Source organism: Plantactinospora sp. B5E13, assembly GCF_039871775.1.
Taxonomy (GTDB): Bacteria; Actinomycetota; Actinomycetes; order Mycobacteriales; family Micromonosporaceae; genus Plantactinospora.
This window is the reverse complement of sequence record NZ_JBDPLT010000039.1, coordinates 1-57,671: the sequence shown is the minus strand read 5'-3', so window position 1 is coordinate 57,671 and position 57,671 is coordinate 1. Positions and strand designations below refer to the sequence as shown.

52 protein-coding genes and 1 tRNA gene (1 of these 53 running past the window's edge) are annotated in these 57,671 nt (G+C 68.2%); 22 read left to right on the top strand and 31 right to left on the bottom strand.

Going from position 1 to position 57,671, the window contains the following annotated elements; translation table 11 throughout:
• A protein-coding gene (locus ABGB05_RS27440) for a hypothetical protein (RefSeq protein WP_347656799.1) crosses the window boundary here: on the top strand, window positions 1-139 show its 3' portion. It extends 83 nt beyond the left edge of the window; the window shows 139 of its 222 coding nt (coding positions 84-222); the start codon falls outside the window, past its left edge; its stop codon occupies window positions 137-139.
• Between the two features lie 324 nt (window positions 140-463).
• Window positions 464-2,239, top strand: coding sequence for a serine hydrolase (locus ABGB05_RS27435; protein WP_347656798.1), 1,776 nt, complete (start codon window positions 464-466; stop codon window positions 2,237-2,239).
• Between the two features lie 101 nt (window positions 2,240-2,340).
• On the opposite strand, the gene ABGB05_RS27430 is transcribed toward ABGB05_RS27435, so the two are convergent.
• On the bottom strand, window positions 2,341-2,535 hold the full coding sequence (locus tag ABGB05_RS27430) for a DUF397 domain-containing protein (RefSeq protein ID WP_347656797.1): 195 nt from the start codon (window positions 2,533-2,535) through the stop codon (window positions 2,341-2,343).
• Complete coding sequence (locus ABGB05_RS27425) at window positions 2,526-3,320, bottom strand: helix-turn-helix transcriptional regulator (protein ID WP_347656796.1); 795 nt, start codon at window positions 3,318-3,320, stop codon at window positions 2,526-2,528. The genes ABGB05_RS27430 and ABGB05_RS27425 overlap by 10 nt, the downstream gene beginning before the upstream one ends.
• A gap of 268 nt (window positions 3,321-3,588) precedes the next feature.
• On the opposite strand from ABGB05_RS27425, the gene ABGB05_RS27420 reads away from it, so the two are divergent.
• The 3 genes from ABGB05_RS27420 (at window position 3,589) to ABGB05_RS27410 (ending at window position 4,909) form a co-directional block, all read left to right on the top strand.
• The gene (locus ABGB05_RS27420; protein ID WP_347656794.1) at window positions 3,589-3,882 is read left to right on the top strand and encodes a hypothetical protein; all 294 of its coding nucleotides are present in this window, start codon (window positions 3,589-3,591) and stop codon (window positions 3,880-3,882) included.
• A 13-nt stretch (window positions 3,883-3,895) separates the two neighbouring features.
• The gene (locus tag ABGB05_RS27415; RefSeq protein WP_347656792.1) at window positions 3,896-4,261 is read left to right on the top strand and encodes a hypothetical protein; all 366 of its coding nucleotides are present in this window, start codon (window positions 3,896-3,898) and stop codon (window positions 4,259-4,261) included.
• Between the two features lie 162 nt (window positions 4,262-4,423).
• Window positions 4,424-4,909, top strand: coding sequence for a DinB family protein (locus ABGB05_RS27410; protein ID WP_347656790.1), 486 nt, complete (start codon window positions 4,424-4,426; stop codon window positions 4,907-4,909).
• Between the two features lie 166 nt (window positions 4,910-5,075).
• Here the strand turns inward: ABGB05_RS27410 and ABGB05_RS27405 are convergent, their stop codons facing one another.
• From ABGB05_RS27405 to ABGB05_RS27385, 5 genes are all read right to left on the bottom strand, one after another.
• Window positions 5,076-5,702, bottom strand: coding sequence for a hypothetical protein (locus tag ABGB05_RS27405; protein WP_347656788.1), 627 nt, complete (start codon window positions 5,700-5,702; stop codon window positions 5,076-5,078).
• A 43-nt stretch (window positions 5,703-5,745) separates the two neighbouring features.
• Window positions 5,746-6,240, bottom strand: coding sequence for a DinB family protein (locus tag ABGB05_RS27400; protein WP_347656786.1), 495 nt, complete (start codon window positions 6,238-6,240; stop codon window positions 5,746-5,748).
• A gap of 104 nt (window positions 6,241-6,344) precedes the next feature.
• Window positions 6,345-7,430 carry an SMP-30/gluconolactonase/LRE family protein gene (locus tag ABGB05_RS27395; RefSeq protein ID WP_347656784.1) on the bottom strand — a complete coding sequence of 362 codons (1,086 nt, stop codon included), beginning with the start codon at window positions 7,428-7,430 and terminating at the stop codon, window positions 6,345-6,347.
• A 197-nt stretch (window positions 7,431-7,627) separates the two neighbouring features.
• On the bottom strand, window positions 7,628-8,275 hold the full coding sequence (locus ABGB05_RS27390) for a response regulator transcription factor (RefSeq protein WP_347656782.1): 648 nt from the start codon (window positions 8,273-8,275) through the stop codon (window positions 7,628-7,630).
• Window positions 8,263-9,810 carry a sensor histidine kinase gene (locus ABGB05_RS27385; RefSeq protein ID WP_347656780.1) on the bottom strand — a complete coding sequence of 516 codons (1,548 nt, stop codon included), beginning with the start codon at window positions 9,808-9,810 and terminating at the stop codon, window positions 8,263-8,265. Before ABGB05_RS27385 ends, ABGB05_RS27390 begins: the two co-directional genes overlap by 13 nt.
• Before the next feature lie 334 nt (window positions 9,811-10,144).
• On the opposite strand from ABGB05_RS27385, the gene ABGB05_RS27380 reads away from it, so the two are divergent.
• On the top strand, window positions 10,145-10,759 hold the full coding sequence (locus ABGB05_RS27380) for a lytic polysaccharide monooxygenase (RefSeq protein ID WP_347656778.1): 615 nt from the start codon (window positions 10,145-10,147) through the stop codon (window positions 10,757-10,759).
• An 83-nt stretch (window positions 10,760-10,842) separates the two neighbouring features.
• On the opposite strand, the gene ABGB05_RS27375 is transcribed toward ABGB05_RS27380, so the two are convergent.
• Window positions 10,843-12,513 carry a DUF885 domain-containing protein gene (locus ABGB05_RS27375; protein WP_347656776.1) on the bottom strand — a complete coding sequence of 557 codons (1,671 nt, stop codon included), beginning with the start codon at window positions 12,511-12,513 and terminating at the stop codon, window positions 10,843-10,845.
• 138 nt (window positions 12,514-12,651) lie between these two features.
• Here ABGB05_RS27375 and ABGB05_RS27370 point away from each other — a divergent pair, with 138 nt between their 5' ends.
• Complete coding sequence (locus tag ABGB05_RS27370) at window positions 12,652-13,626, top strand: DMT family transporter (RefSeq protein ID WP_347656774.1); 975 nt, start codon at window positions 12,652-12,654, stop codon at window positions 13,624-13,626.
• 24 nt (window positions 13,627-13,650) lie between these two features.
• Here ABGB05_RS27370 and ABGB05_RS27365 read toward each other — a convergent pair whose 3' ends face one another.
• A complete protein-coding gene (locus tag ABGB05_RS27365; protein WP_347656772.1) occupies window positions 13,651-14,724 on the bottom strand; it encodes a PHP domain-containing protein in 1,074 nt (357 codons plus the stop codon).
• A gap of 187 nt (window positions 14,725-14,911) precedes the next feature.
• Between ABGB05_RS27365 and ABGB05_RS27360 the strand changes: the two genes are divergently transcribed.
• The gene (locus ABGB05_RS27360) at window positions 14,912-16,759 is read left to right on the top strand and encodes a M48 family metallopeptidase (protein ID WP_347656770.1); all 1,848 of its coding nucleotides are present in this window, start codon (window positions 14,912-14,914) and stop codon (window positions 16,757-16,759) included.
• Window positions 16,760-16,849: 90 nt separating this feature from the next.
• On the opposite strand, the gene ABGB05_RS27355 is transcribed toward ABGB05_RS27360, so the two are convergent.
• Window positions 16,850-17,860 carry a prephenate dehydrogenase/arogenate dehydrogenase family protein gene (locus ABGB05_RS27355; protein WP_347656768.1) on the bottom strand — a complete coding sequence of 337 codons (1,011 nt, stop codon included), beginning with the start codon at window positions 17,858-17,860 and terminating at the stop codon, window positions 16,850-16,852.
• A 28-nt stretch (window positions 17,861-17,888) separates the two neighbouring features.
• Window positions 17,889-18,713: a M23 family metallopeptidase gene (locus tag ABGB05_RS27350; protein ID WP_347656766.1), complete on the bottom strand. Its 825-nt coding sequence runs from the start codon at window positions 18,711-18,713 to the stop codon at window positions 17,889-17,891.
• 439 nt (window positions 18,714-19,152) lie between these two features.
• Between ABGB05_RS27350 and ABGB05_RS27345 the strand changes: the two genes are divergently transcribed.
• The 4 genes from ABGB05_RS27345 to tadA all read left to right on the top strand — a co-directional run bounded on the left by ABGB05_RS27345 (window position 19,153) and on the right by tadA (window position 20,918).
• The gene (locus ABGB05_RS27345) at window positions 19,153-19,458 is read left to right on the top strand and encodes a hypothetical protein (protein ID WP_347656811.1); all 306 of its coding nucleotides are present in this window, start codon (window positions 19,153-19,155) and stop codon (window positions 19,456-19,458) included.
• 118 nt (window positions 19,459-19,576) lie between these two features.
• The gene (locus ABGB05_RS27340; RefSeq protein ID WP_203857601.1) at window positions 19,577-19,744 is read left to right on the top strand and encodes a hypothetical protein; all 168 of its coding nucleotides are present in this window, start codon (window positions 19,577-19,579) and stop codon (window positions 19,742-19,744) included.
• A gap of 161 nt (window positions 19,745-19,905) precedes the next feature.
• A complete protein-coding gene (locus ABGB05_RS27335; RefSeq protein WP_347656764.1) occupies window positions 19,906-20,445 on the top strand; it encodes a tRNA adenosine deaminase-associated protein in 540 nt (179 codons plus the stop codon).
• Window positions 20,409-20,918, top strand: coding sequence for a tRNA adenosine(34) deaminase TadA (tadA, locus tag ABGB05_RS27330; RefSeq protein WP_347656810.1), 510 nt, complete (start codon window positions 20,409-20,411; stop codon window positions 20,916-20,918). Before ABGB05_RS27335 ends, tadA begins: the two co-directional genes overlap by 37 nt.
• Window positions 20,919-21,123: 205 nt before the next feature.
• On the opposite strand, the gene ABGB05_RS27325 is transcribed toward tadA, so the two are convergent.
• Window positions 21,124-22,308 carry a HAMP domain-containing sensor histidine kinase gene (locus ABGB05_RS27325; RefSeq protein WP_347656762.1) on the bottom strand — a complete coding sequence of 395 codons (1,185 nt, stop codon included), beginning with the start codon at window positions 22,306-22,308 and terminating at the stop codon, window positions 21,124-21,126.
• Complete coding sequence (locus ABGB05_RS27320) at window positions 22,305-22,961, bottom strand: response regulator transcription factor (protein WP_347656760.1); 657 nt, start codon at window positions 22,959-22,961, stop codon at window positions 22,305-22,307. Before ABGB05_RS27320 ends, ABGB05_RS27325 begins: the two co-directional genes overlap by 4 nt.
• 186 nt (window positions 22,962-23,147) lie before the next feature.
• Between ABGB05_RS27320 and ABGB05_RS27315 the strand changes: the two genes are divergently transcribed.
• From ABGB05_RS27315 to ABGB05_RS27300, 4 genes are read left to right on the top strand one after another with little or no spacing between them, the layout of a single operon-like run.
• Window positions 23,148-23,687, top strand: a complete 540-nt coding sequence (locus ABGB05_RS27315; protein WP_347656758.1) for a hypothetical protein — start codon at window positions 23,148-23,150, stop codon at window positions 23,685-23,687.
• 32 nt (window positions 23,688-23,719) lie between these two features.
• Window positions 23,720-24,859, top strand: a complete 1,140-nt coding sequence (locus ABGB05_RS27310; RefSeq protein ID WP_347656756.1) for a peptidoglycan-binding domain-containing protein — start codon at window positions 23,720-23,722, stop codon at window positions 24,857-24,859.
• Between the two features lie 14 nt (window positions 24,860-24,873).
• The gene (locus ABGB05_RS27305) at window positions 24,874-25,611 is read left to right on the top strand and encodes an ABC transporter ATP-binding protein (protein ID WP_347656809.1); all 738 of its coding nucleotides are present in this window, start codon (window positions 24,874-24,876) and stop codon (window positions 25,609-25,611) included.
• Window positions 25,611-26,828, top strand: coding sequence for an ABC transporter permease (locus ABGB05_RS27300; RefSeq protein ID WP_347656754.1), 1,218 nt, complete (start codon window positions 25,611-25,613; stop codon window positions 26,826-26,828). Before ABGB05_RS27305 ends, ABGB05_RS27300 begins: the two co-directional genes overlap by 1 nt.
• Before the next feature lie 139 nt (window positions 26,829-26,967).
• Here the strand turns inward: ABGB05_RS27300 and ABGB05_RS27295 are convergent, their stop codons facing one another.
• A complete protein-coding gene (locus tag ABGB05_RS27295; protein WP_347656753.1) occupies window positions 26,968-27,588 on the bottom strand; it encodes a TetR/AcrR family transcriptional regulator in 621 nt (206 codons plus the stop codon).
• 402 nt (window positions 27,589-27,990) lie between these two features.
• Here ABGB05_RS27295 and ABGB05_RS27290 point away from each other — a divergent pair, with 402 nt between their 5' ends.
• Both ABGB05_RS27290 and ABGB05_RS27285 read left to right on the top strand, forming a co-directional pair.
• Window positions 27,991-29,004 carry an alcohol dehydrogenase catalytic domain-containing protein gene (locus ABGB05_RS27290; RefSeq protein ID WP_347656751.1) on the top strand — a complete coding sequence of 338 codons (1,014 nt, stop codon included), beginning with the start codon at window positions 27,991-27,993 and terminating at the stop codon, window positions 29,002-29,004.
• Window positions 29,005-29,057: 53 nt separating this feature from the next.
• Window positions 29,058-30,464, top strand: a complete 1,407-nt coding sequence (locus tag ABGB05_RS27285; RefSeq protein WP_347656749.1) for an FAD-binding oxidoreductase — start codon at window positions 29,058-29,060, stop codon at window positions 30,462-30,464.
• Between the two features lie 127 nt (window positions 30,465-30,591).
• On the opposite strand, the gene deoD is transcribed toward ABGB05_RS27285, so the two are convergent.
• Window positions 30,592-31,299, bottom strand: coding sequence for a purine-nucleoside phosphorylase (gene deoD, locus ABGB05_RS27280; protein ID WP_347656747.1), 708 nt, complete (start codon window positions 31,297-31,299; stop codon window positions 30,592-30,594).
• A 76-nt stretch (window positions 31,300-31,375) separates the two neighbouring features.
• Here deoD and ABGB05_RS27275 point away from each other — a divergent pair.
• Together ABGB05_RS27275 and ABGB05_RS27270 are read left to right on the top strand one after the other, a co-directional pair.
• A tRNA-Ser gene (locus tag ABGB05_RS27275) sits at window positions 31,376-31,465 on the top strand.
• Between the two features lie 286 nt (window positions 31,466-31,751).
• The gene (locus ABGB05_RS27270) at window positions 31,752-32,678 is read left to right on the top strand and encodes a hypothetical protein (RefSeq protein WP_347656745.1); all 927 of its coding nucleotides are present in this window, start codon (window positions 31,752-31,754) and stop codon (window positions 32,676-32,678) included.
• 858 nt (window positions 32,679-33,536) lie between these two features.
• Here ABGB05_RS27270 and ABGB05_RS27265 read toward each other — a convergent pair.
• The 8 genes from ABGB05_RS27265 to ABGB05_RS27230 all read right to left on the bottom strand — a co-directional run bounded on the left by ABGB05_RS27265 (window position 33,537) and on the right by ABGB05_RS27230 (window position 41,344).
• Window positions 33,537-34,748 (bottom strand): site-specific integrase, encoded by a 1,212-nt coding sequence (locus ABGB05_RS27265; protein ID WP_347656743.1) that lies wholly within the window; start codon window positions 34,746-34,748, stop codon window positions 33,537-33,539.
• An 11-nt stretch (window positions 34,749-34,759) separates the two neighbouring features.
• Window positions 34,760-34,963 (bottom strand): helix-turn-helix domain-containing protein, encoded by a 204-nt coding sequence (locus ABGB05_RS27260; protein ID WP_347656741.1) that lies wholly within the window; start codon window positions 34,961-34,963, stop codon window positions 34,760-34,762.
• A gap of 347 nt (window positions 34,964-35,310) precedes the next feature.
• The gene (locus tag ABGB05_RS27255; RefSeq protein WP_347656739.1) at window positions 35,311-37,266 is read right to left on the bottom strand and encodes a DUF3987 domain-containing protein; all 1,956 of its coding nucleotides are present in this window, start codon (window positions 37,264-37,266) and stop codon (window positions 35,311-35,313) included.
• 33 nt (window positions 37,267-37,299) lie between these two features.
• Window positions 37,300-37,596 (bottom strand): hypothetical protein, encoded by a 297-nt coding sequence (locus ABGB05_RS27250; RefSeq protein ID WP_347656737.1) that lies wholly within the window; start codon window positions 37,594-37,596, stop codon window positions 37,300-37,302.
• The gene (locus tag ABGB05_RS27245) at window positions 37,593-37,829 is read right to left on the bottom strand and encodes a hypothetical protein (protein ID WP_347656735.1); all 237 of its coding nucleotides are present in this window, start codon (window positions 37,827-37,829) and stop codon (window positions 37,593-37,595) included. Before ABGB05_RS27245 ends, ABGB05_RS27250 begins: the two co-directional genes overlap by 4 nt.
• A 141-nt stretch (window positions 37,830-37,970) precedes the next feature.
• Complete coding sequence (locus ABGB05_RS27240; protein ID WP_347656733.1) at window positions 37,971-40,172, bottom strand: cell division protein FtsK; 2,202 nt, start codon at window positions 40,170-40,172, stop codon at window positions 37,971-37,973.
• A gap of 105 nt (window positions 40,173-40,277) precedes the next feature.
• A complete protein-coding gene (locus ABGB05_RS27235) occupies window positions 40,278-41,090 on the bottom strand; it encodes an ABC transporter permease (protein ID WP_347656731.1) in 813 nt (270 codons plus the stop codon).
• Window positions 41,090-41,344, bottom strand: a complete 255-nt coding sequence (locus tag ABGB05_RS27230; protein ID WP_347656729.1) for a DUF6284 family protein — start codon at window positions 41,342-41,344, stop codon at window positions 41,090-41,092. The genes ABGB05_RS27235 and ABGB05_RS27230 overlap by 1 nt, the downstream gene beginning before the upstream one ends.
• Window positions 41,345-41,504: 160 nt before the next feature.
• Between ABGB05_RS27230 and ABGB05_RS27225 the strand changes: the two genes are divergently transcribed.
• On the top strand, window positions 41,505-42,293 hold the full coding sequence (locus ABGB05_RS27225; RefSeq protein WP_347656727.1) for a GntR family transcriptional regulator: 789 nt from the start codon (window positions 41,505-41,507) through the stop codon (window positions 42,291-42,293).
• 11 nt (window positions 42,294-42,304) lie between these two features.
• On the top strand, window positions 42,305-42,895 hold the full coding sequence (locus ABGB05_RS27220; protein WP_347656725.1) for a GNAT family protein: 591 nt from the start codon (window positions 42,305-42,307) through the stop codon (window positions 42,893-42,895).
• Window positions 42,896-42,957: 62 nt separating this feature from the next.
• On the opposite strand, the gene ABGB05_RS27215 is transcribed toward ABGB05_RS27220, so the two are convergent.
• The 8 genes from ABGB05_RS27215 to ABGB05_RS27180 all read right to left on the bottom strand — a co-directional run bounded on the left by ABGB05_RS27215 (window position 42,958) and on the right by ABGB05_RS27180 (window position 57,289).
• On the bottom strand, window positions 42,958-43,164 hold the full coding sequence (locus tag ABGB05_RS27215; protein ID WP_347656813.1) for a hypothetical protein: 207 nt from the start codon (window positions 43,162-43,164) through the stop codon (window positions 42,958-42,960).
• A gap of 652 nt (window positions 43,165-43,816) precedes the next feature.
• Complete coding sequence (locus ABGB05_RS27210) at window positions 43,817-48,232, bottom strand: DNA translocase FtsK (RefSeq protein WP_347656723.1); 4,416 nt, start codon at window positions 48,230-48,232, stop codon at window positions 43,817-43,819.
• A gap of 118 nt (window positions 48,233-48,350) precedes the next feature.
• The gene (locus tag ABGB05_RS27205) at window positions 48,351-49,841 is read right to left on the bottom strand and encodes a hypothetical protein (protein ID WP_347656721.1); all 1,491 of its coding nucleotides are present in this window, start codon (window positions 49,839-49,841) and stop codon (window positions 48,351-48,353) included.
• Window positions 49,835-51,451: a hypothetical protein gene (locus ABGB05_RS27200; protein WP_347656719.1), complete on the bottom strand. Its 1,617-nt coding sequence runs from the start codon at window positions 51,449-51,451 to the stop codon at window positions 49,835-49,837. The genes ABGB05_RS27205 and ABGB05_RS27200 overlap by 7 nt, the downstream gene beginning before the upstream one ends.
• Window positions 51,452-51,488: 37 nt before the next feature.
• Complete coding sequence (locus tag ABGB05_RS27195; protein WP_347656717.1) at window positions 51,489-53,477, bottom strand: Druantia anti-phage system protein DruA; 1,989 nt, start codon at window positions 53,475-53,477, stop codon at window positions 51,489-51,491.
• Window positions 53,478-55,252: 1,775 nt separating this feature from the next.
• Window positions 55,253-55,486: a hypothetical protein gene (locus ABGB05_RS27190; RefSeq protein WP_347656715.1), complete on the bottom strand. Its 234-nt coding sequence runs from the start codon at window positions 55,484-55,486 to the stop codon at window positions 55,253-55,255.
• A 445-nt stretch (window positions 55,487-55,931) separates the two neighbouring features.
• Window positions 55,932-56,927: a hypothetical protein gene (locus ABGB05_RS27185; RefSeq protein WP_347656711.1), complete on the bottom strand. Its 996-nt coding sequence runs from the start codon at window positions 56,925-56,927 to the stop codon at window positions 55,932-55,934.
• Entirely contained in the window at window positions 56,924-57,289 is a 366-nt protein-coding gene (locus ABGB05_RS27180; protein WP_347656710.1) for a helix-turn-helix transcriptional regulator, read from the bottom strand. Before ABGB05_RS27180 ends, ABGB05_RS27185 begins: the two co-directional genes overlap by 4 nt.
• Window positions 57,290-57,671 lie beyond the last annotated feature (382 nt).

Below are 57,671 nucleotides of genomic sequence, written 5' to 3'. Positions count from 1 at the left end.
CCTCGACCGGAAGCCAGGCGACGAGGACGTCGTACTCGCCACGGCGGAGCCCGGCGAACGGGTCGACGAAGGACGCAAACCGGAGGCGCAGTTTCCACTGCGGGTGGCGGGTCCGGAAGGCTTCCCAATCCGGCCGTAGGTCGTAGCCGTTGGTGGGCAGCATGCCGACGCGTAGCACGTGGGTGATGCCCTGGGCGGCCAGCTGGGCGCGTTCGAGCAGGCCCACAGCGAGCGGGGCGGCGTCCTGCCGTTCGTTTCCGAGCGATGGCGCCCGGCGCGGTGGCGTTCTCCGCCACCGTCCTGACGTCCGGTGACGCCATGTCAGAAGCCGCGTCAGCGGCATGACCGTCCGCTGTCAGGGCGGCGGACGATCGTAGCCCTCGTACACAACTCGTCGACCGCAGCCAGGTTCACGCCCACCACATGCGTCCCCGCCAGGGGGACGGACCCTCAGGAGAGCACCATGCAGAAGTTCGACACCCCGACCCCGATCGCCGCCGTCCTGGACATCCCCGCAGGGCGGGTCCGGGTCGTCGCCACCGACCGGGCCGACACCACAGTCGAGGTCGCGCCCACGGACGCCTCGAAGAGCCGCGACGTGAAGGCGGCGGAGCAGACCACCGTTGAATACCGAGACGGCCTCCTGCGCATCGAGACCCCGACCCGGAACCAGATCATCGGCCCGTCCGGCTCCATCGAGCTGACGGTCTGTCTTCCCGCCGGGTCACGGGTCGAGGCCAAGGCGGCCGCCGCCGAGTTCCGCGTCGCCGGACGGCTCGGCGACGTCACCTTCGACGGTGCGCACGGCGCGGTCGAGCTCGACGAGGTCGCGAGCCTGCGCCTTGTCGCCCACGCCGGCGACATCTCGATCGGCCGCCTGGGCGGCCCGGCGGAGATCAGCACCCAGAAGGGCGACATCCGGGTCGCCGAGGCGGTGCGCGGCACGGTCGTGTTGCGCACCGAGTACGGCGGGATCTCGATCGGCGCTGCCCCCGGGGTCTCGGCCACCCTGGACGCCGGCACTTCCTCCGGCCGGATTCGCAACACGCTCAGAAACACCGAAGGCGCCACCGCCCAACTCGACATCCGTGCCACCACCAGCTACGGCGACATCACCGCCCACAGCCTCGCGGCCGACGACGCCGCCGGGCAGGATCGTCCGGAACTGCACCAGATCCTGACGGACTTCGTCGACGCCGGGTTCGGCAGCGTGGAAATGCGTATCCACGACGAGCAGGGCGACTGGACCGGCCGCGCGGGGGTGAACAAGCTGGGGGACACCGCCGAGCCGCCCGCCAACGGGCAGGTCTGGGCGGGCAGCGTCGCCAAGCCGTTCACCGCGACCCTGGTGCTCCAGTTGGTGGCCGAGGGCAGGCTCGGGCTGGACAACCCGGTGGCCGACCACCTACCCGAACTCGGCCTGGACGAGCGGATCACGGTACGGATGCTGCTGCGACACACCAGCGGCCTGTACAGCTACACCGGCGAACCCGACGCCGACGGGACCTTCGTGATGGGAATCCCCTCCCAGGGCAAGGAGTGGGTGGACAACCGGTTCCACACCTACCGGCCCGAGGAACTGGTCCGGTTCGCACTGGCCAAACCGGCGCGGTTCGAGCCGGGCACCGACCAGAGCTACTCCAACACCAACTACACCCTGGCCCTGCTGCTGATCGAGAAGGTCACCGGCCGGTCGTACGCTGAGGAAATGCAGCGGCGGATTCTCGGCCCGCTCGGGATGTCGGACACCGTGGTGTCGGCCACCTCGCCGGACCTGCCCGGGCCGCACGCCCACGGCTACTACCGCTACCAGGACGCCGGTGAGTGGAAGGTGACGGACGTCAGCCGTCAGAACCCCTCCCTGTTGGCCGGCGCCGGTGACCTGATCTCGACCGCCAAGGACCTCGGCACCTTCATCTCCGCGCTGCTGGGCGGCAAGCTGCTGCCGGCCCCGCTGCTGGCCGAGATGCTCTCGCCGCACGGCAAGTTCAATCTCGGCCTGGGGCTGTGGGTGCAGGACCTGGGCCCGGGCAATGGTGTCATCGTCCACCACAACGGCGGTGCGCCCGGCGGCTACGGGGCACTGATGATCAGCACGCCCGACGGCCGCAAGACGCTGACCGCCTCGCTGACCACCAGGGACCTCGACCCGGCAACCGTGTTCCCCCAGGCACTGGCCGGACTGATCCAAGCGGTGTTCTGCGCCGACCAGCCGGAGATCGTCCAGAAAGCTTGTTGATGCTCCAGCGGGGATCCAGGTGGCCGGTATGCGGACACCTGGATCCCGCGCGGTGGGTTGGAGCCGTCTACCTGGCCGCCGGCCAAACCCTCACCCTCGGGTCAGTGGTGCTGACGGGCCAGGTCGACGAAGTTGCGCCAGGCGGCGGGTGTGAAGGTGAGCGACGGGCCGGCCGGGTCCTTGCTGTCCCGGACCAGGATGTGGCCGGGCAGGTTGTCGGCGACCTCGACACAGTCACCGCCCTGGCCGTTGCTGCGGGAGGACTTCCGCCAGCGCGGCATGTTGCTCAGCTCCATGACTCCGCCGCTTCCATGAGCAGTTCGAGGGACGCTTGTCCGGGTAGAGCGTACCCACGGATCGCCTCCCAGGCCTCCTCCAGCGCGGTCACCCGCTCCTGATCCTCGATCACGTGGCCGTCCAGCGGATCGTCGAGGAAGGCGACGGTGCGACCCTGCACGGTGGCCAGCGCCAGCGGCCCGTTCAGCCCGGGATAGGCGCCCACCGAGGCCGGCACCACCACCACGCTGACGTTCGGTCGGGCGCACGCCTGCACGATCGCGTGCAACTGGTCGGCCATCACCTTCGACCCGCCGACCGGGCGCCGCAGCACCGCCTCGTCGAGCACGGCGAAGAGTCGGCACTGGTCCTGCTCGCGGCGCAGGATCTCGGCCCGGGCGAGCCGCTCGGCGACCTTCACCTCGACGTCCGGCACCCGGGTGCCGGCGTCCCGCAGCACCGCCCGGGCGTACTCCTCGGTCTGCAGCAGCCCGGGGACCACCGCCAACTGGAAGCTCCGGACCATCGTGGCGTGCTGCTCGTAGTCCAGCCACGGTTGAAACCAGGCGGTGTCCGGGGCGTAGGCGCGGGCCTCCGCCGCCGACTCCTGGAACGTGTCACCGGCGTCGAAGACCACGTCGAGCTTGCGCGCCGTGTCCGACTGCGGGACCAGCCGGTTCGTCTCGAACTTGGCGATCAGCGAGGTCGAGACGTTCAGCCGCTGGGCGAGCTGGTCCTGGGTCAGCCCTGCCTTGGTACGGGCGAACTTGAGGATTCTTCCCATTCCTCCGTAGTGAATCGACATTCCTGCTCCTTCCCCGTGATTCAGCCGAACTGTCAGCTTCGTTGCCGATCGCAAGTCTTCCGCCACTCTGGGTGCAAAGTCCAGGGTGGATATCGACGGAGTTGATGAGGTCCAACCCGCCGGGCGGTGGCGTTCCCCCCGCGTACCCCGCCCGTGGACCGGGTCGTGCTCCGTCGACGGGGACCGCCCACCGGCGGCGCCCGCCCGTACGGGCGCGGGCGGTCCCCGTACCCCACAGATCCGTGCGAACTGGCGGCGAGGTGACACCGTGCGACCACACCGACGAGACTGGCGACGACTCTGGCGGTACTGCTGGTGCGGGCTGCGCTGGACGTGCCCGGACGTGGCACCCGTCGTACCGATGCCGTTCAACCCCGACCCCGGCGGGGCGCGGAACCAACGGACGGTGCACGACCGGCCCGCCGCCAACGGGCCGGCCGGCTCTCGCGGGTGGAACCAGCGGAGCGCCTGGAACGGCCCGACCTGGTTCGGCCACCGGGTCGGCCGGGCCGGCGCGCTGACCCCGGCCCAGCATTCCCGCACCGGCGACAACCGCGGCTGACGGGCGGCCCGGCATGACAACCCCGGAACGCCCCGGCGTCGAGCACACTCCCCGACGCCCCACCTGGACCTGCCGGGTCTGCGAGACGGCGTGGCCGTGCGACACCGCCAAGGCGACCCTGCGGGTCGAGTACCGGCTCGACCCGCTCGCCCTCTTCGTCTACCTCGGCCTCTGCCTACAGGAGGCGGCCGGGGACCTGCACCGGCTCCACCCGAACCCGGGCCCGGATCCGGCCGAGCTGCACGCCCGGTTCATCGCCTGGGTCCCGGTGGCCCGGATGGTCCGGCGGGCACTGCTGCTCCGGGCGTACGCCGACTGCTTCCCGCCACCCCCGACCGACGGGTACGGAGGCCGGCGGACCACCAACAGCGGCGGATAGGCTGCCGCCCCGCCGGCCGTCGTCGACCGCCACGACAGCGGGTTTGTCTGTCCATCAAAGACTGTCGGTGCCGGCTGTTAGCGTGCGCCGCGCCGGGTCCGACTCGTCGTCGGTCCCGATGACCGGATCTCCGGAAGAGACGTCGAGAGGGTGTGGGATCAGGTGGACGACGCCGAAAAGCAGACGCTGCTGATGTTCCTGGAGGCGCAACGCAGCAGCGTACTGGCGATTATCGACGGCCTGGAGGTGGAAGCCCTGACCAAGTCCGTCGTGCCCTCGGGGTGGACCCCGCTGGGTCTGATCGAACACCTCAGTCACGCCGAACGGCACTGGTTCCAGAAGATCGTCACCGGCTCCCTGGATCCGATGCCCTGGCCCGACGACGATTGCGCGCCGCTGACCACTCCGCGACCGCCGGACGTCGTGCTCGGGTTCTATCAGGCGCAGTGTGCCCGATCCAACGAGATTGTCGCCGCCACACCGTTGGACGCTGCCCCGCGTGGACGGCACCCCGGCGACCTCGGCGCCGAAATCACCGACCTGCGCCGGGTCATCCTGCACATGATCGAGGAGACCGCCCGGCACGCCGGGCACCTCGACATCGCCCGCGAACTACTCGACGGCAAGACCGGGCTGGGGCCCCGATAACCCGGGTGGTCGCCGGTACTGCCCGGGTCCCGGAGACCACGATACGACCGTGAGCGTCATGCCTCAGAGTCATAAATATGCCGATCAGGCATGACACCCGGACGAGAAACAACTCCCAGGGCGGCGGTCGCCGACGTCGGACCCCAGCGGTCGCCGATGCCGGACTCTAGCGGCCGGAGACGCCGGCCAGGTGGTCGGCAAGGACGAAGCCGGCACCGCACTCGGGACAGCTGAACCGGCCGAACAGGCGGGTCAGGGCGGCGGCAACCGACTCCCGGCCCGCCTGAACAGCCTCGGCGTGCAACCGGCGGGCCAACTCCGAGGGCAGGCCGGGTTCGATCACCGCGTGCCCGCGCCGCAGGTCGACCAGCAGTTCCTCGTCGCAATCGGGGCACTGGACGTCGACCTCGCCGGCGTTGACGCGGTCGAGTTCCCTGCCCCAGATCTCGTCACCGTCGAAGCCGGCCACCGCCTGCTGAAGCTGGACGAACATGTCGTCGGTGGAGGCGACTGACAGGCACTCCACCGCAAGCGCCCGTAGGGCCGCGACCTGGTCGGCATAGACCGCACGGTCTGCGTCGGTGGCGTCGAGCGCGATGAAACCGGCGAGGACCACCGCCCGTTCCCGGTCCCTCGGGGCGAAGGCGGCGCAGGTCCGGGCCAGCCAGGGCAGCAGAGCCGCGCTGGCCGGGGCGAAGCTGCCCTGGTCACCCGACTCCCGCCAGATCCGGTCCCAGGCCGGTGACGTCGGGTCGGTTGCCGCCGAATCCAGGACCTCCGGAGCGATCGTCACGGCCGGAGCCTGGGACTGTCCGGCCGTCCGGATCCCGGACGTGTCACCGGCTCAGGATCTGCTCGCGCAGGATGTCCGCGTGCCCGCAGTGCTGGGCCAGCTCACGCAGTACGTGCAGGTACACCCAGCGCAGCGGCAGCGGGCCGCGCCGGTTGCCGGGCAGCACGTCGTCCAGCCCGAGCGACGAGGTCGCCCGGCGGGAGTCCGCACACGCCTCCCGGTACGCCGCCTGGATGCTCGCGATGGTGTCGTCGTCGGTCAGGACGAAGGACTCGTCCGGGGTCGCCGGGATGCCGATCTCGGCCCGCGACCGGCAGGTCACCGCCTCGTCGAACCAGACCTTCTCGACGACCGTGGCGTGCTTGACCAGGCCGAGCAGCGTGGTCCGGGAGGGGACCAGGGACTGCCGCGCCTGCTCCTCGGTCAGCCCGTCCAGGCAGTCGTGCAGTGCCCGACGGTGCTCGTCGACGAACGCTTCGAACTGAGTCTGAAGAGGCTGGTGGACGTCTTCGGCGAACGTGGTCGGCAGTGAGGACACCCGCAGAGCGTGCCAGGAACCGTGTCGCCGGAGCAACTCGTTGAGCTGCCGTCCGCCGTACCATGCCCGACCTTCCGGTCGCGGGACGGAAGTCGCGGGACGGACTAGACGGCCGGCGGCGACATGACCCGGATCCGGTTCCCGGTGAGCGAGCCGAGCAGCCAACGGCCCTGGTACGGCACCACGTTCGCCACGGCGGGCCGGGCGGCGACGATGTGCCGGACCACCTCGCCGGCCTCGGTGAGCACCAGGATCGAGCCAGGTTGCGGGTTGTCCTCGTCGACCAGCATCGACTGTGGCAGTCGTACGGCGAGGTGACGCGCCCAACCCGACGGCAGCACGTACCGGTCGAGTGCCGGCACCCGGTCGTACATCGCCAGCAGCAGGGTGCCGTCTGTGTCGCGGGTGAAGCCGTCCGCCACGCCGGGCAATCCGTCCATCAGGACGTCGGAGCTGCCGGCCCGGCCGCCGCCGAGCCAGTACCGCGTGATCCGGTACCGGGTGGACTCGGCCACCAGCACCGCCGCCCCGTCGTTGGTGACGACCACGCCGTTCGGGAAATACAGCCCGGTCAACAGCTCCGTGGTCCGTAGGGTGGCCGGCTCGTAGCGCAGCAACCGGCCATGTGGACGTCCTTCGAGGAAGTCGTACAGGGCGTACGAGGACACGTCGCCGAGCGCGGCCCGGTGGTGTTCGGCGCTCGCGTCCGAGAAGTAGACCGTGCCGTCGGCGGTGACCGCGACGTCGTTCGCGAACCGGATCGGCGTCCCGCCGGCCGTCCCCGCCAGCAGTGTCACCTCACCAGTGGGCGAGACGGACTGCAGGCCGACGCCGTGGTTCGCCACGATCAGGTGCCGGTCCGGGGCGAACACCAGGCCGAGCGGCCGGCCGCCGACGGTGGCGAACACCTCCATCCGCCCGTGGTCGGGATCCACCCGCAGGATTCGCCCCTGACGGTCGCCGGTGTACACCCGCCCCGCCGTGTCCACGGCCAGGTCCTCCGGACCGTCCACAACCTCGTCGACCAGGGGCGCGATGCCTGCCGCCGCCACACCGTCGATTTTCTCCGACGGTACGGCGAAGCCCGCGACCGGATCCCACGCCACGGGCTCGAACGGCTCCACCGGCGGGTCACGGAACACCACGAAACCGGTCACCAGCACGACGAGCAGTACGACGAACGCCGTCACGCCGATGACCAAAAGCTTCAACGGTCGCCTCAATCGCGTACGCACCCGGCCGAGATTGCCGCCGCGAGTCGCGTGGGAGATGTTCACGGGCCGATTCTTCGGCGCTGGTGTGCTGCCGAGAAGCCGGACAGCACCCATCAGCCACCGGGGAGGCACCCGGTGCGTGGTGCGGCTGCCCACACCCCGGCGCGCGTCGTTCAGGCGTTCAGGAAACGCAGCACCGCGAGGACCCGGCGGTGGTCGTCCGGCCGGGCCGGCAGGCCGAGCTTGGCGAAGATGCTCGTGCAGTGCTTCTCCACGGTCCGTTCGGCGATGCCGAGCCGCTGGGCGATGGCCTGGTTCGCCCGGCCCTCCGCCATGAGCGCGAGGACGGCCCGTTCCCGCTCGGTCAGCACCCGCAGCGGATCATCGGCGTCGGCGCGCCGCCCGACGAGTTGGTCGATGACGATCGGATCGAACGCCGACCCGCCGGCGCCCACCTGGCGTACCGCGGTGGCGAACTCCGCGAGATCGGACACCCGGTCCTTGAGCAGGTAGCCGACGCCCCGGGCCCCGCCGTCGAGCAGTTCCACGGTGTAGCTGACCCGGACGTACTGGGAGAGCACCAGTACGCCGGTCCCCGGGTGCCGCCGCCGGATCTCCCGTGCCGCGCGCAGGCCCTCGTCGGTCCGGGTGGGTGGCAGCCGGATGTCGACGAGGGCAACGTCCGGGCGGTGCCGGGCCACGTCGGCGAGCAGCGCGTCCGCATCGGCCACACGGGAGACCACCGCGAATCCGGCCTCGGTGAGCAGCCGGGCGACGCCCTCACGCAGCAGGGTGTTGTCCTCGGCGATCACGACTCGCACGGCAGTACCGCCTCCACCCTGGTGCCGCCACCGGGCGGGCTGGTCAGGGTCAGCTCGCCACCGTTGTTGCGGGCCCGCTCCGCGATCCCGCGCAGCCCGGTGCCGGCCGCGGTGTCCGCCCCGCCCCGGCCGTCGTCGACCACCTCGACGGTCAACCGCCCGGTGTCCGCGTCGATCCGTACCTCGGCCCGACCGGCATCGGCGTGCTTGGTGACGTTCGCCAGCGCCTCGGCGACCACGTAGTACGCCGTTGTCTCCACCGACGCGGGCGGCGGGGCGGCGAGCCGGACGCGCAGCGACACCGGCACGGGTGTCAGTGCCATCAGCTCCCGGACCGCGCCCTCCAGACCCCGCTCGGTCAGCACCGGCGGGTGGATGCCCTGCCCGATGGCCCGTAGCTCACCCAGCACCGCGAACGCGGTACCCCGGGCCTCGGTGATCAGCGCGCGGGTCCGCTCCGGGCGCTCATCGAGGGCCGCGTCGGCCAGGCCCAGCACGAGCGGGATCGAAAGAAGCCGCTGCTGGACGCCGTCGTGCAGGTCTCGTTCCAGCCGCCGCCGTTCGTCCTCGGCCGCCCGCAGAACGCGATTCCGGGATTCGGCCACCTCGCGCAGCCGGGTGCGGAGGTCGGCGGTCAGGCGTTCGTTCTCCAGCGCCAGCGCAACGGCCGCGCACGCCGCGTCGACCAACTCGGGGTTGTCCAGCAGCGTGCGGTCGTGCACCAGAAGGGCGAGTGGCTCGCCGTTGCGGTCTATCCGGGTAACCGCGGCCCCGGCGTCCGGCGGCAGGTCGTGGCCGTCCAGGTCCACGTACCGGTCCACGCCCGGCACCCGGTACGTGACGCGCAGTGTCGGATCGTGCAACGTCTCGGCCAGCGCCCGCTGAATGCTGGGCGTCCCGGCCCCGGCACCGAGCCGGACCACCAGATCCGCGACCCCCGCCCGGTCCATCCGGCCTCGGAGCAGCGTGCCCAGGCAGGCCACCGGGATCGCGGCGAACGCCAACGGTGTGACGGCGGTGAGGTACGGGATCGGTGCGCCGGCGATCATCGCCGGCTTCACCACCACGAACAGCGTCGTCGCCAGCAGTGCCGCACCCGTCACCGGGGCGAGCAGACGCCGCTGCGTCACCGTGCCCCGACGCCACCGGGCCGCCTGCACCGCGATCACCGCGCAGCCGCTGAGCACCGCACCGACGGTGCCGGCGCCGGCTGCGACGCCGGGCGACGCCGGCACCAGCGCCTGGAGCAGCCCGGTCATCGCGGCGCTCAGGTATGCCAACCCGGCCGCCGCCCGGGCCGCCGGGCCGATCAACCGGCCGGACGGGAACGCCAGCATGACGTGTGCGAGGACCGCGACCCAGAGCCCGCCGACCAACCGGTCAATGCCGTCGGGGACCGGCAGTCGTGCCAGCGTCCACAGCAGACCCACGGCGACGAGGAGCGGTCCGGACCGGTTGCGCGGACGGACGTACCAGATCACGGAGCCGGCGGCCACGAAACTCGACGCGACGACGACTACGAATGCGGCTGACACCCGACCAGGATGACACCCCGCAGCTCGGGCATCCGCGAGGTCGTCGCGGAGGAACCGGCCGAACTCGGCCGGCCCACTGACCGCAGACTGGCGGAGTTTCATTACCTCTGACGTAGGTATAGTCGGATATCGCTGCCTTGGTAGGCTCGGCCCAGCCTGGCCGGCTCCGATATTAATAGACGGTTATTGATGTTTCGGTCCGTAGGTGTAACACTTGTGGAAAGCGCTCCCATGCCGATCATGAGTACCTGAGAACGGAGGATGTACTGTGCTTCCACGTAAGCCCGATCAATCCGGCCGGCGATCCCGGTCGGCCGTACGGCAGCCCCTCCGCGTGCTTGCCCTGCTGCTCGCCATGGTGGTCGGCATGCTGCCCTGGTCCGGCGTCGCCCAGGCCCACGGCACCATCATCAACCCGCAGTCCCGCCAGTACCAGTGCTGGAAGGACTGGGGCAACAACCACATGAACCCGGCCATGCAGCAACAGGACCCCATGTGCTACCAGGCGTTCCAGGCCAACCCGGACACCATGTGGAACTGGATGAGCGCGCTGCGGGACGGCCTCGGTGGGCAGTTCCAGGCCCGCACCCCGGACGGGCAGCTCTGCAGCAACGGCCTCTCCCGCAACAACAGCCTGAACCGGGCCGGACAGTGGAAGGCGACGAACATCAGTAGCAACTTCACCGTCCAGCTGTACGACCAGGCCAGCCACGGTGCCGACTACTTCCGGGTCTACGTCAGCAAGCAGGGGTTCAACCCCACCACCCAGACCCTCGGGTGGGGCAACCTCGACTTCATCACGCAGACCGGGCGGTACGCGCCGGCGCAGAACATCTCGTTCAACGTCTCGACCAACGGCTACACCGGACGCCACATCGTGTTCGTCATCTGGCAGGCCTCGCACCTCGACCAGGCGTACATGTGGTGCAGTGACGTGAACTTCAGCTGATCGGCATCACCGACAGCGGTACCACTCCGGCCCAGGACATCCCGTCCTGGGCCGGAGGCGTTCTGTTCGTCGAACCCGACGGGTCAGAGCCGGGCGAGCGCGGCCTTGAGCGGGTCGAGGCCGATCGAGCCCAGGTCGAGTGCGGCCCGGTGGAACTCCTTCAGGTTGAAGTCGGCACCCTTGCGGGCCTGCGCGTCCGCCCGGGCCTGCAGCCAGATCCGCTCACCGATCTTGTACGACGGCGCCTGCCCCGGCCAGCCCAGGTAGCGGTTCAGCTCGAACCGCAGGTTCTCGTCCGGCAGCCGGCAGTGCCCCCGGAGGAACTCCCAACCCAGCTCCGGCGTCCACACCTCACCCGGGTGGAAACCGAACGGGTTGTCCTTGGGGATCTCCAACTCCAGGTGCAAACCGATGTCGACGATCACCCGGGCGGCCCGGAACGCCTGCCCGTCGAGCATGCCGAGCTTGTCACCCGGATCCTCCAGGTAACCCAGTTCGTCCATCAGTCGTTCCGCGTACAGTGCCCAGCCCTCGCCGTGCCCGGACGACCAGGAGAGCAGCCGCTGCCAGCGGTTGAGCAGGTCGGCCCGGACCTGGGTCTGGGCCACCTGCAGGTGGTGCCCGGGCACCCCCTCGTGGAAGACGGTGGTCACCTCGCGCCAGGTGGAGAACTCGGTGATGCCCTGCGGCACCGCCCACCACATCCGACCCGGACGGGAGAAGTCCTCACTCGGGCCGGTGTAGTAGATCGCCCCGTCGCTGGTCGGCGCGAGGCAGCACTCGATCCGGCGTACCTGCTCGGGAATGTCGAAGTGGGTACCGTGCAGGTCGGCGATCGCCTTGTCGGCCAGCGCCTGCATCCAGTCCCGGAACGCCTCCTTGCCCTGGATCTGCCGGGCCGGGTCGGCGTCCAGCGCGGCGACCGCCTGGTCGACGCTGGCGCCCGGGCCGGCGATCCGGGCGGCCACCGCCAGCATCTCGGCCTCCAACCGGGCCAGCTCCGCGAACCCCCAGGCGTACGTCTCGTGCAGGTCGACCTTGGCGCCGAGGAAGTACTGCGAGGCGAGCTGGTAGCGCTCCAGCCCGGCGGCCTGCTTCTCCCGGCCCCGGGGCGCGAGTTCGTCGCGGAGGAACCGACCGAACTCGGCGGTGGCGGCGGTCGCCGCCGCGGCCGAACGGCGCAGGTCGGCGGTGAGCGCGTCACCGGCGGTCAGGCTCTCGACCAGGTTGTGGAAGAAGTTGTCGCCGTCCGGGTCGGTCCAGACGTCGCACTGCTTGGCGACCTCGACGATCTGGGCGCGGGAGCTGACGTGCCCGGCGTCGGCGGCACTCGCCAGCGTCGTCTTGTACGCCTGCAGCGCGCCGGAGAACTGGCCCAGCCGGGCGGCGATGTTGCTGACCGCCTCCTCGCCCTCGGTCGGCATCAGGTCGAAGACCTGGCGCAGTTCGTGCAGCCCGCTCTCGATGACGTTCAGTTCGCTGGTCACCTCGCCGGCGTCGTACCGGGCCAGTTCCAGACCCAGCCGCTCCTGCATCGCCTCCTTGGCGGTCCGTTCCGCCTCGGTGTCCGGCTCGGTGGCGTCGAGTGTGGCGAGGGTCCGCCGGGTCAGGTCGGCCTGGGCGGCGTAACCCTCCGGGGAGAAGTCGCCGAGTTGGTCGTCGTATCCCTTGATGCCGGCGTACGTCGCACCGGTCGGGCTCAGTCGGGCCCAGTCGTCGACGTACCGGTCGGCCAGCTCGTTGATTCGTCCCACGGTCCCGACCCTACGTGATGACCACCCGCACCCTCATCCGTGTTACCGCCGTCCGGTGTCGGCGTGGTGGGTGTGGTCTCCGACACCGGGCCCGGAAGTCGCGCGACACCGTCGTACGGCTCGGGCAGAGTGTCAGGGGTGACTGCCGCTGCCACTCCTGACAGAGTTCCCTCCCGGGCCTGGTTGCCCGGCTTTCTTGTCCTGGCTGCGATCTGGGGCTCCAGCTTCCTGTTCATCAAGCTCGGGGTCCGGGAGATGCACCCGCTCTACGTCACCCTCGGCCGGGTCGCCACCGGCGCGCTGACCCTGCTGGTGGTGCTGGCACTGCTGCGGGACCGGCTGCCCCGCGACCCGAAACTCTGGCTGCACCTCACCGTCTTCGCGGCGATCGGCATCGCCGTGCCGTTCACCCTCTTCGGCTACGGCGAGCAGCGGGTCTCGTCGATGCTCGCCGGCATCTGGAACGCCACCACGCCGCTGATCGTGCTGCCGTTGGCGGTGCTGGTGTTCCGGACCGAGCGGATGACGTTGCGCCGCAGCGTCGGGCTCGGGCTGGGCTTCGTCGGCGTACTGGTGGTGCTCGGGGTGTGGCAGGGGCTCGGCGGTGCCCAGTTCACCGGGCAGCTGATGTGTTTCGGCGCGGCGGCCTGCTACGGCGTCTCGATTCCGTACCAGAAGCGGTTCATCGCCGGCGGGACCGAGTCCGGGCTGGCGCTCTCCGCCGCCCAGCTGCTGATGGCGACCGCGCAGCTCGCGATTGTCGCGCCGCTGGTGGCCGGGGCCCCGCCGGTGCCGACCCGGCTCTCCGCCGAGGCGATCGCCAGTGTGCTGACGCTGGGCGCGCTCGGCACCGGCCTGGCCTTCGTGATCAACATGCGGAACATCCGGCTGGCCGGGGCGAGTACGGCCTCCACCGTCACGTACGTCATTCCGATCTTCGCGGTGCTGATCGGGGTCGTCGCGCTGCGCGAGCATCTCGCCTGGTACCAGCCGGTCGGGGCGGCGATCGTGCTGGCCGGGGTGGCGGTCTCCCAGGGACTGCTGGGCCGCAGCCGTCCCCGGGCGCAGGCCCGGGCGGCGGCCCCCGAACCGGTTCCGTCAGCCCGGCGCTGAGCCCGCCGGCACCGGATCGGGCGGTCAGCCGGCGTGCGAGCCGGTCCAGTCGAGCAGGCCCTCCGCCGACCACGTGTTGACCACCCGATCCGCCGGTACGCCGCACCGCGCCGCCCGGTCGCAGCCGAAGCGCTGCCAGTCGAGCTGACCCGGCGCGTGCGCGTCGGTGTTGATCGCGAAGAGACAGCCCGCCTCCACCGCCAGCCGGATCAGCCGCTTCGGCGGATCCTGCCGCTCCGGCCGGGAGTTGATCTCCACGGCCTTGCCGTGTTCGGCACACGCGGCGAAGACCGCGTCGGCGTCGAAGTCGCTCTCCGGCCGGGTCCGGGCCCGGTGCCCCCGGTCACCCGGGCCGGTCACCCCCGGCGGGCGGGCCGCGACCATCCGGCCCGTGCAGTGCCCCAGGATGTCCAGGTGCGGGTTGCCGACCGCGGTCACCATCCGCCGGGTCATCCGGCGGCGCTCGTCCCGCAGCTTGCTGTGCACCGAACCGACCACCACGTCCAGCCGGGCCAGCAACTCCTCGTCCTGGTCGAGTGAACCGTCCTCCAGGATGTCGACCTCGATCCCGGTCAGGATCCGGAACCCCTCCGGCAGTGCGTCGTTGACCGCGGCGACCCGGTCGAGCTGCTCGCGCAGCCGGGCCGCGGTCAGGCCCCGGGCCACGGTCAGCCGGGGCGAGTGGTCGGTCAACGCCAGGTACTCGTGACCGAGCTCGACCGCGGCGAGCGCCATCTCCTCGATCGGCGAACCCCCGTCGGACCAGTCCGAATGGGTGTGACAGTCGCCCCGCAACGCGGCCCGCAGCGCGGTCGCGGTCTCGTCCAGGTCGAGCCCCTCGGTGGCCAGCAGCCGGCGCAGGTAGACCGGTTCCTCGCCGCGCAGCGACTCGGCGACCGTCCGGGCGGTCACGTCACCGACCCCGGCCAGCTCGGTCAGCGTCCCCGCCTCCGCGCGGGCGACCAACTCCCCGGCGGGCAGGCCGGCCAGGGTCGCGGCCGCCGACCGGAAGGCCCGGACCCGGTACGTCGCCTCGTTGGCACGCTCCAGCAGAAAGGCGATCCGGCGCAGGTCGGCGACGGGGTCCCGGGCGGTCATACCGACACCGTAGCCACCGGACCTCCGCCGCGCACGGTACGCAGGCTGGTCGGACGGCTGATCCAGGTCCAGCCGTAAGAGGTTTGCGCACTGATGATCATCGTCGTAATGTCCCTGCGCCGTCCTCTGATCAGGGCGGTGACCGCGCCGTGACCCGGTGCGGGAGACAGAAACGGGGGAGGACAGGATGTCCGCGACTTTCCGTGCCCTGGCGTCGGTGGTGATGCTGGCCGGGTTCTACGTCGTCGCGCTGCTCCAACTGGGCGCCGCGCTGGCACTGGTGGTCTGGCTCGTCACGGTGATACCCGGGCTGCTGGCGGTGAAGCTCACCCTGCCGCTCATCGCCGCCTCGGGCGGCGCCGTCCTGGTCGCGCTCTGGAAGGCGGTCCGGAGCAAGCCCGAGCCGCCGCACGGGCTGCCGCTCGGCCCGGACCGGGCGCCGGAACTGTGGCGTACGGTGCGCGAACTGGCCCACGTGGTGGGAACCCGTACGCCGGACGAGATCCGGCTCGTGCCCGAGGTCAACGCGGCGGTCAGCGAGGACACCAAACTGCTCGGCCTGGTCGGCGGCCGGCGCATCCTCTACATCGGACTGCCACTGCTCCAGGCGATGAACCTCGACCAGATCCGGTCCGTCCTCGCCCACGAGCTGGGGCACTACTCCGGCCGGCACACCCGGCTCGGCGGCGTGGCGTACCGGGGACGGCTGGCGATCGGCGGCACCATCGGCCGGATCGGCCCCCGCAACCCGGTCGGCTACGTCTTCCGTGGCTACGCCCGGCTCTACCTGTTGGTCGACAACGCGGTCTCCCGGCGCCAGGAACTGGAGGCCGACCGGGCCTCGGTCCAGGTCGCCGGCCGGGACGCGGCCGCGTCCGCGCTGCGGGAACTGCCGGTGCTCGACGCCGCCTGGGGCTTCTTCCACACCCGGTACGTGCAGCCCGGTTGGTCCGCCGGATACCTTCCCGACGACCTCTTCGGCGGCTTCGCCGAGATCGTCGCCGCCCGGGCCGAGGAGCTGGCGAAGCTGCGAGCCAGCGAACCGGAGGAGACCGGCTCCCGGTGGGACACCCACCCGCCGATCGGCGAACGGATCGCCGTCATCGCCGCGATGCCCGACAACCCCGCCGCCTCGGACGACCGACCGGCCGGCACCCTGCTGCCCGACCTCGGTACCGCCGGCCGCCAGCTGCAGGAACTGGTGGTCGAGGCCGGCGACCGGACCCGACTGCCCTGGCCGGAGTTCACCCACGCGATGGTCGCCGCCGGGATGCAGCGAATGGCGGACAACGTCTACCGGGCGCTGGGTCGATTCACCGGTACGGAGGATCCGGGCCTGCCGGTCCTGCTCGAACTCGTCGAGTCGCGCCGGTTCCCCGAGTTCGCCGAGCAGTTCTTCCCCGACCACACCCGCAAGGAGGCGGTCGGTGAGTTCGTCGACGTGATGGACACCCTGCTGGTGAACGCGGCGGCCACCGCCGGTGCGGCGTACTGGCGGCACTCCTGGTCCGAACCGGCCCGGCTGGTCGGGCGGGACGGCGAACCGCTCGACCTGACCGAGATCGCCGCCCTGGCGGTCCGCCCGGAGACCCTGCCCGAGGCGCTCGCCCGGCTCGCCGCACTCGGCATCGACCCGGAGCAGGGTCGGATCGTGCAGCGGCGGGCCAGCGCCGACGGCTCCCGGCTGCTGGCCGGACTGGCGAACATCAAGGTCGACGGGGTGGAGCACGACATCCTGGTGCTCAACCGTGGGCTCGTCCTGATCGGCGGCCCGGGCAAGGCGGACAAGGGCACCAAGCGGCTCCAGGAGCTGGTCAGTTCGGTTCCGGTCGCGGAGCTGGCCGGTCGGCACCAGTTCCTGCCGTTCGAGGAGTTCACCGGCGCGGCCGTGCAGAAGCAGGTGCCGTTGAAGGCCCAGATCGCGCTGCACGACGGTCGCACGATCACCCTGCACGAGCAGTGGTCGAGCGAACTGTTGGAGAAGAAGAGCCGGGACACCCTGCTGGAGGCGCTGCAGACGGTCGCCCAGCGGTAGCGGGAACGCCGTCCGGCCCGGACCGCCGGCGCCGGTCGACGGAGTCTGGCGGTAGCCGGAAGCTCGTCCGGCCCCGGACCGTCGATGCGGTCAGCCGGTGGCGGTCGGCGGCGGGACGGGCCGGACGGCGGTGACCGTACGCCGGTCGGCGGCGACCCGGGTCACCCAGCCGCCGGCCCGGCCCAGCGCCAGCAGCTCGTCGGTCCGGGCCGGCAGCTCGACCGGGGTGCCGGCCCGGGGCGGCCAGGCCCGCCGGGCGGTCGAACCGGGCGACAGCCAGTCGCGCAGCGCGTCGATCGGGTCGCCGGTCTCGAGCGCGCTCCGCGCCGCACCCAACGCGGCGAGTACGGCGTCCAACGCCGGCCCGACCGCCGCCGCGTTACCACCGCACATCGCGGCGATCAGCTCCGGCCGGGTCGCGGCCACCCGGGTGCCGTCCCGGTACGAACCGGCGGCCAGGGCGGTGGCGAGTGGATCGTCGGCCGCGACGGCCGCCAACGCCGCCGCCAGCAGGTGCGGTACGTGGCTGACCGCCGCCACCGCCCGGTCGTGCTCGACCGCAGTGGCCGGCACCACCCGGGCACCCAGCCCGGTGACCAGCGTCGCCAGCTCCAGCCAGTCCGGCAGCGCGGTGACCCCCGGCTCGAGGCACAGCACCCAGGCACAGCCGGTGAAAAGCTCGGCGTCGGCGGCCCCGAAGCCCGAGGTCTCCCGGCCGGCCATCGGGTGCCCGCCGACGTACCCGGCGAGCCGGCCGGCACCGTCACCCAGGTGGCGGTCGACGAGGTCACGTACCGGCTCCTTGACCGACGTGACGTCGGTGACCAGGCCGGTGTAGCCGGTGCCGACCACCTCGGCCAGTACCCCGGCCACCGCCGGCAACGGGACCGCGACCACCACCAGGTCGGCGTGCGCCACCGCGTCCCGGATCGTCCGGGCGACCTGCCAGCGCTGCGTGGCCGGCGCCTGGGCGGCGGCGGTCCGCGCGGTGGCCCGGGTGGCCGGGTCGGCGTCGTAGCCGAGCAGCTGGTGTCCGGCGGCGGCGAGGGCGCGCAGCACCGACCCGCCGATCAGACCGAGGCCGACCACCGCGACGTTCACGGGGCTGACTCTCGCACACCGGCGCCGGTCACGGCTTGCTCGGGCAGCCCTTGTCGCGCTGGTATTCCCTGACCTTGGCGGCCGGTGAGGTGTGCCGCCCCGTCCGCCAGGCGTCGAGGAACGGCGCCGGCCAGACCGCGCCCCGGCGGATCCACCAGTCCCCGGTACGCCCACACACCGGCGAGATGCCGAAGTGCAGGTGACAGACGTTGTTGGCGTTCCCGGTCCGGCCGACCGTGCCGAGTTGCTGGCCGGCCTGGACCCGTACGCCGGCGTTGATGCCGCTGGCCACCGTGTTCAGGTGTGAGCCGTAGTAGCGCACGCCGTCGTCGCCGAGCAGCGAGACCGACTTCCCGCCGTTGTTCGGCCCCTGCGGGCCGGACTTGCTGTAGTTGTCGACCCGGCTCACCTCGAGGATCTTGCCGGCCGTCACGGCGACCACCGGTGAGCCGCAGTTGGCGAAGATGTCGGTGCCCGGATATCCCGAGTGTGTCGGGTGGTAGTCGACGTTTCCGGTCCGGACCGGGAAGGCGTACCGGTGGGTTCCGGTTGTCGCCGGCGAGCTGGTGGGCTTGCGCGACGGTGACCGGCTCGGGCTGGCCGACCCGGTCGGGGTGGGGGTCGGGCGCGCCGTCGGCGGCCCGTCGGTGGTCGCGGTCGGTGCCGCCAGCTCGGGCGGTTCGAAGCGCGGCGCCTCGGGCGGCCGTCGTACGTCGGCACAGCCGGCGGCGAGCGCCGTCACCAGCAGGGCGGCGCCGACCGGCGCCAGCCAGCGTCGGGCCGTCCGGTGTCCCCGCCGCCTGACCCGGTCGACCGGGTGCCCGCCCGTGCCGCTGTTTCCATCCCGGAACATCCGGCCATAGTGGCAGATCGTTCCGTCGTCCGCCGGCCCGTCCCCGGGGTGACCGGGACCGTCCGTCATGGTGCCGTGCAGCCGGGACGTCGCCGGGTGACGGCGCGGTGCCGTGCGGACGGGCGGAGGCTCGCCGGCGGCCCGGTAGGCTGCGTGTCGGGGCCACCGTCGGTGGGAACGCCAGACGGTGGCCGGGGTTCCGCGGCTGTGCCGTGGAGGGCCGACCGGAGGAGGACGGATGTCGCGACAGCCGGCGTTCGAGCCGTACCCCGGAGCGCCGCCGGCTCCGCCCGGCGGGCCGCCGCCGTCACCCGGCGCGTGGCAGTCGCCGCCCGGAGCGCCACCCGCGCCGCCACCCCCCGGCGCGCAGGCCCGGCCAGCCTGGCAGTGGCCGGCGCCGCCCGGCAGCCCGTCCGGTCTCTTCCCGGCCCGCCCGTCCCTGCCGCCACCGCGCCCGACCTACCGGGAACCCCATCCGGTACGCCTCGGCGCGGCCCTCGCCGGTGCCGGGTCGGCGGCCCTCTGGCTGCTGATGTTCGGCCTGCTCGGTCGTGACCTCGCCGGCTACCTCTGGTGGACGTGGTTCGCCGGTACGGTGGCCTGGCTGGTCGCCCTGCTGCTGGTCCGTCGTGGTGACCGGGGTGCCGCGGTGGGGGTCGCGATCGCCGTCGCGGTGGGTTGGGCGATCGCCATGGGGCTGCTGTTGACACGTTGGCGGTCGACCGCCGACTGGCCGCTCTGGTGACCGCGCGGACTGTCTGAAATCGGTCAGATCACCTTTCGGTCGCGGCGCTCGGTAAGGCTGTGGATGCAGCCCGCTACCGGCCTTGACGAACCGCCCGGGACTCGGCACTCTCGGCGTTATGGCCTGGACAGAACATCGACTCGACCCCGACCGCAGCCGCCGTCGGTTGCAGCTTCTCGCGGAGCTCGCCGGGGCCAAGTCGGTGCGCGAGCGGGAGCATCCGCGCCGCGCCCGCGTCGACCGACTGCGGGAGCTGATCGCCACCCGTCGCCGTCTGGCGAACTGACCCGGGCGGACCGCCCGCTCGATTCCCACCGGCTCCTTCGGGGCGTTGGGTGGGCCCACCCGGATACGACCGGATACCGTCACGCGTGACAGAGGGTCGGCTGTGACACGACGAGTCGGCTGTGATGTGCGGCTGGGGGCCGCGGGGTAATTGGGGGGACCGTGTCGTACTTCGCTGCGGCCGTGGTGCGCCACGCGTCCGGTTGGACCGCCGCAGAGGTGGATCTGAACGGCGCCGGCGACGTCGACGAGGTGGCGGACCTGCTCCGGGATGTCGACCCGGACGCCGACATCTCACTGCTCTTTGTCGAGTCGGACGACACGTATCTGGCCATCATGCGGCTGGACGAGGGCGAGGATCTGCGCATCTTCGGCTCCGACTCGGCGTACGCCGAGGAGTCGCGACTCGGCGCGCTGCTGGTCGGCGACCTCAAGGCGCCGGCGCTGGAGATCGACGACGTGGCCGAGCCGGCCGGAGCCTCGGCGAGCTCGACCGCCGACGCCGACGCCGACGACGAACCGGCGACAGATCCCGACGCCGACCCGGTCGGTGACGCGGACCTCCTCGCCGACCTCGGCATCTCCGCGCACCGCCTGCTCGCGCTCTGCGCACACGAGGGCATGATGCCGGCCGACGTCACCACCGAGGTCTGTCAGGTGCTCGGCTGTGGCAACGAGGTCGAGGAACTCCGCGAGGCGTGATCGGACGCCGGCAGCGGCACGAGTCGTGGATGCGGCGGGCCCTGGAGGTCTCCGTCGCTCTCCCACCGCAGTCCGCTGCCCTCCCGCCGCAGCCCGACGTTCCGGTCGGTGCGGTGGTCTACGGGCCGGACGGCGCCGAACTCGCGGTCGGGCGTAACGAGCGGGAACTCACCGGAGACCCGACCGCGCACGCGGAGATCCTCGCGCTGCGCCGGGCCGCCACGGTGGTCGGCGAGTGGCGGCTGACCGGCTGCACCCTGGTCGTGACGCTGGAGCCGTGCACCATGTGCGCCGGCGCGCTGGTGCTGGCCCGGATCTCCACCCTGGTCTTCGGCGCATGGGAGCCGAAGACCGGCGCGGTCGGCTCACTCTGGGACGTGGTACGCGACCCTCGGCTCAACCACCGCCCCGAGGTGTACGGCGGAGTGCTGGCAGCGGAGTGTGCCACCGCACTCCGCACCTTCTTCCGCTGACCAGCTTTTCCACAGGGTTGTGGACAACTTGGGGAACCTGTGGAAAACGTGTGTACGACGCTCGTCCCGGAGCGCCCGGCGCCGGCATCCCGAAGCCCGGGGACGGTCGCATTCTCAGTGATCATGACCGGTGGACGGGCCCGGACGGGGCCGTTGTCCCCGACTCCTTCCGGTACCACGGCCGGGTTCCCGGACTGTGGAAACGTTACTGGTCCGACCGGGCCGCGACGGCCGGCAGCGTCACCGTCACGACCAGGCCGCCACCGTCGCGCGGCTCGGCGTGCACCGTACCGCCGTGGGCACCGGCCACCGCCCGGACGATCGACAGGCCGAGCCCGAAACCCCGTCCGCCGTCGACCCGCTCCTGACGCAGTCGCCGGAACGGCTGGAAGATCGTCTCGATCTCGTACCCCGGCACGACCGGCCCGGTGTTCGCCACGATCAGCCGCGCCCAGCCGTCGACGGTGTCGGTGCTGACCCACACCCACCCGTCGGTCGGGACGTTGTGTCGTACCGCGTTCTCCAGCAGGTTCTGGGTCAGCCGCTCCAGCAGGACCGGGTCACCGGTGGTGGGCGCGGGCGTCGACCGCAGGTGTACCGGGATGTCGGTCGTCGCGGACGCCTGGTCGGCCAGGTACGTGACCACCTCGGCGAGGTCGACCGGCGTACGGTCGACGACCCGCTGCTCCGAGTCGGCGAGGGTGAGCAGCCCGTCGATCAGCCGCTCGTGGCGTTCGTTGACCGCCAGCAGCGTCTCGCCGAGCTGGCGCAGCTCGGCCGGAGCGTCCGGGCGGGTCACCGCGAGTTCCAGCAGTGACCGGTTCAACGCCAGTGGCGTACGCAGCTCGTGCGAGGCGTTGGCGACGAACCGGCGCTGCCCGTCGAAGGACCGGTCCAACCGTTCCACCATCAGGTCGAAGGTGTCGGCCAGCTCCTTCACCTCGTCGTGCGGCCCGCGCAGGGCGATCCGTTCGTGCAGCCCGTGCCCGGCCACCCCGGCGCCGGCGATCCGCCGGGCGGTGCCGGTGATCTGGTGCAGCGGCTGCAACGCCCGGCCGGCGATCAGCCAGCCGAACCCGACGGCGATCGTCGACACCACGGCCAGTGCGATGCCACCCTGGGTGAGCAGCGACTCCAGCGCGTTCGCCCGGGCCTCGTCCTGGAGCTGCCGGGCGTAGATCCGCAGCTGGTCGATGTTGTCGGGGGAGAGCAACTTACCGGGATCCACCCCCGGTGCCAACTGTTTGACGTCGGCCAGCTTGACCCCGACCGGGCTGGGCATCTGCTGCCCGACCAGCACGTACGTCACGCCGAGCAGGACGATGCCGGCGAGCAGGAAGAGACCGCCGTAGACGAGGGTCAGGCGGGCGCGGATGGTCAGTCGTTTCACCGGATCTGATACCCCACTCCCGGCACCGTCTCCACGACCTGCGGGTCGCCGAGCTTGCGGCGCAGCTTCATCACCGTCACCCGGACCACGTTGGTGAACGGGTCGATGTGCTCGTCCCAGGCCCGTTCCAGCAGCTCCTCGGCGGAGACCACGGCTCCGCCGGCCCGCATCAGCTCGGCGAGCACGGCGAACTCCTTGCGGGACAACGCGACGTACCGGCCGTCGCGGTAGGCCTCGTGCCGGGCCGGGTCGACCACGATCCCGGACCGGACCAGTTTCGGCGGTGCCGCCGGCCGGGCCCGCCGGAGCAGCGCGTGCACCCGGGCGGAGAGCTCCACCAGCGCGAACGGCTTACCCAGGTAGTCGTCGGCGCCGATGGCCAGCCCGGCGACCCGGTCCCGGACCGCCGAGGCGGCGGTGAGCATCAGCACCCGGGTCTCGCCCCCGCCGTCGACGATCGCCCGGCACACGTCGTCGCCGTGCACCACCGGCAGGTCACGGTCGAGCACCACCACGTCGTAGTCGTGGACGCCGAGCCGCTCCAGGGCGGCGTCGCCGTCGTACGCGACATCGACCGCGAACGCCTCCCGCCGCAACCACTCGGCGATCGCGTCCGCGAGCAGCTTCTCGTCCTCCACCACCAGCACCCGCATCGCCCAATGGTGACTCGCTCCCGGTAACCCCGCCGTTAACGCCGCCCCGGCGACTGCCCGGGAAGGGCGACCGGGGCGGATAACCGGGGCGTAAACGTCGACGGTTACGCCCGGGATACCGCCGACGGTGTCGACTCGTCCGTATCGGCCGGCGGACCGCGTCGGCCCCACGGAAGGAGTTGTGCCATGCGCCGACGATTGTTCGGCGGCCTGCTGGCCCTGCCGTTGCTGCTCGGTCCGGTGCTCGCCGGGTGTGCCGGTGGGCCGAGCGGGCCGGAGGTGGCCACCGCCGGCGGCGGGGCCGGCGCGTCACCGAGCACCAGCGCCGCGCCGGTCAGCGACGAGGACCGGCAGCGGGAGTTCGCCCGCTGCATGCGGGAGAACGGTGTCGAGATGCCGGACCCGGAGCCCGGCAAGGGCCCCCGGATCCGGCTCGGTGGGAACGTCGACCCGGAGAAGGCGCAGGCCGCGATGGAGCAGTGCCGCCACCTGCTGCCCAACGGCGGCAAGGCACTGGATCTCAGCCCGGAGCAGATCGAGCGGATGCGGGAGATGGCGAAGTGCATGCGGGAGAACGGCGTTCCGGACTTTCCGGACCCGAACCCGGACGGCAGCCTCGACCTCAAGTCGCTCGGCCTCAAGCTGGACGACCCGAAGCTGAAGGCCGGTCTGGAGAAGTGCCGTAAGGGCGGCCCGGTCGTGATCACGGGTGGGGGCGGCAAGTGACGACCGGCACACCCGTACCAGCCGGTCCGTCGGTGTCGACGGCGTCCGCCACCGACACCGACGACCGGGCCCAGGAACAGCCGTCCCCGACCGGTCCGGGCCGGCGCCGCCGGTCCGGCCGGGTCCGGGGGGTGGCGGTCGCGAGCACCGCCGTGCTCGCGGTGGCGGCCGGGGTCGCGGCCGCGGTCGGCTACGGCGGCAACGACGGGGGTACGGCGACCGCCAGTGTGCTGCCCCCGGCGACCGCCCAGGTCACCCGGCAGACGCTGGTCGACGCGGAGACCGCCGACGGCGAGCTCGGGTACGGCGAGACGCGTACCGCCGTGGCCCGCACCCCGGGCACGGTCACCTGGCTCGCCGACACCGGCGACCGGGTCGGCCGGGGCAAACCGCTGTACGCGGTCGACAACCACAAGACCGTCCTGCTCTACGGCAGTCTGCCGGCGTACCGGACGTTGCGTCCCGGGCTGACCGGTGCGGACGTCGAACAGTTCGAGAAGAACCTGGCGAAACTCGGCTACGACGGGTTCACCGTCGACGACGAGTACACGTCGGCGACCGCCGATGTGGTCGAGGAGTGGCAGGACGACCTCGGGCTGGAGCAGACCGGTCGGGTGGAACTCGGCCAGGTCGTGTACGCCTCCGGCGAGGTCCGGGTGGAGAGCCACGAGGCGACGGTCGGGGACGCGGTCCAGCCGGGGGCCGGAGTGCTCGGCTACACCAGGACGGCCCGGGTGGTGACCGTCCTGCTGGACGTGGACGACCAGCGGCTGGCGAAGCGGGACGCCGAGGTCACCATCACCCTGCCGGACGGCAAGGACGTCGCCGGAAAGATCACCGGCACCGAGACGGTGATCGAGACCGGTAGCGGCGCCAACGCCGAACCGGAGACGAAGATCGAGGTGACCGTGGCGGCCGACGACCCGAAGCAGCTGGCCGGCTTCGACCGGGCGTCGGTCGAGGTCGCCTTCACCGCCGAGGAACGTACGGACGTGCTGACCGTGCCGGTCGCCGCGCTGCTCGCGCTCGCCGAGGGCGGGTACGGCGTCGAGGTCGTCGACGGGACCAGCACCCGGATCGTGGCGGTACAGACCGGGTTGTTCGCCTCCGGCCGGGTGGAGATCTCCGGTGACGGGCTGGCCGAGGGGGCGACCGTGGGGATGCCGAAGTGACCGGGGAGCAGGGCATCGTCGTACTCGACCGGGTGACGAAGGTCTATCCGGGCGGGGTGACCGCACTCGGCGGGGTCTCGCTGACCATCCGGGCCGGGGAACTGGTGGCGATCGTCGGGGCGTCCGGTTCCGGCAAGTCGACCCTGCTGCACCTGATCGGCACCCTGGACCGGCCGTCCGACGGTTCCGTGCACATCGACGGGTACGACGTGGCGAAGCTCTCCGACCGGCGACTGTCCGCCCTGCGGTCGTCCCGGATCGGGTTCGTCTTCCAGCAGTTCCACCTGGCTCCCGGCGTGCCGGTGGTGGACAACGTCGCCGACGGGCTGCTCTACGCGGGCGTACCGCTGCGGCAGCGCCGACGGCGGGCGGAGGCCGCGCTGGTCCGGGTCGGGCTCGGGCACCGGCTCGACCACCGGCCGCACGAACTCTCCGGCGGTGAACGGCAGCGGGTGGCGATCGCCCGGGCGGTGGTCGGCAATCCGCCGCTGCTGCTCGCCGACGAGCCGACCGGCAACCTCGACTCGACCTCCGGGGCGGGGGTGCTGGCGCTGCTACGCGAACTGCACGCGGCCGGGACGACGGTGGTGGTGATCACCCACGACCGGGAGATCGCCGCGAGTCTGCCCCGGCAGGTCCAGGTCCGGGACGGCCGGGTGGTCGCCGACACCGGCACCGACACCGACACCCGCGTCGGGTCCCGGGCCGTCGACGTCGGGCGGGCGGTCGCCGTACCGGAAGGGGTGCGCTGATGGTCGGGTCAGACCGTGCCGCCCGGCTGGTGCCGGCCCGGCTGCGGCCGCGAGACGTGCTGCGGGTCGGCGGGGTCGGGCTGCGGACCCGGCCGCTGCGGGCCTTCCTCTCCGCGCTCGGCATCGCGATCGGGATCGCGGCGATGATCGCCGTGGTCGGCATCTCCTCGTCGTCGCGGGCCGAGCTGGACCGGACGCTCGCCGCGCTCGGCACCAACCTGCTGACCGTCGCCCCCGGCAGCACCATGTTCGGCGACGACGCGCAGCTGCCCGAGGAGTCGGTGGCGATGATCGGCCGGATCGGTCCGGTGCAGCAGGTCTCCGCCACCGGCACCCTTTCGGAGGCCCGGGTCTACCGCAGCGACCGGATCCCGGCGGCGGAGAGCGGTGGGATCGCCGCCCGGGCCGCTCGACTCGACCTGCTCGACACGGTCGGGGTGACGGTCGCCAGCGGCACCTGGCTGAACGAGGCGACCGCGCGTTATCCGGCGGTGGTCCTCGGCGCGTCGGCGGCGCAGCGGCTCGGGATCGGCAGCGCCGATCCGGACGTCCAGATCCAGGTCGGCGGGAGGTGGTTCACCGTCGTCGGGATCCTGACCCCGGCACCGCTCGCCCCGGAACTGGACCTGTCGGCGCTGGTCGGCTGGGCGGCGGCCCAGACGTACCTGGACTTCGACGGCCACCCGACCACCGTCTACACCCGGTCGGCCGAGTACGCCGTCGAGGCGGTCCGGGCGGTGCTCGGCGCCACCGCCAACCCGCAGGCGCCGAACGAGGTGGAAGTCTCCCGGCCCTCGGACGCGCTCGCCGCGCAGCAGGCGACCGACGAGGCGTTCACCGGGCTGCTGCTCGGACTCGGCGCGGTCGCGCTGCTGGTCGGCGGGGTCGGGGTGGCGAACACGATGGTGATCTCGGTGCTGGAACGGCGGGCCGAGATCGGGCTGCGCCGTTCGCTCGGCGCCACCCGGGGCCAGGTACGCACCCAGTTCCTCGCCGAATCGCTGCTGCTCTCCGCGTTGGGCGGGGTCGGCGGGGTGCTGATCGGGATCGGGGTCACCTCCGGGTACGCCCTCTCCCGGGACTGGCCGACCGTCGTGCCGAGCTGGGCGATGGCCGGCGGGGTCGCCGCCACGCTGCTGATCGGCGCGGTCGCCGGGCTCTATCCGGCGATCCGGGCCGCTCGGCTCGCCCCGACGGAGGCCCTCGCCACCCCCTGACGGGTTCCGGGGCCCGCCCCAGCCGGCGAAACCGGCTCCCTCCCCGGGGCGGGTCCCGGCCGTCAGGGGCTCCACCGTCGGCCGACGTCGAGCGCCTGTCATCGGCCGGGATGTGGATGTCTGGCGGCGGTGCCCGAACTCAGCGGGTGGCCGACCGTGCGATGACCGAGTCGATCAGCGAGCACATCAGGCCCGCGGCGGCGGTCACGTCGAGACCGTTTCTGCGTACGAGGGACTGCCAGGTGCTGAAGGCCGTGGCATGGCCGACGGCCGCCTGGAGCAGGGAACGGTCGGCGGTGGACGAATACCCTCCGGTCAGGGCTTCGCCGACCGTGTCCAGATACTCGGCGAAGGGTTCGATGACCTGTTTGATCTCGGCGGACCGGTCACTGTCCCGGAGGGTGTTGGCCAGCACCGGCTCCACCGCAGCATAGAAGTCGTAGAGTTCCTCGAGCGCCGTGGCGATCCGCTCGCGGGGTGGTTCGAGCGCCTGCCACGCCGTGACGTCCGGCCAGGGGTGACGCTTCCAGTATTCGGTGGAGCATGCCTGCAGCAGGTCCGCCTCGGTCGGGAAGTACCGGTAGACCGTGTGCCGCTGCACTCCCGCCAACGCCGCGATGTCGACAATGGTGGTTCGGGCCGGTCCCACCGTCCCGTGCAGTTCGATCGCCGCGTCCGTGATACGTCGACGCGTCTCGGCCATCGCCTCGGCGCGACGCCGAAGCTCGTACCTGCGGGTGACACCCTTACCGTCAGCCATCGCCTCTCTCCTGGCGTTCCTGCCGCAAGTGTGCCCGACAGTGGCCCGCTGCGGCCGGGGGTGGACGGAGGTCGGGAGTTTCCGTACCGGTGCTTCAGGTTCATTCGCTGATGTGCCGTGTTGTTCTGTCTGTCGGCTTCCGCTTGCCCCGGTCCGCTCTCGGCGTCGCCTCTAATTTCAATGTACATGTGTGTTCTGCGAAACTTGCCGGTCCGCCGGGCCGCCGCTACATTTTCAGGGAACGTTGGTGTGCGGTGAAATTTTTGGCCCGCCGGCGCCCACCCGCTACCCGGGCGCGTCGGCCGGCCCGCCCACGCCGTCGTACCCCCGCCGCCCGCCCCTGCGCTGACGGCACCGCGCCCGACAGGGCGGATCAGAGACGGAGACAGCACGGTGACGCAGATGCAGTCGGTAGTCGTACCCGGGCTCGGCCAGCCATGGGAGCTGAGGAGCGCGGACGTTCCAGAGGTCAGAGCGGGGCAGGTCCTCGTCAGGGTCCACGCCAGCGGAATCTGTGGCACCGACGTGTGGATCACCGAGGGAAAACTGTCGTTCGGCGTCGACTTCCCGATGCGGCTCGGACACGAGGGTGTCGGTGAGGTCGTCGCCGTCGGGGAGGGGGTGACCGCCCGCTCGGTGGGAGACCGGGTCGGACTGCTCACCCTGCAGAGCGGCTGCGGGACCTGCGCCTGGTGTCGGCGGGCCGAGCCGCTGGACTTCGTCACCGCCGCCAACTGTGCGCAGCCGGTGCTGACCGGAATGAACGTGGACGGCGCCCACGCCGACTACGTCGCCATCCCCGCGGACGCCACCGTCCCGTTGCCCGACGGGCTGCCGTACGAGCACGCCGCCCCGCTGATGTGCATCGGCTACACCGCGTGGAGCGGCCTGCGCCGGGCCAACCCCCAGCCGGGCGAGCGGATCGCGGTCTCGGGCATCGGCGGCATGGGCCACCTCGCGATCCAGTACGCCAAGGCGAGCGGCCTCACCACCATCGCCGTCACCGGTTCACCCGAGAAGCAGGAACTGGCCCGCCAACTCGGCGCGGACATCGTCGTGGCCACGGGCGCCGAGCTTCGGGAAGCGGGCGGAGCGGACATTCTGCTGCACACCAACAGCTCCAACAGCGCCGCGGCGGACGCCCTCCAGGGAGTCGCGCCCCGGGGCCGTGTCGTGCTCATGGGCATCGGGTTCGACACCTTCGCCGTACCCAACATGCCGATGATCATGAACAGCCTCCAGCTTCTCGGCTCCGCCCACAACGGCACCCGGTACCTGGTGGAGGCCCTGCGGATCGCCGCCGAGGGCAAGGTCACCCCGATGGTCGAGACCTACGACAAGAACCGCGCCGCCGAGGCGTACCAGCGGGCTGCGGACGGAAAAGCCCGCTTCCGCAGCGTCATCACCTACGCCTGACCGACAGTCCCGTCCGGCGTATCCGTCACAGAGATCACAGGAGAAGAGCAGTCTTGCAACCCACCGCAGGTCATCCGAGTCCCACACCCTTCAGCGGGGAGGCGGTCGCCGCACTGGTCGCCGCCACCGACGGGCTCGTGCTGCTGCCCGGCGACGAGGGGTACGCGGCCGAATGTGCCGCGTACAACCTGGCCACCCCACACCGGCCGGCGATCGTGGTCGGTGCCACGAGCCCAGGCGACGTCCAGGCAGCCGTGCGGTTCGCGGTCGCCCACAACCTGCCGGTCGCCGTGCTGGCCACCGGTCACTCGGCACTCTCCTCGAACGGAGCGGTGCTGATCACCACCCGCCGGATGGACTCGGTGACCGTCGACGCCGAACGGCGAACTGCCCGGATCGCGGCCGGAGTACGTTGGCAGCAGGTCATCGACGAGGCCAGCAGGTACGGGCTGGCGCCGCTGAGCGGCTCGGCGCCCACCGTCGGCGCGGTCAGCTACACCCTCGGCGGTGGGCTCAGCCCGATCGGCCGGACCTTTGGTTACGCCGCCGACCACGTACGCCGCATCGAGCTGGTGACCGCGGACGGTGCCCTACGTGAGGTGAGTGCGGAGCAGGAGCCGGAGTTGTTCTGGGCGCTGCGCGGCGGCAAGGGGAACTTCGGCGTCGTCACCGCCCTGGAGTTCAACCTCTTCCCGTTCGACCGGATCTACGGCGGCGGCCTCTACTTTCCCGGTGAGCGGGCCGCCGAGGTACTCACCGCCTGGAGCGCCTGGACCGCCGACCTGCCGGACGAGATGACCTCGTCGATCGCGCTGCTCCGGCTGCCCCCGGCCCCCGAACTGCCGGAGCCGCTGCGGGGACAGTTCGTGGTCCACGTCCGGATCGCGTACGTCGGACCGGCCGAGGAGGGCGCGCGACTGGTCGCGCCCCTGCGGGCGATCGGCCCGACCTTGATCGACTCGGTGGCGGACCTGCCCTACGTCGCCGTCGGCTCGATCCACAGCGACCCGCCGATGCCGATCCCGTTCCACGACCGCTCGACCCTGCTCCGGGAGTTCAGCCCGGAGGTCGTCAACACGGTCGTCCAGCTCGCCGGCCCGGACGTGCAGAGCCCGCTCGTCGCGTTGGAGATCAGGCACCTCGGCGGCGCGCTGGACCGCCGACCCGGGTCGGGGAACGCGATCGACACCCGCGGTTCGGCGTTCCTCCTCTACGGTGTCGCCTTCGGCGGCCCCGACCAGGCCGAGGCGTTCGACGGGTACCTGACCGGTCTGATCGCCGCGGTGGAGCCGTGGAGCACCGGGCAACGCTTCGTGAACTTCTTCAGCGCCGCCGACGCCACCACCGAGGGGGTACCGGCCGGGTACCGCCCAGAGACGTACCAGCGGCTGGTCGAGGTCAAGAAGGCGTACGACCCGCAGAACATCTTCCGGCTGAACCACAACATCCCGCCCGCCTGACACTACGGGCACAGGTAATCCCGCCCGCGGGTCCTGCCCGGTAACTGGTACCGGGCAGGACCTGCGGGCGGTGTCGATTCGGGTTTGCTCGTGGTCCTCCGAGATCTCTTGGTGGGACGACGGGCGGTCAGGCGACGATGGTGTCCAGGGCGACCTCGACCATCTGCCCGAAGGTCTGCTCACGCTCCTGGGCGGTGGTCGCCTCACCCCGCTTGATGTGGTCACTGACGGTCAACACGGTCAACGCCCGCGCCTTGAACCGGGCCGCGATCGTGTAGAGCGCCGCCGATTCCATCTCGACCGCCAGTACGCCGTACTCGGCGAGGCTGTCGTACAGGTCGGGGCGGTCGGTGTAGAAGGCGTCCGCGGCCAGCACCGGCCCGACCCGCATGCTGATGCCGCGCCGCTGGGCCACCTCGACCGCCGTACGCAGCAGCCCGAAGTCGGCGACCGGGGCGTAGTCGATCAGTCCGTCGAACCGGACCCGGTTCATGTTCGAGTCGGTCGAGGCGCCGTTCGCCGCGATCACGTCCCGCAGGTTCAGGTCGTCGCTGAGCGCCCCGCAGGAGCCGACCCGGATCAGTGAACGGACCCCGTACTCGTTGATCAGCTCGTGGGCGTAGATGGAGGCCGAGGGCATGCCCATCCCGGAGCCCTGCACCGATACCTCGGTACCGTGCCAGCGGCCGGTGAAGCCGAGCATGCCGCGCACCGTCGAGTAGCACTTGGCGTCCTCGAGGTAGGTCTCCGCGATCCACTTGGCCCGCAGCGGGTCGCCCGGCATCAGGACCCGCTCGGCAATCTCGCCAGGCTTGGCGCCAATGTGCGTACTCATGTGAGGTGATCCTGCCACGTCGGCCCGACGGATACCGCCGCGACGTACGCCGGAGGCGTCAGGTACCCTTCTCGGCGGTGGTGTGTCCGAGTGGCCTAAGGAGCACGCCTCGAAAGCGTGTGAGGGTTTACGCCCTCCGCGGGTTCAAATCCCGCCGCCACCGCCACTGAACAGGCAGAACGCCCGGCAAGTCCGCGAGGACGAACCGGGCGTTTCGCTATCTCAAGATCGCTAGTCTCATTCGTCGTCTCAGTAGCCTCGCGCCTGGCTGCGCCCTGTCGGCCCTGCGCCGGGTGACACCCGGAGGAGTTCGGTGAAGACTTTCGGCTGGCGATGGCTGGACGAAGGGGTGGTTACCGTGTGTTTCTGCGTCGTGATCGCTCGATACAATGCTAGCCGGCTATATTTGTGATCTTTTCCGTCTGGGCGGCGAAGGGGGGTGAGAGGCAACCATGTTCGAGTTTTTTCCGATCCATGACGTTACTGATTGGAAATTGATCAGGGTTGAGACTATCGGGGCGGATGAGAAGTATTGGCTCGCCCAACCGGGATCAGAAAACTGCTGGCTGTTCAAAGCAAATAATGTTCACAAGGTGGACGGTCGTACGTGGTCTCAGCGAGAGGACTTTTCTGAAAAGGTTAGTGGTGAGTTGGCTCTCAAGATGGAAATCCCCTGTGCTCGCATAGAATTAGCAGAGCGTGGAGGTGAAAATGGTTGCGTATCACTGAACCTCTGTCCGCTTGGTTGGGAGTTGCAGCCGGGGGTCGTTCTCATGGATGGGCTTTTGGTAGACTACGTCCCAGGATATGAGCGAGGTAATCGGACGCGCGCTGGACACTCTTTGGAAAATATCCGTCGGGCACTAGCCGACTATGGCCCTCCCCCGAATGCGGCGGTGCCGGATTGGTTCGATGCTTTTGATGTTTTTGCCGGATATGTCACCTTCGATGCGATTATTGCCAACCGTGACCGACATGATGAGAACTGGGCGGTAATTCGACCGCCTTCTGGTGAGCTGCCCGGTGCCCTTGCGGGATCGTTCGATCATGCCCGCGCACTTGGTTCAACGCTGGTTGAAGAGCGCATGGCGGGCCTCCTTGGCGCTGACGGGATCGCTGCTTGGGTTGAGCGAGGGACTGCATGGCGGTTCGAGCACGACCCAGCCCGGGGATGCCCCACCCTTGTTGAAGCAGCTCGTTTGGCTCTCAGCATGGTGAACTCCGAGGTTCGTGATCACTGGCTCGATCGTGTGAGGCAGATCACATCAGCTGACGTTGGTGAGATCACTCGCCGGGTCCCAGGGATGTCAGAGGTTGTCAGTACGTTTATCGAACAGGTCGTGATGGCGAACCGAAGGAGGGTCCTCGATGGCTGCTAGCGGCATGTCGACGAGCCCCGCCCGAGCGGCAGGCGGGGGTGTTCGCGCAATGCGTAGGTTGGCGGTGGCATGGCAGCATCCAGAGATTCGGACCATACAGCCTGTCGGGATTTTGACGTACGACGGACAGCAATACACCTTTGGTTACGTTCAAAATGTTTACTCAGTTCCAGGATTTAAACCCTTTGTTAGTTTTCCGGATTTGAGTCGTTCCTACTCATCGACGCGATTGTTTCCTTTGTTTGCCCAGCGCGTAATGGATCCGCGACGGCCCGACTTCGCGCGCTATGTGCGGACGCTTGACCTCACCTCCGAAGACGCAAATCCTTGGGAGCAGCTAGTTCGGTCAGAGGGGCGTCGAGCAGGCGACGCGATCATGGTCTTCCCTGAACCTGTCTTAGGGGATGATGCGTCGACGCGATACAACTTCTTGGTCCACGGAATCCGTCACATATCGCCGGTGACTCCCGATGTGGAGGTCCGCCTTTCGCGCCTCCGGCAAGGTGATCGGCTGGTTCTTGTGCCGGAGCCATTGAATCCCAAGAATGAGCGGGCGTTGTTGGCTGCCGATCAAGAGAAAGCCCCGCTTGGCTGGGTTCCGGATCTCTTGCTCGACTATGTTCATGCAGTGCGCGCGGGCGGCAATTATAAAATCGTCGTGCGGCATGTCAATGGTCCAGAGGCACCAATCCACCTACGCTTGCTCGTTCAGATATCTGGAACTGTTTCGTCTGGCTATAGGCCATTTGCGGGGAGTTCTTGGGAGCCGCTAGCGGCATAGTCATCCCAAGCGAGTCGATGGAAGGTCGATGCTCATCCCGTCTGGCAGCGGACGGACGAGACTGCCAGGCATGGCATTCAAGGTGTCTCGTTTGACCAAATCAAGCCGCCGACCCGCTTCGCGATGTCCCGCCGGATCTGTCCCGTGATGTGCTGGTATCGAGAGGCCATCGAAGAGTTCGACCAGCCCATGATGCCCATCACGGCTCGCTCCGGTACGCCAAGGATCAGCAGCACCGTGGCGGCCGTGTGCCGGGCGTCGTGTAGCCGTCCGTCCCGGAGTCCGGCCAGCCTGAGTAGCCGTTTCCACTCGTCGTAGTCGGTCCGCGGGTTCACCGGCTCACCGGTCGGCGTGGCGAACAGCCAACCGCCTTCCCGCCAGAGTTGCGCCGCCTGGTCACGTTCCTCGTCCTGTTCCTTGCAATGCTGCCGGAGCAGCGTGATCAGTTCGTCCGGCAGGCCGATGCTTCGGCGACCCGCACGCGACTTCGTCTCGGTGGTCTCGGTGCGAAGCGGCACACGGTCAGGGCAGTGTCCGCCAAACTTCCGGCCGCACTGACCATCGCACCCGTGCCGCCATTTCGGGCGTTGCCTGCCACGCCGTACGGTCAACACGCCGGCCTCCAAATCCACGTCCGACCACTTGAGGCCGAGTGCCTCGCTCTGCCGTAGTCCGAGGGCAAGGGCGATTGCCCATCGGGCGTGGTTCCGCCGTTCGCTGGCAGCGGCGAGTAGCCGTTGAATCTCGCTGACCGAGTACGGCTCGATCTCCTCGTGGGGAAGGCGTGGTGCCTTCGCCAGTGAGGCCGGATTTCGGACGAGGTGACCTCGGCGTACAGCTTCGTTGAGTGCCGTACGGATAGTGCGGTGTGCCTGATGCGCCGTTGCCGGCGCGCTCCCGCTCCGCATCATCTGGCGGTACAGCGTCTCAAGGTGCTCCGGTTCCAGCCGGTCTATCCGGTGGCCACCGACGCCCGGGATCAAATGCCTCCGAACGGCGACGCGGTATCCAGCGAGAGTGTTCTCACGCACCGACTGCGCTGCGATGTTCTCGACCCAGTGCGTGAGCCACTTCTCTACGGTCCAACGCTGGCCAGCCTTGCGAACGGTGCCGCTGTCCCGCTCCCGCTCCAGGGCACGGACCTTCCGGATCACCTCGGCCTCTGTCATGGCCTGGACGTGGCGCCGGTCCGGGCGCCCGTTGTTCTTCACGCCGACAGTGACTCGACCGTGCCAGTAGCCGTCACTGCCCTTGTAGATGCTGGATGCGCCATCGGGTTTGCGTCCCATGTCTGTCTCCCTCAGGCGGCCGGGGCGATGGGTTGGTCAAGCAGGGCGGTTACGTATTCGTCCAGGCAGCGGACGGGAACGCGGCGAAGTCGGCCGATGGTGACCGAGCGAACCTCGCCACTCATGACGAGCGTGTACATGGTGGTTCGGCCGATGCCGAGTCGCTTCGCGGCTTCTTCGATGGTGAGTACGACGCGGTTGTCGGCGGTGCTCACGGATTCCTCCCCGGTCGGTGTTGCGGTGGAGCGTGTGTTGCCTGCCTTAATCGGCTTGTGGAGTGCCGTTCGTTGAGGGAGCCAGCGGGGAGGATCGGCGGGCGGGCTTCTACCGACCCGGTTCGGTCGTCGTTGAGCGCCGTTTGCAGGCTGGCTGCTGTAGCGCGGGCCGTACCGGCTACGGGCCGTTGGACGAGTCGCGTCCCGGGCGGCTGGGGCTGGCGCCGGCCTGGCCGGCGGTGCCGGGGTGTCCGGTGCGGCCCGGATGCCGTGGACACAATGGCCGCAATGGCCAGAATCCAGCTCGGCCCCGGATAGTGGCCATTCTGGCCATTCTGTCCACGGGTTCACGCCGTCCTCCGGCTGACCGCACGGGGCAGCGCATGCACGGTGCCGGCGCGGCCGTGAACGTCGGGATGGACCAGGAAGGCAGGTGAGGCGGGTCGGCCAGCGCCGGTACGGACCGGCGAACCGAGCTGGCGGAGGTACCCGTGGATCTCCAGCAGCGACAGCGCCGGGTCAAGGTCGGCGGCGGTCGGAATCTGGCTCCGGACTCCCCGGAACAGCTCGCGCTTGGTGAACGTGGTCGTGGTGGTGCGCTCGATCCAGCCCAGCACGAGCCGCGCGTATCGGGTTGTCTTGTCGGCTCCCATGTCGTCGAAGGCGGCCAGGGCGTGGGCGGCGAAGTAGTCGCCGAGGAGTGCGGCTCGTTCGACGGTTTCGGCGTGGATGGGTTTGCCCCATCCGTCGCGGAGGTGTTCGGCGAGGTGGATGAGTCCGGCGATGCGGACGACGGCGCCGGTGTATTTGCTGCCCCAGTCCACGACGTTCCCCCACGCGCCGCCGGGGGCGAGGCGGGGTTCGACGGCGCGTTCGATGTCCAACACCCGCTCGTTGGCCTCAGGGGTCAGCGGCAGTACCGCCGGGTCGGTCCATTCGGCGAGGCTGGTGACCAGGGCGCCGAGGTTCGCGGTGTAGGCGGCGCTGACCTGCTCGGCGACCGGGTCGGTGCCGATCTTCCGTCGGCCGACGGTGTTCTCCGGCAGGGAGAACAGAATCCGCGCCAGCAGACCCTTGCCACGGAATCCGGGCATCGCAGAGATGTCGCGGAGGACGTCGGGTTGCACGGCCAGGCCGAGCGTGAGCGCGGGGTGTTCGACGTGTTCAGCAGCGCGGCTACGTCGGTTGACTCGGAGCATGTCTCCGGCGTGGCCTTTGAGGAACACTTCGAGGTTGGGGGTGCCGGAGTAGCGGCCGGCGATGGTGGCGAAGATTCCGCCTTCTGGCGAGAGGACGGCGAGGCGTCCGCCTTGTTCGGCGAGTAGTGATGCGGCTTCTTCGCTGGTGATGTCGTCGGCGACGAGTTGGGGGATGGCCGGGATGGTGACGGCGTCGGCGTTCATCGCGGCGGCGGTCGCTTCCGCCAACAGCGTGTCCCGCCCGGACGCGTCGGCGTTCGCCGCCGCTATCGCGGCTTTCTCCGCGGCCTTGCCGGCGACGCGGGCGGCCAGTTCGGCTTCCACGATTTGTGGTCGGGTGCGTTCCACCAGCGCTTTTTCAGCGGCGAGCAGTGGTCCGGTCATGGCGGCGAATACGGCCGATTTCCGTGATCCGGGTGGCAGGACTACGACGGTGAACAGGTTCGTTGGTTCGCGCCAGGAGCCGCGTACCTCGACTTCGGCGCGGCCCCCGGCGGCGGTCGAGAGGGCGGCCAGGGCGATGCAGCCGGCGAGGTCGACGGGGGTTTGGGTGAACTCGGCGACGCCGTAGACCATGTCGGCGACCCATTCCGGCAGGACGTAGCCGGGGAAGTCGGGTAGGTGTCGGCGGTCGCCGAGCGGGATGAGTGGTGACCACTGCGAGCCAGTCGCCGCCTGGTCGAGCATGGCGCGGCCGGTGGCGACGACTTCGGCCACGTCGGCGCCGGTGCTGGCCCGTTCGGCGAAGTAGGCGCCGAGGTCGGCCACCCGTCGCCGTTGCGCGTGTTCGGCGACGATCCGGGCGTAGTGGCCGGCGTTCGCGGTGGTGGGTACGGCTTGAATCAGGGTGTGCAGGTACGGCGCTCCGCCGACCTTGCCGAGGTCGCCGGTCTCGACGAGGTGGGCGGCCAGTGCGATCGGGTCGACCGGTTGGCCAGCCGCGTGCATGGCGCTCAGCGCCTCCCACAGAACGCCGTGCGCGGGCCGGTAAAAGTCGGTGGGGGCGAGCGTTGCGGCCAGGTCGGCGACTACGTCCGGGGCGAGGAGCGCAGCGCCGATCACGGCCTGTTCGGCGGTGATGTCGTGCGCGGGTGGTCGGGTCACGAGGAGTTCCCTCCTTCCATGGGGGTGGGTGGGTCAGGCGGTGCGGCGTCGGCTGGGGCGTGGTCGGCCGGCAAGCGCGGCGCGGGTGACGACCTGGCGCAGGTCGGTGAGCAGGCGGGTGAGTTGCCGGCGGGCGGCGGGTTCGGTGGCGGCCAGGGCGACGCGTACGCGGATTTCGGCGTGCTCCCGGCCGGTGGTGGTACGAACGCGGGTGAGGACGGCGCGGCCATGTCCGGGGAGGTCGACCAGGATCGTTGAGGAGCGGTGTTCGCCGAGGTTGCAGCGGTGGTCGGCGGCACACCAGTCGGTGTGGGCGGGGTGGCGGCTCATCGCTGGCCCTGCTGGTGTTCGCGGCGGATGTCGTTCCACAGGTGCCGGCCGAACCGGATGCGTAGACCGGTGCCGTCGCAGCGGGTGCAGTGCCGGTAGGTACGTCCCCGGCCTCTGCCGTGGCAGCGTCGGCAGGCACCGAACGGCGAGACGACACACAGGATCAGGTGACCGAGGGTTACGACGGTGAGGAAAGGGCAGAGCAGGCTAGCGATGATCGCGGACGGGTCCACGGGTGCCTCCTGGGCCGGTTTTCGGGTGTGCGGGGCCGAGGGCGCTAGGTCGCTAGCGTCCTGGCAGGGATGTGGTTCGGGGGCTAGCGGTGCCGCTAGGTCTAGCGGTGCCGGGGGCTAGACCTAGCGGCCCGCGTGGGGTTATCCGGCCTTGCGTCGCCGATTACGTTCGGTCACGGCGGTGGTGATGTCGTCGCGGTGGATGCCTTTGCGGTTGGCGCCCTTGCCGGTGGTGGGGTCGGTGCCCCAGACCTGGCGTCCGACGGGGATGCGGTGCGGCTTGAGCGCCGCCGCCAACTGGGCCGGTTCCCATCCGGCGTAGACGTCGGGGCGCAGCTCGGCCAGGCGGGCGACGACGGTTTCTGACCACACCTTCGGCTCACTGGCTGGAACCACGGTCAGGATGTCGTCCAGCAGCGTGTCGGCGGCGCTGCTGGTCTGTTCGGGGGCTTGGCCGATGGCGTGCCCTGTCAGGGTGCCCGCTTTCTGCCGCAACGCCAGCGCCCGTGTCACGACGGTTTCGACGTGCGCGGTCTTGGCGAAGTTGGTCCGCACCGTCACGGCTTCCTCGACGGCGCCGGAGTCGTCGGCGCCGAGCAGGATGCCGACACCCTTGTGGGCGCGCTGGAAGCGGGAGGAGTCGTAGCCGGCCGGATACGACCCGGCACCCAACACTGCCTCCGACGACTGCCACGTCATGGTCTTGAGCGCGAACCGGGTACCGATGTTGTCCCGCAGGTCAGTCGGTACGGCCTTGCCGTCCGGCTTCTGCGTCGCCAGCAGGATCATGATCCCCACCGAGGGACCGACCTTGCACAGCTCCGTCAGGAGAGACACGATCTCGTCGCCGTGGACGGGGTGGCCGGAGTAGCGCTGAAACTCGTCAATCGCGACAAGGACCGGCCACAACTTCAACGATCGCTTCTCGGCGATCTGCCGGGTGACCTTCGACTCCGGGCACAGGTCCGGTGGCAGGGTGGCGATGGTGTCGTAACGGCGGTTCATGTCGACCACCAGGGCGCGGAGGTCTTCCACCAACGCCTCTACTGTCTCGTCGCGGACGCCGTAGCCAGCGCGGTGGGCGATTCGTTCGAACGCCCGCCAGTCCTGGCCCCCCTTGCCGTCGTAGACGTGCAGTTCCACGATCGGATCCAGCGCGGCAGCGAGTACGGGTAGCCGGGCGGCGAACGTCTTCCCCATGCGCGGGATCGCACCGACGAGCAGGCTGGTGAACATGAGCAGCAGCGGTACGGGTCGGCCGCGTTGGTCCTGGCCGAACGGGAACGGGGCGAAGATGTCGACGCTGCCTTTGTCGATCAGTGGCCACAGCCCGGACGGCTTCGCGTACGGGTCTTCGTCGGCCACCCAGAGGGAGAGGCGGCGGGCGGAACCGGAGGTGCCGCGTACCCGCTCCGGCCACACCTGCACCTCGTCCAGGTCCAGGCCGGCGGCCAGCTCGGTCCGCTTCTTGATCGCCTTGTCCGCCGTGGTGGTGTACGGGAGGTCGACCACGGCCCGCCAGCCGGGACCGTCCCGCATGATCGGCATCGGAAAGCTGATCGGGTCATCGACCTTGCACAGACCGGCGGCCAGGAACGCCCGGGTCACCACATCCGCTGACAGTTTCCGGGCGCGTGGGGTCACCGCGGCCACGTCCAACAGCGGCTTGTCCGCCGGGGTGCCCGCCAGGCCGAACAACGCGACAGCTCCGGCGAGGATCGCCCACCGCTGCCACGAACCGGCCAACGCGAGCAACACCGCGACGGTGGGTATGCCGAGCAGCAGTACGGCGGTGACCACGATGCCGCGCCACCGTACCCGCGCGTCCCGCTGCCTCGACAGTTTCAGGTACAGGTCGGCATCCTCGCGGCGGACGGCGGCCAGCCGGACCGGAACACCTTCGGCGTCGGACACCCACCGCACCGTTGCGCCGAGCAGACGAGCGACGCCGAACGGCGCCCGCCACACGAGCCGGAGACTGTATTTCGGTGAGCGGGTCAGGTGGTAGAGGCTGACGTGGGAGTAGTGCGAGAACACCCACCGGCCGGCGATCAGCAGTTCGGCGCGGGAGCGCAGCCACGCCGGGACGATCGGCCGGCGAGTTGCGGTCTTGCCCGCCATCGCCGACGCGAACACCGACGGCGCCTGCTCGTGGGGCGGGTCGACGGCTACCGGGGTGTCGGTGTCCAGGTCGTCGGCCTCGTCGTCCAGGTCGACGGCGAACGACTTGACGCTGTCGCCTGGCTTGCGGCGGCGGGCGGCCAGGTCGACGACCTCGGCATCGGGGGAAAGGTCGGCTTCGGCGGCCTGCCAGTCGAACCGATCATCGTTGGGGGACGTCATGATGGGTTCCTCCATCAGAGGGGATTCAGGAGAGTTCTCGACGGCGGAGGGGCCGGCGGCACGGCACAGGTTTTCCAGGCCCAGGGGCCGTGCCGCCGGGCAAAGTCAGACTTCGTCGCGGGTGTGCAGCAGGTGAGCCAACGCGGCACCCATCCCGAGAACGGCGACCGGCAGGCAGGCGACCAGGGTGGTGATCCACCACGGGGCCGACGTCACGCCGGCGGACTCCATCAGGTGATAGGCCACCTGACCGGCCGCGCCGAGCAGCAGCGAACCGATCGCCGACCAGGCGGCGAACCTGCGCGCCCGGCGCGGTACACCATCGCCGGACAGCCAAGCCCGCAATGCGTACGCGGCATAGGCTTCGACGCCGATCGGCAGGGTGATCGCCGTGTTCAGCGAGAAGGTGTCCCAGATTCCCGGCAGCGGGTGTACCACCCCGAACCCGGTGAGTTCACCGAGTCCGACCCAGCCGGACCAGATGGCCACGAACGCCGGAGCGGCCAGCAACAGCAACACCCAGGACCGCATCGGCTTCCGCACCGCCGAACCCGCGTCGGCATTGATCGTGGAAACCGGGTGTCCGGCCACCGCGACCGGCGCAGACACGTCCGGTGCGTCGATCGGCTCGACGGGTACCGGGGACGGTTCGGGCTCGGCGACCGGCGGCGCCGGTTCCGGGTTCACGGTCGGGGCCGGCGGGGTGTCCACCGCGACTGGGGCCGGTGTCGGGGTGGGGGCGAACTCGGCGGAAGTCAACGCTTCCCGCAGCGCGGTCGCCTTCGGCGAACCGACCTTGAACTCCCGCATCAGCAGGTTCCGGGACGGGACCCGGCCGAGCTTGTCGGCCAGGGCGCGGGCGGCGGGGATCAGGTCTTCGACCGCGCGGGGGTAGGCGCTCATGGTCGGCGTGGTCATCAGGCCACCGCCTTCCATACCGTCGGCACCTCGGCCAGCTGCTCGCCCAGGGCGGCCGCTGCCCGCATCACCCGCTGCTCGGCACGGCGGATACGTCGCCGATCCAACGGCGACGGCCCGCCATCGGCGTAGAGGGCGGTGATCTCGGCGTCCAGCAGCGCCAACTCGGCCTCGATCAGCGGCCACTCACGGTCGATCGCGGCCAGGTCGGCAGGGGTCGGTTCCAGGTCCGGGCTGTGGGCAGACGTATCCACTCAACACTCCCTCAGCTTGGGAGGCCCACTTGGGCCACCCACTTGGTAGGTACCAAGACCCTCGCATGATGATCCAAAGCCCGTCAAGCCTTGGTCCGTACCAAGCGCTAGACTGGGTCCCTGACCAGCGCGAATCGCCGCCCCCACGTCAGGAGCGAAGATGCCCGAAAGCCCAGGTGGTACCGCCACACGCGGCGAAGAACCCCGCCACGTCACCCTGGCAACCACGATTCGCGAAGCCATCGCCCGCGGCGACTACTCACCCGGCGAACGCCTCCCACCAGAGCGCGAACTCGCCGACCGGTTCAACGCCTCCCGCACCACCGTCCGGCTCGCGCTGTCCGCCCTCAAGTCACAGGGCCTCGTCGGCTCCGGCCAGGGTCAAGGCACCTACGTCCGCAAGGCCCGCCCCATCCGCGTCCTGGCCATGGACCAGGACCGGGCCGCACGCCGCGCCGAACACCACGCGGCCACGTTCAACGCCGAAGCAGCCCGACAGGGACGCGTCGGCCGGCAGCACATCCGCGAAGTCGTCCAAGTGCCCGCCACGACGGAAACCGGGCGCTGGCTCGCTGTACCCGAGGGAACCGCCCTGCTCGTCCGACGCCGGATCATGCTCGTCGATGAGGAGCCCTACCAGCTCGGCGACAGCTACTACCTCGCCGACCTCGTCGAAGACACCGCCATCGCCGTACCCGAACCGGTCGAAGAAGGCGTGTTGGCCGTCCTCGAACGCGCACACGGCAAGCCAATCTCGTACTACATCGACGAGCTGAGCTTCCGGATGCCGACACCGGAGGAAGCCGAGCTGTTGAAGCTCGACCCCGGAGTGTGCGTCGTCCGCGTGGTCCGGGTCGCCTACGACGCCGACCAACAACCCCTCGAAGCGTTCGACCAGCTCCTAGCCGGAGACAAGCACGTCCTGGTCTACGAGGTCTCCGGCGAATGAAACCCGAACCCATGCGAGTCGAACCGGTACGCCTCACCGGTCAGCGGATCGCCCTGGAACCGCTCACCGAAGCCCACCTACCGGACCTGGCCAAGCTGGCCCACCGCGACGAGATCTGGACCTACCTCGACGAGGAAACCCCCGACATGGCCGCGCTCATCGCAGAAGCCCTCGAAGAGCAGGCCCAGGGCGTACGCCTACCATTCGCCATCACCGACCGCGACACCGGCCAGGCCATCGGCACCATGAGCTACATCGACATCCAGCCCACCCACCGAGGCATCGAACTCGGCTGGGCCTGGATCTCACCCGACCACTGGAGCAAAGGCGTAGCCCGCGAAGCCGCGTACCTGCTCATGCGGCACGCCTTCGACACCCTCGGCGCCATCCGCGTCGCCTTCAAGACCGACAGCCGCAACACCCGCTCACAACGCACCATCGAAGCCCTCGGCGCCACCCGCGAAGGCGTCTTCCGCAACCACCGGATCCTCCGCGACGGACACCGCCGCCACTCGATCTACTACAGCGTCATCACAGAGGAGTGGCCGACCATACGGGCTGGACTCGAGACGAAGCTCGACGCCACAGGACGCCACCAGTAGGGGAGAGGCGCAACAAGAGGTACTGGCGGGCCGGATGGTCAGTAGGCCTGTCGCTCGTGCTGCTATTCCTCGCCGGAAGTCGCCAGCTCTGGGCGGTATTTTCTGATCCATGCCTCAACGTCGGACTTCCGCCAGACCTTGCCCATCATCAGCTCCTGATAAGGCTCTGGGAAGTTCCGGTGTGACGTGATCACGTGGACCCGTTGCTTGCTGATGCCGCCCAGCATGATCCGAATCTCGTGCGCCCCAACGAGTTCCGGCTCGTCCACAAACCGAAACTATTCGTTGACCCCATCCCTTGACCCGAGTCCACAGGTCCGGCACCGTTAGGGGTATGACCTCCCCGAACGAGTTACCGATCTATCAGCGACCGACGCCGTACCGACTCAGGCCACACCAACCCCGCCGACCCCTATGGCACTGCTCCGGCTGTCCAGGACAGCCCTGGCCATGCGGCCAGGCGCGGCTTTTACTGAAGGCCGAGTTCCACGACGCACCCGTTGGCCTCGCCATCTACATGGCCGCGCAGCTCGTGTCCGCACTACAGGACCTCTACAAGCTCAACCCGCAACCCGAGCCAAACCCAAAAGTCCTATTTCAGCGATTCGTAGCCTGGACAGCGCGCCCGCCCATTTTGTAACGCCGCGCACCACCGCCTTCAGGGCTTGTGGAGGCAGATGCCGCCACGGACGTGTGCCAACCACCCGATAGTCCGGGCGGGTGGTCCGGGTTAAGGCGGACCCAGCGGGGCGTACGGTCTACGGTTGGCCCGGGGAGAGCATCCCGTTTCCACCGACCCGGGCAAGCCGTGCAGACCACCGCCCGGTCGCCGTCCAAGAGACGATTCGATGGCCTACCGGATAACGGACCAGAATGCGCGGCGGCTTTGACGGTCCCTTGAACAGGCGGTCGCCATGGCTTCTAAACCACAGGTGGGTAGGGGCCGTGGGCGGCAAATCCTTGAAGCCGGACGAGCCCGAGTTCCGGAGACGCGTACAACATATCCCCCCGCGGCAAGAGCATCTCGGCACCAGGCGAGTCGAGAACTACTCGGCTGTCTACCGTACTTTGAACCCGTAGGCTGACCCGAGCAAAATTAGCCTTCATGACCCCCGGAACGATCTCCACACTTGGGCGTTGAGTGGCCGCAATCAGATGCCCCCCGACCGCCCGTGCGCGCTGAACGAATCGCGTAACAAGCGTCTCGAACCGTCGCTTGTCGGACGTTGACAAAGCCAGTTCGGCGAACTCGTCAATCACTACAACGAAAGGACGCATCGGCGGACGCAATCCTCGATCCAGTGCGTCCTTGGCCAGCGAGATGATGTCCGTAAACATCTGGGGCTGCGGGCGCCCGAGAGCTTCTTCTGCATACCGGTTGAACTCCGCCACCCGTTCAGGAAGCCGCCGATCAACGATATCCAAGAGAAGGTCGAGGGCGCCCGTCGCTCCAAGGTGATAATCTGTGGAACTCCTGATCTGCGGTGCTCGGGCGAGATCTCGATAGTCGTTCATGCCCTTGGCGTCGATTAGAACAAGGTCGAGATCATTTGGCCCGTACAACCGCGTCAACTGCCAGAGTATCGAGCGGATGAGCATGCTCTTTCCGCTGCCCGTAGTTCCACCAATGAGCAGATGTGGTAGATCCGAGAGCTGAAGCCAGAACGGAGCGAAGTCAAGGTCGCTGCCCAAGGCGATGGATGTGGCAGGTCCAGACTGTTTCGTTAGCGACAGCACATCGGCGATGATGCGATCTTCGCGTGGTAGTTCAAGGACCGCGTACCGGGCTCTCCCGATAAGGTTGTCAACTCGAATGGTCGGAACTCCCAGATCGCGAGCGAGGTCCGCCTCCTGAGAGGAGAGCGCGGCGAGCCGTGCACCAACTTCCAGCTCGAACGGCACCCTGACCACCGACGGGCCCTCTGTGATGTCGGCTGGATCCAGTCGGCGCACAGGGACCTGTCGGGCGTGGAGAGCTCCAGCGACACGTCGGGCGAGTGCCTCTCTGGCGCTGCTTGTAGAATTCAAATGGTCTGCTCGTAGCTTCTCGGCGGTCGCTTCCGCTGCCGGCGCCCTATCGTCTGTCTTTGAACCAGAATGATCTACAGGAACCCTTAAATCGCCATTGCGTTCGGGGTTCGACGCCCCGGACGGCGGGAAATCTGCGTTGACGTTGACCATCGGTGGAAGCAGATCGCCTAGTTCGGCCGGGATCGCTGTATAGCTTCGGCCATGGCGCAGGGCTCGCCGAAGCCACTCTCCCCCAAGCACCTCGAGCGGCAGTTCGTCCTCACCTACATGTGACGGGTATGGGCCCTTCGGCGCATCTGGACCCACGACCACAACTCGCCCCGCAACCTGAACCGACGTCCCTGTCAACTCAAACGCGGAGTTGAGCCTGAGAACACGTTGGCGGTAAATCTCCCAGTTGTCAACACGAAGAGTATCCCACTGTTGAAGAGCCTCGAGGAATACCTGCCTCTTCAAGATCTCGCGACGGCTTGCGGCGAATGGGTCGCCGTTGGACTCACCGAAGATGCCGCGAAGCACATCGAGCATTTCCCGTACCTGTTTTGCTGCTTCGAAGACTGGGCCCGGAATGCGATCAGGATGGAGATCCTTCGTCGCCTTCACTTCGATTGCCTCGACACGTGGACGGCCGTCGGGCCAGCTAAACGACAGAAGGTCGGCTCGCTTATTGGTTGGGCGTCTCTGAAGCCACTGGCTCGCAGTCTCAGTATCGAGGCTTACCACCAATGTATCATTATCGCGATCTTGGAGGTCAGCCAGCACCGCGGCGACGCCAACTCGCCCGAGGACTGCGTCATCCCGGAAGGCGCCACCTGAACCAAAGAACCCAAGGAGCCCTTCCGGTAGCGCCCGCTGAACAGTCGTCGTGAGAAAGGCCAACAGGGCGTCAGGCTCCGGATCGAGCCAACTGTTGCCCTGCAACATCGACAACGGCGGCTGAACTAGCAATCGGGGGCTATGGCCGTACACGTAGGCGATGTGCGCACCGCTGCCCAGACGCCCAAAAAGGTCCAAACGGCCATCGAGTTTCTCAGGCGCTGCCAGGGCGCTGGTCGCCTCAACGAGCACCAGCCAGGTGGCTTCCGTCCCAAGGGCTGCTAGATCCGCCTCGTCTCGATCCCGCAGTAGTGGGCTGCGTTGCAACTCAGCTTGACCGCCGGCTGCCAACTCGGCCTGCTTGTTGAGAAGCGCCGCCAGTGGCCCAGATGGTGACGGCTTAATCACCGTCATCCGGCGTAGCGGAACAAACTTCCATTCCGACACGACACTGCCCTGCTGTGGCGACTCCCAGAGGGCCCCGAAGGTTGCGTCACCCTTATGCGACACGTTGAACATGACCAGTAGGTGAGGTGATCCTCCAGCCCGAAGGCTTTCGGGACTGGGTGATCCCTCGATCACGTCGATGAAGATACTGTTGGTGGGCTCGTCTACATCGCTTGCCGCTGCCTTGGCTACATCTTCACGGACCTCAGCGGCACCCGTCTGAGCGAAAACTCGGATACGGATGCGCTCGAATCGCCCTTTGGGATCATGAGCATAGGCCTGGTAGAGACGAGCGACGACCGCCGCTGTGGGATTAACAAGAGCCACGCTGAAGCTGACTTCGGCGAAAGGATGGACGGCAACGAATCTATCGATCAGTTGTCGTGTCAGCCGGACCGTCTCTTCGGTTCCTGAAGCCAGTCTGCGTTTGGCGTAGATGGGGAGGCCCGTGCTGTGGATGCCAGCGAATGCCAAGGCCTCCGGCGTGTTTTCGTACACGATCCCGATGGACGGTGCGGCAGGGTCAAGGTTTACCGACACAGTGTCGACGAACTCCGCATCAACCTCACCCGACTTCGACTCGCGCAAGAACAGTCGCGCAGCACGCGCCCGCGGTTCGACAACAGCAGGATGAAGAGGCAACAAGCGGGCCTGAACGCCATCGGGTGGTGACTCCACAACCAAGTCGAATAGCGTTAACTCATTGGCTATCCGACGGACCTCGGTCCGAACATCAGAAGGCAAGTCATCCCGCATCTGCCGCAGGGCGTCCCACAACTCGTTCCACCCAGCTACAAGGCTGTCTGCTTGACGTAGCAGGCTTTCGGATGCAAAAAAGAGGCGGACGCCCTCGCTGGGTATCGACCCTGCATAGGGCGACAATTCGGCGCGTGCATTAGCGATCTGCTGGAAGGCCGCCAGGGCGTCAGCCGCAGCTGCTGGCGCGTCGAGCGCCAGTTCCTCAATCAACTCAACGAACTTCCTCAACTCAGCCCAGTGAACGCTACCCTTCTCCTTAACCCCGCCAGCAACCTGCGAGTAGAACTCTGCTTGCCAGTTGATGGGAGGGTCCTCACTGTACGTGAGACTGCCTCCGTCAGATCCGGCAAGCTCGACGGCGTTGTCGCCATGCCTAGGGTCGGGGGTGGGGTGGTCCGTAGTCTTCAAGACATCGGCACTTGGAGACGTTTCGGAAATGGAAGGGTCATCTAGAACATCCGAGATGGTCGAGCCGGACCATGCAAGGCGATCCCCGCCAACCTCAAGCGTCTGTCCCGACTGTGACTGTACAGCGGTTAAAAGGGCTTCCTCCGCCACTTCGTTCGCCAGAACCAAATCGACGAGGTCTGGCGCCCGGGAAGGCTCGGGGGCTGGTTTCGGCTTACTCGCGGTGCGCCCGGGTTGCCGGCGCCTAGACTGTGAAACCGCCTCTATTACATCGTCCAGATTCAGGCGCGCGAGGAGTTGAAGGTCGTTGGTCCTAGCGAATCTGCGGAGCACAGAATAGCTAGGCGCGCTAGAGGAAACTAATCGCTGCAACTCGGCCAGATCTGAGGACCTGATTCGGTCAACCGTCTGCTGGTTTAGCCTTAGACGGCTGCGTTCGATCTTTGAGAACGAGAGGTCGGGTAAGAAGCCGAGGCGCCATAGCTCTCGTCGCGCTTGATCGCCGCTGCCTGCTCCCAGGGGGATAAGGGATGCGCAATAACTCGCGACCATGTCCAAGGGCAAGTCCCACGAGCGTAGCGATCGAAGTAGCGGTTTGATCTGGGCGCTGAAATCAGACGCTGCGCCGTCGGTGAGCGCATCGAATATCCGCCCCCGCACCTCAGATGCCGACACCTGTGCAATGTTGGCGAGGCCGCGAGCCCGATTTCTGTTCAGATCGCCGACGATGAGTAGCGGCGTCCGGCCCTCGTTGCGCCACCAGACAGCGGTGCGGACGTCGCTCGTCCGGCGATCACTCGGCGCCGTCGATTCGGTGAAGTCACAGATCCAGAGGTTTGGTACAGATTTGGAGACCTGATCAAGGATCTCGACCACCGGGAGTGGCGTAGCGATCTGCGGTAGCCGCAGGAAACCGAGTCCCGTTTCGAATCGTCTAACGATCGTCGCAGTGACAGCCTGGGCGAGCAAGGCCTTCCCGCTCGCTGGGGACGCATCAAGAGCCATGAGTCTCCGTTCGGGCCGGCAGCGGGTTTAGTACTTCCACCGTGTTGTCGCTGTATGCGCGTGCTAGGCCAACCCGCGCAAGGAGCAGGGCGAGGGCGTCCTGGTTCGACTCCAAGTCGGTCTCAGAGGCACGCTGAACCATAGTCCTCGTCACGTCACCCGGCCCGACGAGAATGCCGAACCGCGACGAAAGTCTTTCAAGCCATGTGCTGTACTCCACCTGGGGCTCATGATCTTCGAGCCCCGCCAACACCAACGTGGTGACGAGAGGTGCCTCTACGCACAGCCGTTTAGCTGACCGACCGCGACGAGGCGCAAGAAACCCGCAGCGGCGAGCGTGATGGTCGAACCAACTATCGTAGCTTTGAGCCATTGTCGTGCGCAGTAGGTCGAGTAGTACGAGGGCCGTGGGATAGGCCAGGTTCTGATACGGGTGCCCTGACTCGACGTGGGCGAGCATCGCGGGAGCCCTTGCGATCATCTGCTCACTCCGCGCCGAACGGGTGTTCTTTGCTCCTCTCGAGTAGGGCAAGGTCCTTAACAAAAATCTTTCGACGGCCTTGCGGTCCGAAGCCGCCTCGCCTAACCGATCTAGGACCTCGGCCTGAAGCATGCCGGCGATCCACGTATCCATCGCTCCATGCACCGCGGGCACCGAGACGCGTGCTGAAACCTCCCTGACAGTCGGCGCCTCGTCTGAAACTGCAACGAGGAGGGGCACCAGCGTCCTGCTGGGTCCCAGTAAGCTGGGTACCTGGGCGTAAATCAGGGTACAAACGAACTCGCAAGCCGTTGCTAGGACTCGGAGCCCGGAGAGGCTATCGACGCTGGTTGCACCGAGGCGGACGCAGCGATGCAAGAGGCTGCCCAAATGGCGTGCCAACGATATGCATGCCTCTTCTTCGGCCCACGGCACCTTGACCGGCGCCGTTACTGTGAAGTCAGATGCACTCGGCCTACCGTAAAACACCGACTGGAGTGCCCACAAGGGATTTGGTTGAGGGGTGCATAGCCTTTCTATCAACGATGACATCGCTTTTGCCCCGTCCCCCCACTCCAAGAGGAGCGCCGAGCACTGCTTGCCGATATCCGCGCCGGTCCAGTCGTTTGTGACAAATCCTGGATGTGCTACCTGATAAGCTTGATTGGATGGGAAGACGGCTCCGTCGCTGGCAACGAGGGACCGAATGACTTGTCGTAGAACCTCTATGTCGGACGAGCTTCCCGAGAGGTTAACCGGCCGTTCTGCCGCGGCGGCAACGCCGACGATGTCCTCGGTGGGAACGGACCATCTGCGCTCCTTCTTTGCGATCATCTGCCGGGCCAATTCCGGCGCACGAGGGCCCTTGAAGCTGCTTCCGAGAAAGCTGTTAAGAACATGAACGGGGTCAGCGCTCGTGGTCGCTGTGCTGAATCCCAACTTTGATGTGACATTATCGTAGAACCAGGCCGTTAGGTTCAGGCCGGAGATTTCTACCATCGGTTTACCTCGAATGCCGGATGCTTACCGCTGAAGGCGGTTATCCGCGTTTTGATCCCCGTTTGGTGGTCATAGACTGAAATCTGAGGATCACCGTCTGGCGTGGCAGGTGCACTGCCGATGAACAGGTCGAGCGCTGCGTCCAACGCCTCTTGGCGCCTGTCTGCATGGATCGTCCTCTGTTCCTGCAATTGAAGCCACATTGGATAGTCGACCACCAGAACATTACCAAGTTGCTCGGGCCATCCAAGTTCGAGGCGGGCGGGAACGAAGCCCGCGCCATTCACGCCGTGATCTTCCGACGCGTAGGGAACTCTTACCCGAACTGCATCGCTGTTGTATGTCTGACTTGCAGCCAAGACCCGTGGACGCTCGACAGCGGTGAGTACGTGATGTTGGCTCAAGTAGAGACGTCTGTCGTCCTTGTCGTTGAGTCGGTACATGTTAATGAGGCCTACTACCCGTCGGGCTGCCGTGAGGGGGTCCTCGCAAGCCGCTTCAAGAAGCCGCATGTATTCGGGGATCCGGGACTGCCGTGCCACTAGTGCTGTTGCGTCAACATACGGCGATAAGAAGAACCATGCCCTTTTGGCTGCGATAAAGGCACGAAGCGCCTCGCCTGGATCCTCTGCCTGCTGGCGGAATGGAGCAACCAGCAAAGCGGCAGGGGGAACTTCCGCCCCCACCGCATCGCCGAGCCAGAGTTGAACGTCTACTGACCCTTCAGCTGCGTTAACCGGGTCGAACTCCCTCGAGATTGCTTTCCCGAGCCAGTTTTCCTCTGAGAATGCGCGGGACCACCACCAGCCCGGAAGTCTATCAATGTCGCCGGCGCCCGGAGGGCATTCCCAGCCAAAGAAAAGGTCGACTAGGAACATCCAGAGATCCCGTGCGGTCATTCGGGTACCCGAGTGGGCCAACAGACGCAGCAATTGCGTTAGTCGAGCAGGTGCTGTGCTGGATTCGAGAAGTAGGTCTCGCCCGACTGTCCGTGGGCACGTCGTCGCGTCTCGGCAACCGTCACAAGCTACGACGGCTGGTAGCAGGCGGTCCAAGGCCTTCGCAATGAACTCACCGTGTACCAACTGGCGGCCGGCGAGGTTGATTAACAAGAAACCTTCAGGGTCAGAGGCTTCGTCGCCTCGCGCCCTTGCGTGAGCTACATCACGCAACCTAGCGTAAACGCCGTCTGGCTCGAGCGCTGCCAAGGAGGCTAGAGGGCCTTCATTCAGAGTGATGACAAGTTGAGCGCCGGCGCTAAGCGCGGCCGAAGTCCAAGTCAGGATCGCCTCATCGCTTACAGCTGCAGCATCACGGATGAATACCCTGTCGCCCGCCCGAACGCGCGGAACCACGGCCGATTCAGGCTCTAGCGTGTTCTTGCGCTTGGCTGCTGCCATAGCGGTAACGGCAAGGTGGCTCTTGCCGTCTCCGGCGTTTCCTGTGAGAACCACATGCCGCGAACTGTCAAGAGCAGTCGTCAGCAAGTCAGCTAAGGGATCCTCGACGTTGAGGCGCCGACGTACTTCATCGGGCCAGGAGTCGGCGTAAATCTCGCCCCGCCTGAAGAGTGCGGTAAGGGCTTCAGGTGTCTCGTTCGTTGGAACCACAACCCCTTCAACCTGCGAAGGAACAAGTTCAAGGAATCTACCCGACCTCCCCGAGACCGGCGGTCCGCCGTCCCATTTGTTCCAAAAGGGATAATTGGCGTGTTGGATTTCTGGATTGTGGCGCTGACGCCTCGGCCTCGTTGACCTGCCGCAGCAGTCCATGTAGCTCATCGAGCAGATCCGGTGCGGTACGAGCCTCCTGGGCCAACTGCGAGGCCTGCCCGCTAACCCACCGTTCCCACCACTGACGTGCAATCTCAGGGGCAGAGATGCCCAGTCGGCCAGGAGACGGGGCGGGGCACCATCCCAGCAACACACCGCCAGGGTCATCAACCAACGGCAACGCGTATAGGGGCCTTCGCGTGTCGTGGCGACGGAGGTCCGGGAGGCCAAGCCCGGACAGTGCCTTTCCGATCGCCCGGAACCGAGCGCTAGCTCCCTCTCCGAAGGTTCGTGTGATGTGTGAGTATCCGTCTACAGCCTCGTTGAAGGCGTCAACCGCATCCACAGTGTCCGCCGCAACGTGGAAGGAGCCGTACCCCACCGTCTCGCCGATGCGACGCCACTTACGTCCACCGCTGCCTGCGCGGTTGTATTGGGAACTGTGTCCAGGGTAGAGACCGCTCGTGAAGACCACTAGGGGACCGGGGTTGGGCACCCTCTCGCGTACGTAAGGCTCGTAAACAGTGGAGGCGATTTCGCCGAGCGGGCGATCCCAACCCCACGCATTCAACACGACTTCGCTTCCTGCAAGAGCGGCAGCCAGTTTTCCGACACGCAACGCCCCGAAGGGGGGAGCCGCCCCGCAGATGCTCATTTCGAGTGCGACAAAACCCATGTGGTAGTGCCAGAGTTTTCTCAGGCCTACGTCAACCCGGCGGCGGAGTTCTGAATCTGCTCGCAGTAGTTGGCTTGGATGTGGGTCGGACTGGCATTCATAGAAACCAGCTAGCCCGAGGCTGAGGCTTGCGGCTGTCTCGGCTCGCTTCGTGATGGCTAGATGTCTGCGCGCTTCGGCCGGACGGCCCTCACGGCGAAGACCGTTGTAACGTTCACGAGACACAGCGGCGAGGGCAGTCAACTGTTCCGACTGGTCCACCCCGCCCTTCATGGAGATGCTGGGTAGACCCTCGAGGTTCACTGATGCGAGCAGGTGTCGTAGTACCCCTGCGGTCGCCTCGACTGCCGCCCGCTCGTCGGCCTGCTTTGCTAGCCGGTCAACGTACCCGCCTGGTCCCCCAGATGCATTGCGGGCTGTCATCCCTAGCCAGGTATCCCGTTGCCGGATCTCAGGAACCACGTTGCGGAACTGGGCGATCGCCAGTGGAGTGTTTAGCCAGCGTCGGTCGGCCAAGACGATCGAGACTTCCCGGCCTGGCGCGCTGGCGTCTGGCGTCATAGACCAGGTCGTCCGCACGCTGCGCCACAGGAGGCGAGCGGATCCCGCCTTAGCAATTTGGATGGAGAGATCCGGAGGTTCTGCCTCTAGTGCGGATATAACCTTCTCTGGTTGATAATCTGCAATGGTCAGACCGGTGATGGACTTCTCGAGCGCCTTCCGTTGACTAGCTTCTCTTACCGCATTGAGGCGCGCCTGCCGGTAAAGCATTCTCAGTGCCTGTCGTCGGCGGGTCTCGTCCAGGTTCTTTGCTTCGAGAAGCGGAGCAAGTACCAGCTTTCGATCCTGTATAAGGGGATAGTATCCAGAATTGATGTAATCGCGAAGGATTAGCAGCGAGAGGCGAAGGGCTCGTGATGAGACACTATCATCGCCGATACCCTTTGCGACGTTTTCCAACCGTCCTGGAATCACCGACTGTGGAAGACCGGATAATGAGCACGTTGCGTCGTCGAACTCGGTAATCCGCGCGCCCAACTTGGCTGGCACAAAATCAACGAGTTTGTTGACGGGAATAATGAGTTCGTCGCGTCGGTCCACCCCCAGAGGGTAGCTGCTCGGGTCGAGGGTGTGAAGCAACGTTTTCGCTGCCAAGCGGACGGCTTCCCGTGCATCCTCGGTACTCACAGGGCGGCGCGCTCCTCGGTTCGTCTCGCGGCGAGCAGGGGACTGCCCGACCCCGGCACTCTAGCCGCCGGGTGCGACGAGGTCCTGTAACCGGGTGGGTGGGCGATGGCGACGAACACTAGGAAGAGGTCAGACGTCTCGGATCCAGTCGTCGCGCCGACGGCTACTGCCTCAGGAGGCGCCCCATCGGTGGCCAGCGAGAGTCCTTGTTCCCTCCGCGTTCTGGGCTGCCGAGGCTGTCCCTAGCCCAGCGCGGAAGTAGGAGCCCTTCCCGAAGCCTTGCTGGTTAGGTTACCGGCAGAGGTGTGACGGGCCTCGCGCGCGCAAGTGCTGCCACTACCGCTCGGTCCAGTATTGAAAGACCTCCTGCACGGAGGTGTGCCAGGGAACGCCACCCTCCTCGAAGCCCCTACCCGGTGCGCCACTTCCCGAGTTGACGACGAGAGCCGCCAGGGACGGCTCGCCTCCGGCGGCGCACAGATCAGCCAGATCATCCAGCACGTGACGCATGTGGTGGCTCAGAGCGACACCTGCCATGCCAATCGCCAGACCGAGTTCCCTGTACGTCACCAGGGAGCGGCGACGAGCCGCCAAGATGAGTGCCGCTCGCGCCTGAAGGACCTGCTGTTCTCTCGTCGTCGACGCCACCTAGACATAGTGCCGCCTCGGCGGGCGCAGCGGAAAGGGCATAGGCGGCGGCACCAGTGCCCCTGGGCGGCCCCGAACCGCGCGGCAGGCTGGGGCCCGCGTCGCAAGTGGCGGTGCGCGGTCTACTTTCCAACCAAGACATCGACATCCAGGGCGATGATGGCCACCACCGCCTGGAGGCTGCCGACAGCCAGAGCCGACAATGCGATTCGTGCCTCGACAGCCATCCTCCTCCGGAAGCAGCGGGCGCCGTAACTGACGGCAGCCCTGTTGACTCTGCCTATAAAGGAGGTGCCGGCAGAGGGGCGTACGATGGCAGGACGACGTGCACCCGGTAGAACAGGCGGTCGAGCCAACTTGCTGCGCCCAGATGGCGGATCCAGGCGACCAACTTCTGCCACTTGTGTCGATGGCAGCCGACGGCAACCTTGTCGTTGCTCATACACGGTTTCCCGTCCTCTTGTCGATCACAAGGCACTTGCTTCGATCTTGAAGCCGGGCCAGTAGCAGATGATCAGAAAAAGCGCGGCTGAGAACAGCATGATGCAGCCGACGATCTCCCATAAGGTCGGCTCAGATACGATTCGGCGTTGCTGGCAGGGTGCGAACGATATGGCAATTTACACCAGGGCATCGAACAACCTCGTAGAGTGATCTTGTATTCGAAGGTTGGGATCGCGATCACGTTTCCGCCCCCATCTCTTGGGCGCGGGTTCACCCTTAGTAGATCCATACCCTGCGGACTGCCCTGCGGCAACCGGAAGGTGGCTGAGGTGGCAGTACGGAAAGACGCGACGGCGGTGCGGGAAGGCCGTCTCCGCAACTGCCGATAGCGCGACCGGCACGACCCAGGGACATTGAGCACGCTGGACACCATCTCGTCGTCTCAATCATCGTCTCATTCAGGGGTGTTCAGCGGTGTCCGGCGTCGTTCGACGTCTGGCTATCACCACAGCTCACGGACGGTGCCGGGTGCTGGCGGACGGTGCCCGGCAGACCTCGAAAGCGTGTGAGGGTTTACGCCCTCCAAGGGTTCAAATCCCTTCACCACCGCCACTGAACAGGCGAAACGCCCGGCAGGTCGGAGACGACCCACCGGGCGTTCTGCTTGTGGTCTCAGTTGTCCCTCAACGGGCGGGTACGCGGGCCCCGGTGGCGCCCTGGTCGCCATCGTCAGCCGGAACGTTCGGCCCCTCCCAGCGCAGCCCACCGACGGGGTTCGCGATGTCCCGCCGGACCTGCCGGGCGGCCGCCGCCGTAGGGGTACTCGTGGTGTTCCTGACCACCGGCACCGCCCTCGCGAAGGCCGACAGTGCGCGCACCGGCGAGTACGGCCAGCCGGGATACACGGAGAACGACACGAGCGAGAAGCTGCGTACCAACGGCGTCGACTTCCGCCAGGTGGTCGAGCAGTTGCGTCCGGCAGAGGTACCGGCACCGCCGGGCTACTCCTTCACCCCGGACGTCAACGTGTTCATCACCGCGTTGGGCGACGAACCGGCGACGATACAGGTGACTGCCGTGCAGGCGATGTACGCCCTCTGGGCAGCCTGCGCCTGGGAAGCCGAGTGGTTGACCGCCTACACCGCCGGAGACGGGCCTCGGACCGCGGCGGCCGTCGCCGTGCTGCGGGATGTGCCGTCGTGGCCCCTCGTCATCAAGGTCGACGGGAGCGGTATCCGCGAGCAGCACCGGAAGGTGGCCGAGGCGGCGGTGCGAGGAGACGAGACGGCCGTACGGGACGGCCTGCGCCGCAACTGCCGGTATTGGCGCACCGCGTGCGCCAATACCACGATTCGTGAGCCGCTATTTGCCGCAGGTCGGGCAACGGTCGTGGACGGAGATTGTCGGAATGCCAGCTGTCTCGCTGGAACGTGCCCGCATCGCGAGCGCCACAGCCAGGGTTACCCCGCCCAGGATGAATATGGCGGCGGTGGTCCCGGTGATGACGCGGAAGTCGGCGTATCCGGCGCCCACGACGGGGGCGATGTTTTCGGACAGGGGATACAGCGCGAGTAGGCCGACCGGGGTGAGCAGAACGAGGAGCGCCCAGAGCCCTCGGGCGTCACCGCGCAGAGACAGCATGGCTGCGGCGAGCATGGCGGTTAGCAAGAGAACCGCGCCGGCCTCCGGGAGGATTGCGGCTCCATAGCTGAACCGGTAGAACCATGCGCTGCTCCCGGACAGCGCACCGACTGCGATGAGGGCTGCCGCCGGCGTTGTCGCCAAGGGTATGAGGCGATGGCGCAACGCTGTGTGGGAGGGAATTGCCAGCGCCAGCAGGCCCAGCGCCGCCTGGGGAAGCAGGACGAGCAAGTACGGGCGGGGCAGGTCGAACAGAGCGGCGACGGGTACCACGGCAACGGTGAGCAACAGTGCCAGTCCGATGGCAACGCGCGCCCACCGGGATGGGGCGAAGATATGAACGACGGCGGCCAGCAGCCAACAGGCCCATACGATGACGCCAGTGGTAGCGAATGGCCCGAAGGCTGGCGAGCCCCACAGACCTGAGATGGTGACCACTTCGGCAGCGATCCAGAAGCCGGCGAGCGCGGTCGCGGTGATGTAGCTCAGGACAGCGGCGAGGTGCAGGCCGGGTATGAGATCGGCAGCGCCGGCAGCGCGTAGGCGTTCACGGACACCCCCCACCAGCACGTCCACCGTGTCGAGGATCGACGGCCAACGGCGGTCGGGGCCGGCCAGGTCGAGATACGTGCCGACGATCTCGCCGCTCCGTGCCTGGCGGTAGCCGGCGGGGTAGGCCCGCAACAGTCGCCGGTATCGGCGTTCCAGGTCCCTCATGCCAGTCCTGCCAGCGCACGTGGGATAAGGGGCCGGGCCGCCGGAGTCGGGTGGCCCAAGCGGGCCGTGGCCGCCTCCACGTTGCGCCGCAGGCGCTCGGTCTCGGCCGCAAGGGTGGCATTGCCGGCGACCGAGAGACGGTAGTAGCGGCGCAGGCGACCGTCCACGACCTCCTCCCGGTCGACTTCGATGAGGCCCGCCTCCACCAACCGGTCGAGTGCGCCGTACAAGGTGCCGGGCCGCATGGATAGCCGACCCGAGGAAAGGGCCGCCACCTCCCCGATGATCCCGTAGCCGTGCAGTGGCGGGCCAGCGAGAGCGGTGAGGATCCAGAAGGTCGGTTCCTGCAGCGGTGTGTTCACCCTGGCAATATATCGGCCGCGAAGGTATGGCAGTGGCAGATCGTTGACGAACGTCTGACCCGGTCGGTGCTGGTCGCGGCGCATCCATGTGCCGGTAGCCGATACCCTCCGTCGGCCACGCCGAGGCGGTGGCTCCTGGGCCTTTCGAGCCGACAGGGTGCCGGGTCGATCGCGAACCGCTGTCCGGCGATGTTCCGTCGGGACGACGCCCACCCGTAGTCTCATTCGCGGCTGTACTCGGGTTCAGCGGCGAGACCCTGTCTGTCAGGGTGAGTTGAGGCCAGCGGCTCATAGCAAGTCCGTCGGACAGGGCGAGTTCAGGATCGAGAAGCGTTGAATACTGTTGTTGGCGTGGTGACGGCCCAGGATGGGGTCATGAGTC

Coding starts and splice junctions, on each gene's coding strand:
- ABGB05_RS27425 (WP_347656796.1), bottom strand. CDS start 3,320: ATGTCGATTCACTACGGAGGAATGGGAAGAATCCTCAAGTTCGCCCGT.
- ABGB05_RS27350 (WP_347656766.1), bottom strand. CDS start 18,713: ATGTTCCGGGATGGAAACAGCGGCACGGGCGGGCACCCGGTCGACCGG.
- ABGB05_RS27435 (WP_347656798.1), top strand. CDS start 464: ATGCAGAAGTTCGACACCCCGACCCCGATCGCCGCCGTCCTGGACATC.
- ABGB05_RS27315 (WP_347656758.1), top strand. CDS start 23,148: ATGCGCCGACGATTGTTCGGCGGCCTGCTGGCCCTGCCGTTGCTGCTC.
- ABGB05_RS27365 (WP_347656772.1), bottom strand. CDS start 14,724: ATGACCGCCCGGGACCCCGTCGCCGACCTGCGCCGGATCGCCTTTCTG.
- ABGB05_RS27320 (WP_347656760.1), bottom strand. CDS start 22,961: ATGCGGGTGCTGGTGGTGGAGGACGAGAAGCTGCTCGCGGACGCGATC.
- ABGB05_RS27235 (WP_347656731.1), bottom strand. CDS start 41,090: ATGACCACGCCGACCATGAGCGCCTACCCCCGCGCGGTCGAAGACCTG.
- ABGB05_RS27270 (WP_347656745.1), top strand. CDS start 31,752: ATGTTCGAGTTTTTTCCGATCCATGACGTTACTGATTGGAAATTGATC.
- ABGB05_RS27290 (WP_347656751.1), top strand. CDS start 27,991: ATGCAGTCGGTAGTCGTACCCGGGCTCGGCCAGCCATGGGAGCTGAGG.
- ABGB05_RS27265 (WP_347656743.1), bottom strand. CDS start 34,748: ATGGGACGCAAACCCGATGGCGCATCCAGCATCTACAAGGGCAGTGAC.
- ABGB05_RS27240 (WP_347656733.1), bottom strand. CDS start 40,172: ATGACGTCCCCCAACGATGATCGGTTCGACTGGCAGGCCGCCGAAGCC.
- ABGB05_RS27300 (WP_347656754.1), top strand. CDS start 25,611: ATGGTCGGGTCAGACCGTGCCGCCCGGCTGGTGCCGGCCCGGCTGCGG.
- ABGB05_RS27185 (WP_347656711.1), bottom strand. CDS start 56,927: ATGAGGGACCTGGAACGCCGATACCGGCGACTGTTGCGGGCCTACCCC.
- ABGB05_RS27430 (WP_347656797.1), bottom strand. CDS start 2,535: ATGGAGCTGAGCAACATGCCGCGCTGGCGGAAGTCCTCCCGCAGCAAC.
- ABGB05_RS27415 (WP_347656792.1), top strand. CDS start 3,896: ATGACAACCCCGGAACGCCCCGGCGTCGAGCACACTCCCCGACGCCCC.
- ABGB05_RS27340 (WP_203857601.1), top strand. CDS start 19,577: ATGGCCTGGACAGAACATCGACTCGACCCCGACCGCAGCCGCCGTCGG.
- ABGB05_RS27205 (WP_347656721.1), bottom strand. CDS start 49,841: ATGGTAGAAATCTCCGGCCTGAACCTAACGGCCTGGTTCTACGATAAT.
- ABGB05_RS27360 (WP_347656770.1), top strand. CDS start 14,912: ATGTCCGCGACTTTCCGTGCCCTGGCGTCGGTGGTGATGCTGGCCGGG.
- ABGB05_RS27225 (WP_347656727.1), top strand. CDS start 41,505: ATGCCCGAAAGCCCAGGTGGTACCGCCACACGCGGCGAAGAACCCCGC.
- ABGB05_RS27295 (WP_347656753.1), bottom strand. CDS start 27,588: ATGGCTGACGGTAAGGGTGTCACCCGCAGGTACGAGCTTCGGCGTCGC.
- deoD (WP_347656747.1), bottom strand. CDS start 31,299: ATGAGTACGCACATTGGCGCCAAGCCTGGCGAGATTGCCGAGCGGGTC.
- ABGB05_RS27250 (WP_347656737.1), bottom strand. CDS start 37,596: ATGAGCCGCCACCCCGCCCACACCGACTGGTGTGCCGCCGACCACCGC.
- ABGB05_RS27220 (WP_347656725.1), top strand. CDS start 42,305: ATGCGAGTCGAACCGGTACGCCTCACCGGTCAGCGGATCGCCCTGGAA.